General features: G+C 72.8%; 54 protein-coding genes, 2 pseudogenes and 1 riboswitch (1 of these 57 cut by a window edge). Of the genes and pseudogenes, 19 read left to right on the top strand and 37 right to left on the bottom strand.

All coding sequences use genetic code 11. The features are described from left to right. Window positions 1-730, top strand: partial view of an MFS transporter gene (locus tag F8568_RS31215; protein WP_160573815.1) — the 3' portion only. It extends 512 nt beyond the left edge of the window; the window shows 730 of its 1,242 coding nt (coding positions 513-1,242); its start codon lies off the left edge, out of view; the stop codon is at window positions 728-730. Between the two features lie 207 nt (window positions 731-937). On the opposite strand, the gene F8568_RS31210 is transcribed toward F8568_RS31215, so the two are convergent. From F8568_RS31210 to F8568_RS31175, 8 genes are all read right to left on the bottom strand, one after another. Continuing rightward, entirely contained in the window at window positions 938-3,058 is a 2,121-nt protein-coding gene (locus F8568_RS31210; protein ID WP_236009581.1) for a nuclease-related domain-containing DEAD/DEAH box helicase, read from the bottom strand. A gap of 177 nt (window positions 3,059-3,235) precedes the next feature. Beyond that, window positions 3,236-3,832 carry an RlpA-like double-psi beta-barrel domain-containing protein gene (locus F8568_RS31205; protein WP_151597268.1) on the bottom strand — a complete coding sequence of 199 codons (597 nt, stop codon included), beginning with the start codon at window positions 3,830-3,832 and terminating at the stop codon, window positions 3,236-3,238. Window positions 3,833-4,013: 181 nt separating this feature from the next. Further along, window positions 4,014-4,703: a CHAP domain-containing protein gene (locus F8568_RS31200; protein WP_151597267.1), complete on the bottom strand. Its 690-nt coding sequence runs from the start codon at window positions 4,701-4,703 to the stop codon at window positions 4,014-4,016. A 16-nt stretch (window positions 4,704-4,719) separates the two neighbouring features. Continuing rightward, a riboswitch (cyclic di-AMP (ydaO/yuaA leader) is annotated at window positions 4,720-4,885 on the bottom strand. A 486-nt stretch (window positions 4,886-5,371) separates the two neighbouring features. Next, complete coding sequence (locus F8568_RS31195) at window positions 5,372-6,088, bottom strand: ABC transporter ATP-binding protein (RefSeq protein WP_151597266.1); 717 nt, start codon at window positions 6,086-6,088, stop codon at window positions 5,372-5,374. Next, the gene (locus F8568_RS31190) at window positions 6,085-6,840 is read right to left on the bottom strand and encodes an ABC transporter ATP-binding protein (RefSeq protein ID WP_202125571.1); all 756 of its coding nucleotides are present in this window, start codon (window positions 6,838-6,840) and stop codon (window positions 6,085-6,087) included. The genes F8568_RS31195 and F8568_RS31190 overlap by 4 nt, the downstream gene beginning before the upstream one ends. Beyond that, entirely contained in the window at window positions 6,837-7,883 is a 1,047-nt protein-coding gene (locus F8568_RS31185; protein WP_151597265.1) for a branched-chain amino acid ABC transporter permease, read from the bottom strand. The genes F8568_RS31190 and F8568_RS31185 overlap by 4 nt, the downstream gene beginning before the upstream one ends. Window positions 7,884-7,885: 2 nt before the next feature. Beyond that, entirely contained in the window at window positions 7,886-8,773 is an 888-nt protein-coding gene (locus F8568_RS31180; protein ID WP_151597264.1) for a branched-chain amino acid ABC transporter permease, read from the bottom strand. Next, complete coding sequence (locus F8568_RS31175; protein WP_151597263.1) at window positions 8,770-9,996, bottom strand: amino acid ABC transporter substrate-binding protein; 1,227 nt, start codon at window positions 9,994-9,996, stop codon at window positions 8,770-8,772. Before F8568_RS31175 ends, F8568_RS31180 begins: the two co-directional genes overlap by 4 nt. Before the next feature lie 201 nt (window positions 9,997-10,197). Here F8568_RS31175 and F8568_RS31170 point away from each other — a divergent pair, with 201 nt between their 5' ends. Together F8568_RS31170 and F8568_RS31165 are read left to right on the top strand one after the other, a co-directional pair. Next, a complete protein-coding gene (locus tag F8568_RS31170) occupies window positions 10,198-10,911 on the top strand; it encodes a winged helix-turn-helix domain-containing protein (protein ID WP_151597262.1) in 714 nt (237 codons plus the stop codon). Between the two features lie 37 nt (window positions 10,912-10,948). After that, window positions 10,949-12,316: pseudogene (locus tag F8568_RS31165) on the top strand (ATP-binding protein); the annotation flags it as partial. A 40-nt stretch (window positions 12,317-12,356) separates the two neighbouring features. On the opposite strand, the gene F8568_RS48800 reads toward F8568_RS31165, so the two are convergent. Together F8568_RS48800 and F8568_RS31155 are read right to left on the bottom strand one after the other, a co-directional pair. Continuing rightward, window positions 12,357-13,307, bottom strand: coding sequence for a TAXI family TRAP transporter solute-binding subunit (locus F8568_RS48800; protein WP_151597260.1), 951 nt, complete (start codon window positions 13,305-13,307; stop codon window positions 12,357-12,359). 102 nt (window positions 13,308-13,409) lie between these two features. Next, window positions 13,410-16,640, bottom strand: coding sequence for an FG-GAP-like repeat-containing protein (locus F8568_RS31155; RefSeq protein WP_151597259.1), 3,231 nt, complete (start codon window positions 16,638-16,640; stop codon window positions 13,410-13,412). A gap of 232 nt (window positions 16,641-16,872) precedes the next feature. On the opposite strand from F8568_RS31155, the gene F8568_RS31150 reads away from it, so the two are divergent. The 3 genes from F8568_RS31150 (at window position 16,873) to F8568_RS31140 (ending at window position 19,202) form a co-directional block, all read left to right on the top strand. Further along, complete coding sequence (locus tag F8568_RS31150) at window positions 16,873-17,289, top strand: cold-shock protein (RefSeq protein ID WP_151597258.1); 417 nt, start codon at window positions 16,873-16,875, stop codon at window positions 17,287-17,289. Between the two features lie 105 nt (window positions 17,290-17,394). Further along, window positions 17,395-18,717 carry a magnesium transporter MgtE N-terminal domain-containing protein gene (locus F8568_RS31145; RefSeq protein ID WP_151597257.1) on the top strand — a complete coding sequence of 441 codons (1,323 nt, stop codon included), beginning with the start codon at window positions 17,395-17,397 and terminating at the stop codon, window positions 18,715-18,717. Then, complete coding sequence (locus F8568_RS31140; protein ID WP_151597256.1) at window positions 18,714-19,202, top strand: DUF1003 domain-containing protein; 489 nt, start codon at window positions 18,714-18,716, stop codon at window positions 19,200-19,202. Before F8568_RS31145 ends, F8568_RS31140 begins: the two co-directional genes overlap by 4 nt. On the opposite strand, the gene F8568_RS31135 is transcribed toward F8568_RS31140, so the two are convergent. Beyond that, a complete protein-coding gene (locus F8568_RS31135; RefSeq protein ID WP_328601108.1) occupies window positions 19,199-19,663 on the bottom strand; it encodes a MarR family winged helix-turn-helix transcriptional regulator in 465 nt (154 codons plus the stop codon). The two genes, F8568_RS31140 and F8568_RS31135, sit on opposite strands and share 4 nt — an antisense overlap. 131 nt (window positions 19,664-19,794) lie before the next feature. Between F8568_RS31135 and F8568_RS31130 the strand changes: the two genes are divergently transcribed. Beyond that, window positions 19,795-20,934: an Mrp/NBP35 family ATP-binding protein gene (locus F8568_RS31130; protein WP_151597255.1), complete on the top strand. Its 1,140-nt coding sequence runs from the start codon at window positions 19,795-19,797 to the stop codon at window positions 20,932-20,934. Between the two features lie 45 nt (window positions 20,935-20,979). Here the strand turns inward: F8568_RS31130 and F8568_RS31125 are convergent, their stop codons facing one another. The 5 genes and pseudogenes from F8568_RS31125 to sigE all read right to left on the bottom strand — a co-directional run. Beyond that, window positions 20,980-21,330, bottom strand: coding sequence for a sec-independent translocase (locus tag F8568_RS31125; protein ID WP_151597254.1), 351 nt, complete (start codon window positions 21,328-21,330; stop codon window positions 20,980-20,982). A gap of 94 nt (window positions 21,331-21,424) precedes the next feature. After that, window positions 21,425-23,137 (bottom strand): S1C family serine protease, encoded by a 1,713-nt coding sequence (locus F8568_RS31120; protein ID WP_151597253.1) that lies wholly within the window; start codon window positions 23,135-23,137, stop codon window positions 21,425-21,427. A 143-nt stretch (window positions 23,138-23,280) separates the two neighbouring features. Next, a complete protein-coding gene (locus F8568_RS31115) occupies window positions 23,281-24,438 on the bottom strand; it encodes a MucB/RseB C-terminal domain-containing protein (RefSeq protein ID WP_328601107.1) in 1,158 nt (385 codons plus the stop codon). Then, window positions 24,435-25,031: an anti-sigma factor family protein gene (locus F8568_RS31110; RefSeq protein WP_151597252.1), complete on the bottom strand. Its 597-nt coding sequence runs from the start codon at window positions 25,029-25,031 to the stop codon at window positions 24,435-24,437. The genes F8568_RS31115 and F8568_RS31110 overlap by 4 nt, the downstream gene beginning before the upstream one ends. A 279-nt stretch (window positions 25,032-25,310) precedes the next feature. Next, a pseudogene (gene sigE, locus F8568_RS31105) lies at window positions 25,311-25,928 on the bottom strand (RNA polymerase sigma factor SigE); the annotation flags it as partial. A gap of 253 nt (window positions 25,929-26,181) precedes the next feature. On the opposite strand from sigE, the gene F8568_RS31100 reads away from it, so the two are divergent. After that, on the top strand, window positions 26,182-26,784 hold the full coding sequence (locus F8568_RS31100) for an O-methyltransferase (RefSeq protein ID WP_151597251.1): 603 nt from the start codon (window positions 26,182-26,184) through the stop codon (window positions 26,782-26,784). A gap of 98 nt (window positions 26,785-26,882) precedes the next feature. After that, window positions 26,883-27,506: a hypothetical protein gene (locus F8568_RS31095; protein ID WP_236009569.1), complete on the top strand. Its 624-nt coding sequence runs from the start codon at window positions 26,883-26,885 to the stop codon at window positions 27,504-27,506. A 61-nt stretch (window positions 27,507-27,567) separates the two neighbouring features. Here the strand turns inward: F8568_RS31095 and F8568_RS31090 are convergent, their stop codons facing one another. Together F8568_RS31090 and F8568_RS31085 are read right to left on the bottom strand one after the other, a co-directional pair. Next, window positions 27,568-29,088 carry a leucyl aminopeptidase gene (locus F8568_RS31090; RefSeq protein WP_151597250.1) on the bottom strand — a complete coding sequence of 507 codons (1,521 nt, stop codon included), beginning with the start codon at window positions 29,086-29,088 and terminating at the stop codon, window positions 27,568-27,570. A gap of 113 nt (window positions 29,089-29,201) precedes the next feature. Beyond that, window positions 29,202-29,369 (bottom strand): DUF3117 domain-containing protein, encoded by a 168-nt coding sequence (locus tag F8568_RS31085; RefSeq protein WP_083946426.1) that lies wholly within the window; start codon window positions 29,367-29,369, stop codon window positions 29,202-29,204. A gap of 355 nt (window positions 29,370-29,724) precedes the next feature. On the opposite strand from F8568_RS31085, the gene F8568_RS31080 reads away from it, so the two are divergent. The 3 genes from F8568_RS31080 to F8568_RS31070 all read left to right on the top strand — a co-directional run bounded on the left by F8568_RS31080 (window position 29,725) and on the right by F8568_RS31070 (window position 33,963). Further along, window positions 29,725-30,510 carry an enoyl-CoA hydratase-related protein gene (locus tag F8568_RS31080; protein ID WP_151597249.1) on the top strand — a complete coding sequence of 262 codons (786 nt, stop codon included), beginning with the start codon at window positions 29,725-29,727 and terminating at the stop codon, window positions 30,508-30,510. 106 nt (window positions 30,511-30,616) lie between these two features. Next, window positions 30,617-31,381, top strand: coding sequence for an ABC transporter ATP-binding protein (locus F8568_RS31075; protein WP_151597248.1), 765 nt, complete (start codon window positions 30,617-30,619; stop codon window positions 31,379-31,381). A gap of 5 nt (window positions 31,382-31,386) precedes the next feature. Then, window positions 31,387-33,963 carry an FtsX-like permease family protein gene (locus F8568_RS31070; protein WP_151597247.1) on the top strand — a complete coding sequence of 859 codons (2,577 nt, stop codon included), beginning with the start codon at window positions 31,387-31,389 and terminating at the stop codon, window positions 33,961-33,963. 6 nt (window positions 33,964-33,969) lie between these two features. On the opposite strand, the gene F8568_RS31065 is transcribed toward F8568_RS31070, so the two are convergent. Genes F8568_RS31065 through F8568_RS31055 form a run of 3 tightly spaced genes read right to left on the bottom strand, consistent with a single transcriptional unit; the run spans window position 33,970 to window position 35,482 of the window. Further along, entirely contained in the window at window positions 33,970-34,545 is a 576-nt protein-coding gene (locus F8568_RS31065) for a DNA-3-methyladenine glycosylase I (RefSeq protein ID WP_151597246.1), read from the bottom strand. 41 nt (window positions 34,546-34,586) lie between these two features. Then, complete coding sequence (locus F8568_RS31060) at window positions 34,587-35,033, bottom strand: SRPBCC family protein (protein ID WP_202125570.1); 447 nt, start codon at window positions 35,031-35,033, stop codon at window positions 34,587-34,589. Beyond that, a complete protein-coding gene (locus F8568_RS31055) occupies window positions 35,018-35,482 on the bottom strand; it encodes a hypothetical protein (protein WP_151597245.1) in 465 nt (154 codons plus the stop codon). Before F8568_RS31055 ends, F8568_RS31060 begins: the two co-directional genes overlap by 16 nt. Before the next feature lie 54 nt (window positions 35,483-35,536). Between F8568_RS31055 and F8568_RS31050 the strand changes: the two genes are divergently transcribed. Continuing rightward, on the top strand, window positions 35,537-35,884 hold the full coding sequence (locus F8568_RS31050; protein WP_236009562.1) for a hypothetical protein: 348 nt from the start codon (window positions 35,537-35,539) through the stop codon (window positions 35,882-35,884). Window positions 35,885-35,900: 16 nt separating this feature from the next. Here F8568_RS31050 and F8568_RS31045 read toward each other — a convergent pair whose 3' ends face one another. From F8568_RS31045 to F8568_RS31025, 5 genes are all read right to left on the bottom strand, one after another. Next, window positions 35,901-37,217, bottom strand: a complete 1,317-nt coding sequence (locus tag F8568_RS31045; RefSeq protein WP_151597244.1) for an alkaline phosphatase PhoX — start codon at window positions 37,215-37,217, stop codon at window positions 35,901-35,903. A 174-nt stretch (window positions 37,218-37,391) separates the two neighbouring features. After that, window positions 37,392-37,982 carry an LOG family protein gene (locus F8568_RS31040; RefSeq protein ID WP_151597243.1) on the bottom strand — a complete coding sequence of 197 codons (591 nt, stop codon included), beginning with the start codon at window positions 37,980-37,982 and terminating at the stop codon, window positions 37,392-37,394. A 40-nt stretch (window positions 37,983-38,022) separates the two neighbouring features. Next, complete coding sequence (locus tag F8568_RS31035) at window positions 38,023-39,252, bottom strand: MFS transporter (RefSeq protein WP_151597242.1); 1,230 nt, start codon at window positions 39,250-39,252, stop codon at window positions 38,023-38,025. A gap of 233 nt (window positions 39,253-39,485) precedes the next feature. After that, window positions 39,486-40,490: an NAD-dependent epimerase/dehydratase family protein gene (locus F8568_RS31030; RefSeq protein ID WP_151597241.1), complete on the bottom strand. Its 1,005-nt coding sequence runs from the start codon at window positions 40,488-40,490 to the stop codon at window positions 39,486-39,488. Between the two features lie 74 nt (window positions 40,491-40,564). Beyond that, window positions 40,565-41,797 carry a DegT/DnrJ/EryC1/StrS family aminotransferase gene (locus tag F8568_RS31025; protein WP_160573814.1) on the bottom strand — a complete coding sequence of 411 codons (1,233 nt, stop codon included), beginning with the start codon at window positions 41,795-41,797 and terminating at the stop codon, window positions 40,565-40,567. A 593-nt stretch (window positions 41,798-42,390) separates the two neighbouring features. On the opposite strand from F8568_RS31025, the gene F8568_RS31020 reads away from it, so the two are divergent. Next, the gene (locus tag F8568_RS31020) at window positions 42,391-43,146 is read left to right on the top strand and encodes an SDR family NAD(P)-dependent oxidoreductase (protein WP_328601106.1); all 756 of its coding nucleotides are present in this window, start codon (window positions 42,391-42,393) and stop codon (window positions 43,144-43,146) included. On the opposite strand, the gene F8568_RS31015 is transcribed toward F8568_RS31020, so the two are convergent. Continuing rightward, on the bottom strand, window positions 43,143-43,502 hold the full coding sequence (locus F8568_RS31015) for a type 2 periplasmic-binding domain-containing protein (RefSeq protein ID WP_202125569.1): 360 nt from the start codon (window positions 43,500-43,502) through the stop codon (window positions 43,143-43,145). The genes F8568_RS31020 and F8568_RS31015 overlap by 4 nt on opposite strands. On the opposite strand from F8568_RS31015, the gene F8568_RS31010 reads away from it, so the two are divergent. Beyond that, on the top strand, window positions 43,483-43,695 hold the full coding sequence (locus F8568_RS31010; protein WP_151597238.1) for a Rossmann-fold NAD(P)-binding domain-containing protein: 213 nt from the start codon (window positions 43,483-43,485) through the stop codon (window positions 43,693-43,695). The two genes, F8568_RS31015 and F8568_RS31010, sit on opposite strands and share 20 nt — an antisense overlap. Window positions 43,696-43,751: 56 nt before the next feature. On the opposite strand, the gene F8568_RS31005 is transcribed toward F8568_RS31010, so the two are convergent. From F8568_RS31005 to dapE, 3 genes are all read right to left on the bottom strand, one after another. Next, window positions 43,752-44,558, bottom strand: coding sequence for an LOG family protein (locus F8568_RS31005; RefSeq protein WP_151597237.1), 807 nt, complete (start codon window positions 44,556-44,558; stop codon window positions 43,752-43,754). Between the two features lie 1,101 nt (window positions 44,559-45,659). Further along, window positions 45,660-46,529, bottom strand: a complete 870-nt coding sequence (locus tag F8568_RS30995; RefSeq protein ID WP_151597235.1) for a serine/threonine-protein kinase — start codon at window positions 46,527-46,529, stop codon at window positions 45,660-45,662. Window positions 46,530-46,625: 96 nt separating this feature from the next. Beyond that, window positions 46,626-47,702 carry a succinyl-diaminopimelate desuccinylase gene (gene dapE, locus F8568_RS30990; protein WP_151597234.1) on the bottom strand — a complete coding sequence of 359 codons (1,077 nt, stop codon included), beginning with the start codon at window positions 47,700-47,702 and terminating at the stop codon, window positions 46,626-46,628. Between the two features lie 40 nt (window positions 47,703-47,742). Here dapE and F8568_RS30985 point away from each other — a divergent pair, with 40 nt between their 5' ends. Beyond that, window positions 47,743-48,429 (top strand): 4'-phosphopantetheinyl transferase family protein, encoded by a 687-nt coding sequence (locus tag F8568_RS30985; RefSeq protein WP_151597306.1) that lies wholly within the window; start codon window positions 47,743-47,745, stop codon window positions 48,427-48,429. A gap of 38 nt (window positions 48,430-48,467) precedes the next feature. On the opposite strand, the gene F8568_RS30980 is transcribed toward F8568_RS30985, so the two are convergent. From F8568_RS30980 to F8568_RS30970, 3 genes are all read right to left on the bottom strand, one after another. After that, window positions 48,468-49,373, bottom strand: a complete 906-nt coding sequence (locus F8568_RS30980) for a helix-turn-helix domain-containing protein (protein ID WP_151597305.1) — start codon at window positions 49,371-49,373, stop codon at window positions 48,468-48,470. Window positions 49,374-49,939: 566 nt separating this feature from the next. Further along, entirely contained in the window at window positions 49,940-50,167 is a 228-nt protein-coding gene (locus F8568_RS30975; RefSeq protein ID WP_151597233.1) for a hypothetical protein, read from the bottom strand. Window positions 50,168-50,692: 525 nt separating this feature from the next. Beyond that, window positions 50,693-51,529 (bottom strand): 2,3,4,5-tetrahydropyridine-2,6-dicarboxylate N-succinyltransferase, encoded by an 837-nt coding sequence (locus F8568_RS30970; protein ID WP_151597232.1) that lies wholly within the window; start codon window positions 51,527-51,529, stop codon window positions 50,693-50,695. A gap of 44 nt (window positions 51,530-51,573) precedes the next feature. Between F8568_RS30970 and F8568_RS30965 the strand changes: the two genes are divergently transcribed. Beyond that, entirely contained in the window at window positions 51,574-52,485 is a 912-nt protein-coding gene (locus F8568_RS30965; protein ID WP_328601105.1) for a hypothetical protein, read from the top strand. 305 nt (window positions 52,486-52,790) lie between these two features. On the opposite strand, the gene F8568_RS30960 is transcribed toward F8568_RS30965, so the two are convergent. From F8568_RS30960 to F8568_RS30945, 4 genes are read right to left on the bottom strand one after another with little or no spacing between them, the layout of a single operon-like run. Then, window positions 52,791-52,931: a DUF397 domain-containing protein gene (locus tag F8568_RS30960; protein WP_151597303.1), complete on the bottom strand. Its 141-nt coding sequence runs from the start codon at window positions 52,929-52,931 to the stop codon at window positions 52,791-52,793. Window positions 52,932-52,964: 33 nt separating this feature from the next. Then, a complete protein-coding gene (locus tag F8568_RS30955) occupies window positions 52,965-53,162 on the bottom strand; it encodes a DUF397 domain-containing protein (protein ID WP_151597302.1) in 198 nt (65 codons plus the stop codon). After that, window positions 53,162-53,338 (bottom strand): DUF397 domain-containing protein, encoded by a 177-nt coding sequence (locus tag F8568_RS30950; protein WP_328601112.1) that lies wholly within the window; start codon window positions 53,336-53,338, stop codon window positions 53,162-53,164. Before F8568_RS30950 ends, F8568_RS30955 begins: the two co-directional genes overlap by 1 nt. Window positions 53,339-53,358: 20 nt before the next feature. Continuing rightward, complete coding sequence (locus tag F8568_RS30945; RefSeq protein ID WP_151597230.1) at window positions 53,359-54,222, bottom strand: helix-turn-helix domain-containing protein; 864 nt, start codon at window positions 54,220-54,222, stop codon at window positions 53,359-53,361. 136 nt (window positions 54,223-54,358) lie between these two features. On the opposite strand from F8568_RS30945, the gene F8568_RS30940 reads away from it, so the two are divergent. After that, entirely contained in the window at window positions 54,359-54,556 is a 198-nt protein-coding gene (locus F8568_RS30940) for a hypothetical protein (protein WP_151597229.1), read from the top strand. Between the two features lie 560 nt (window positions 54,557-55,116). After that, window positions 55,117-55,431 (top strand): WXG100 family type VII secretion target, encoded by a 315-nt coding sequence (locus tag F8568_RS30935; protein WP_151597228.1) that lies wholly within the window; start codon window positions 55,117-55,119, stop codon window positions 55,429-55,431. The last annotated feature ends 136 nt before the right edge of the window (window positions 55,432-55,567 follow it).

The following is a 55,567-nucleotide window of genomic DNA, read 5'->3' as shown; positions in this document are numbered from 1 at the left end:
CGTCTCGGGCCGGTCAGAGGCCGCCTTTCTGGTGGTCGTCGGTACGTCGGTGGGGCTGCTCGTCCTTGTCGCCATCGCGCGGTTCCCCGAGAGCACCACACCGACCGGTGACCACGGTCGCCAGGGCGTGCTGGGCACCCTGTGGAACAGCCGCCGAACACTGTTCCAACTAGGGCTGACGGTGTCGGTGATCAGCTCCATGCGGACCGGCCGCCGGGTTCTCGTCCCCTTGATCGGAGTAAGCCTGGGGTGGGACAACGTGTCGACCGCCCTGCTGCTCGGCGTCACCGGCGCCCTCGACTTCGCGGTCTGCTACCTCGGCGGTTCGCTGGTCGACCGAGTCGGGCGGATTCACGTCGCCGTCGGCACACTCGTCGCGTTCGGCCTTTCCCACCTCGCAGCCGCCGTCGCGCTCGTCGCTCCCGCAAGCGACGTGGTGTACATCGCGGCCGTCGCCGTCATGTCGACGGCCAACGGAATCAGCGGCGGCCTGGTCCCCACGATCGGCTCCGACCTGGCCGACCCGAATGCGCCGGCCACATTCCTCAGCTCGTGGCGACTGGTCACCGATGCGGGCGGGTCGGTTGCACCGATCGCCGTCGCCGCCTTTGCCGGTGCCCTCGGCCTGGGCTCGGCCTGCCTGGCCATGGCGCTCACCGCTTCGGTAGCGGCAGGACTCCTCCCGAGATACGCCCGCCGACATCTCCGAACTCGACACCCACAGCCATGACGAGACAGTGCGCCGCTTGCGGCCCGCCCCCAGCCGGTTGCCCAGCCCGTCGATCTCGGCCTCGTTGAACCGGTGCAGCCGCCGCCGCACCTTCCGCCGACTTTGGGACCGCCCAATCAGGAACACAGCACTACGCGCCGACGTGGAGAGATAGGCGCGGGAGCCTTGCTGGTTCTCATATGGGGAGAGTTCCAGGAAACGTTCCCCCTACGAAGCAGGCCGGCGGGGTCCGTTGGGGTCGGTCGAGCCGAGCCAGAGCAGGTCGCGGGCGCGGGTCATGGCGACGAACAGCTGGCGGCGGGCCAGCTCCGCGCGTTCGCGGGACGCGGCGTCCGCATCGGCGGCGTCGGCGAGGGCCGCGTCGTGGTGCGGCAGGAAGACGTGCTTGAACTCCAGCCCCTTGGCCCGCCGGTAGGTGCCGAGCTTGACGGCCTCGACAGGCCGCCCGTCGTAGTTCTCCAGCCGCAGCACCGGAATGCCCGCGCGCGTGAGGAGCCGGTCGTAGCGGCCGATCTCCCTGCGCGAGGGGCACAGCACCACCGATCCGGCCCAGGCGCCCGGACCGTCCGGCTCCTCGTCCGCGAGCGTCTGGAGGGCCTCGACCAGCCTGCGGTCGTGCTCCTCGTCGTCCGCGGCGTCCACCCGGACGACCCGCCCCTCGTGGTAGGTGAGGTCGACGGCGCGGCGGCCGTTCGGGCTCGGGCCGTCCAGGTCGTCGAACGGGTCGCCGGACACCAGGTCCATCGCCGCCTCGAGGATCGACGATGCGTTCCGGTAGTTGGTGCGCAGCACGGCGCCCCGGCCCTTGACCGCGATCCCGGCGTCGGCGAGCCGGAACCCGCCCGGGTACACCGCCTGCTGCCCGTCGCCGATCAGCAGCAGCCCGTTGGGGCCGTCGCCCGCGAGGGCGTGCAGCAGCTTCACGCCGACGAGGGTGAGGTCCTGCACCTCGTCCACGATGACGGCCGAGTACGGCGGGTCGGCGGGCCGCTTCTCCAGCTCCGCGAGGGCGGCCAGCAGGACGTCGTTGAAGTCGCCGACGCCGCGTTCCTCGCGGAGCAGCTCGTACTCCTCGTAGAGCAGCCAGGCCGCCTCCCGGTGGGCGGGCTGCAGCGCGGTCCGGCGGCCGTGCCGGGCGACGGTCCGGTACTCCTCCAGGGAGGTCAGCCCGCGCCCCTTGATGACGTGGTCGATCTCCTCGCGCCAGTAGCCGGGCATCGGGTCGATCTCGGCGAGCGCGCTGTCGCGGCCGATGGTCATCCAGGCGCGGGAGAAGGCGTCGTCGGCGCGGGCGGCGTTCAGCGGCACCTCGGCGCCGCGCTCGGCGAGGAACGCCGTCGCCCAGCCGTGCAGGCTGGAGAACTCGACCCGGTCGGCGAACACGCCGGCCATCCGCTCGAACAGCCGGCGCTGCACCCGCGGCAGGTTGTTGACGAAGGTGACGTACAGGACGCGCTCCCGGCCGCGCCCGGCGAGATGGGCCGCCCGGTGCAGCCCGACGACGGTCTTGCCCGTCCCGGCCGGGCCGCTGATGCGCGCGGGGCCGTTCCAGTCCCGGCGCGCGACGGCGACCTGGTCCGGGTGCAGGAACGTCATCCAGCGCTCGATCGGCGCGTGCAGGAGCGATTCCAGCGCGGCCTTCTCGACCTCTTCGGTCTCGAACAGGGCGTCGCCGCCGTCGGCCGGGCCGGGGTCGCCGGTGCCGCCGGGCTTGAGCTCGGCTGGCTCGTAGGCGGGGAACGCCTCCGCGAGGTGCGCGGTGACGACGCCCACCAGCGCGGGCGTCAGCCGCCTCGGCTCGGCGATCAGCGCGTGGACGAGATCGGGATGGCCGAGCAGCCGGACCCGCCCCACGCGCGTGTCGAGGCGGTGCCCGGCGAACGCCATGACGGGGACCAGCGCGACCGGCGACAGCCCGAGCGCCGCGACCTGCTCCTCGGCGGTCCGGGTCATCGCCAGCAGCTTGCGGACCTCCTCGTCGCGGGGCGTCCCGCCGGCCGAGAGCCGCCCGCCGCCGACGACCGGACGGTCGTGCCAGCGCTTGACGTCGATGACGAACACGCCGGCGGGCCCGATGAGGATCATGTCGATGTTCGCCGCGCGGGTGCCCGGCCAGCGGCGGTCGACGAGCAGCCGCCAGCCGACCGCGGTCAGCCCGACGAGGGTGGCGGCGACCGCCCGCTCGGCCTCGGCTGCGGCCTCCCAGCGGCCGGCCAGCCGGTACGCCTCGCGGGACCGCCGGGCCAGTTCGAGCGCCTGCTCGCGGGCGCGCCGCCCGCGCTCCCCTGCCGAACCGCCCGCCGCCATCGCCCCGCCTTCGCTCGGCATCCGGATCCCGCCAAGAAGTTACGCTCATCCCCGATCAGCGGCAATTGCCGCCGGATGTCCCGGCGGCGCGGCCCCTGCCGAACGCGACGGACCCCGCTCTCGTCCATGGGACGGGAGCGGGGTCCGCGGTTGGGGGGTCCGGGGGGCGCCTAGGAGGGGATCACCGGGCGGGCCGGATCAGCCGAGGGGCTTCGGGGCGCCCTTCGTGCCGGCGCCGTGGCCCCAGGACAGCACCTGGTACTTGACGCCCTTGAGGTGGCCCTGCGAGGTGCCGGTGTCGTACTTGCTGGCCGGCTTCTTGCCGTCGACCAGGGTCCGGAAGGTGTAGGTGTCGAGGTCGAGCATGACGCCGCGGTGCGACGGCTCGCCCGGCCCGCGGTCCCCGACGAAGCCGGTGACGCTGTGGCCGTTGTAGCTGACCTTCACCTTGGTGTTCATGGGCCAGCTCGGGCTGGCGAACATGCCCTTCTGCATCGGCTTGCCGCTCGCCGGGGCGCCGGTGTCGCCGTTCACGCCCGACCCGTCGTCCCAGAAGTAGGACGCGGTGGTGCTGCCCGACAGGACGGCGTGGGTCTTCGGAGCGGCCTTGCCGGTGGTGTGGTGGGTGGTCGCGGTGTGGTGCCCGGTCACCTCCTGCGAGGTGGCCTTGTGCGCCATCGGCTTGTCCGCCGGGGCGCCGTGGGCGCTCTCGACCGCCACGCCCACGACCAGCATGCCCGCGAGGGCGGTACCGGTCAGGGCGGTCAGGGCGGTGTCGATGGCTCGCTGCTGCATGTTCATCCTTCGCTCGGTGGTCCGGGCGCCGGGTCACGCCGTCGGGCGTGAGGGGTCACGCCGTTCGGGCATGACGGGTCCGGCGCACGGCACGTGGCTGTGATCGCGCGGGGGATGGAAAGGGAGGGGGGAGCACCGCTAGGCGGGTGCGGGGGAAGGGGGGCCGCTGTGCGGCCCGGGCTCACCGGTACTCGGGGTAGCCGTAGCCGGCGACGGTGGAGGTGTCGCGGACCTTCTGCTTCACCGCGTCGCCGGTGTTGCCCTCGATGGTCTTGATGGTGCCGTCGTGGTTGTCCTTCACGACGATGCCGACATGGTCGATGCCCTTGATGCCGCCGCCGTTCCAGGCGAAGAAGACCACGGCGCCGGGCTTCGGGGTCTGGCCGAAACGGCCGGTCTTCTTGAACCACTGCGCGTGGCTCACGGTGTAGGCGTCGGCGCCCATGCCCTTGGCACCGGTGTTCTGGCCCAGCCAGGACACGAACATGTCGCACCAGGACTGGCCCTTGTAGACCGAGGCGCTCTTGGCGCCGATGCGATGGGCGTTCTGCTCGCCGAGGGGCGAGTCGATGTACCAGTTGTTGAACTTGCTGTTGCCCGAGGCGTCCTCGTGGGTGCCGATCTGCGTGCGGGCGAGCTTGATGACGTCCTGCGCGGTCGCGCCGGTCTTGGCGCCCTTGGCGTCGGACTTGGCGCCGTTGGCGTCGGCCTTGGCGACGGCGGCGACGTGCGCGGTGTTCGCGGGCTTGGTGTCCGCGTGGGCGGACGGGGCCAGCGAGGCGAAGCCGAACGCACCGGCCAGGGAGAGGACGGCGCCGGCGGCGACGCGGGTGCCGATGCGCTTGGTCAGGTCGAACGTACGAGCGGTCATGAGAAGGGTTCTCCTGAGGTTCTTCCAGTCCGCCTACCGGGTTAGCTGTCGGGTTCGGGCGTGGAAGTGGCCCTACCGCGGCCCCGCTGCGCGCGGGGGTGCGGATTCACCCCGGTGTTTCGGTGGGTCCCCGGCTCCGCGTGGCCGTGATCGGCGCGCTGCGGACTCGGCGGAGGACGTGCCTTGATCGGCCGTCCTGATGATCAGGGACTCTGATGCGCCCTTCGTGATCTGATCGGGCGCTCCGGACGGGCTTCCCCGTCGGTCACACATCCACAACAGGTTCAAGGGGCCCCATATTTCGTCAAGCACGCCCCAAGCACCCGGCCGACCCGCAAAGACCTCCCAAAACTCCCTCCACGCAAGGGCTGCGGTCCAGTTCTCCCCGGCCAAAAAAAGTTCGGGACGATCTCCACGGGCCGGGATCCGGGCCCGTGGATCACCCGTCGGAGTGGCCCGGGCCACCCCCTGGGCAGGGGTTTCGCCCCCTTCCGGGCCCCCAGGAAAGCCCCACCGGGCGGCCAGGAAGCAGCACTGCCCCAGGCCCCGCAGGCCCTGGCGGGCCCCTGGGGCGGGCTTTACGGAAGGGCCCCAGAGGAAGGGCGACGTAAAGCGGGGCGCGCACCGGCGGCCGGTGCGCGCCCCGCTCCCCAGCAGGGGTCCGAAGGTCAGGAAACGGGCGCCTGGGGCGGGTCCCCGCCCAGATAGGCGCTGCGCATGCGCGGGTCGGCGGCGAGCTCCGCGGCCGTCCCGGACAGCCCGATCCGGCCGAGCTCCAGCACGTAGCCGCGGTCGGCGACCTCCAGGGCGGCGCCCGCGTCCTGCTCCACCAGCAGGACGCCCGTCCCGCTCTCGGCGATCCCGCCGAGCCGCGCCAGGATCTCGTCGACGACCAGCGGCGCGAGGCCGAGGGACAGCTCGTCGATCAGCAGCAGCCGCGGCCGGCCCATCAGCGCCCGCGCGATGGCGCACATCTGCTGCTCGCCGCCGGACATGCTGCCCGCGACCTGGTTCAGCCGGTCGGCGAGCCGCGGGAAGATCTCCAGGACCGGGCCAAGGTCGGCGTTGCGCGGCACCCAGCCGCCCAGCCGCAGGTTGTCCCGGACGGTCAGCCCCGGGAACAGCCGGCGGCCCTCCGGGACGTGCGCGACCCCGGCCGCCGCGACGTCCTCCACGGCCACGCCGATCAGCTCGCGGCCCGCCACCCGGACCGACCCGCTGCGGTCCGGGATCATCGCGGTGACGGCGCGCAGCAGCGTGGACTTGCCGGCGCCGTTGGGGCCGACGAGCGCGACGATCTCCCCCTCGTCCACCGACAGGGACACCTCGTGCAGCACCCGGACCCGGCCGTAGCCCGCGGTGAGCCGGTCGATCTCGAGCATCATGAGGGGTTCCTTCTGGTGTACCGGTGGCCGAGATAGGCCTCGATGACGCGTTCGTCGCCGAGCACCTCGTCCGGCGGGCCCTGGGTGAGGACGGCGCCGTGGTGCAGCACGAGGATCTCGTCGGAGACGGCGGCGATCGCCTGGACGATGTGCTCGATGACCAGCAGAGTGAGGCCCTCGCCGCGCAGCTCGTCGATGAGCCGCAGCGCCGGGTCGATCTCGGCGGGCCGCAGCCCGGCGAGGACCTCGTCCAGCAGCAGCACGCGGGGCCGCAGGGCGAGCGCCTTGGCCAGCTCGAGGCGGCGGGCGTCGGCGACGGTCAGCTCGGCGGGCGGCAGGCCGCCCTTGCCGCCGAGGCCGACCCGCTCCAGCACCCGCTCGGCCTCCTGGCGGGCGCGGGCGCGCGAGCGGATCCGGGCCGGGCCGAACATCACCGCGACGGTCACGTTGTCGGCGACGGTGAGCCCGCGGAACGGCTTGACGATCTGGAAGGTCCGCGCGACGCCGGCGTGCGCGATCCGCCACGGCCGGGCGCCGGTGAGGTCGGTGTCGCCGATCAGGACGGACCCGGCGGTCGGCTTGAGATGGCCGCTGATCAGGTTGACGAGGGTGCTCTTGCCCGCCCCGTTCGGGCCGATCACGCCGAGGACGCGTCCGGCGGGCAGCGCCAGGTCGACGCCGGAGACCGCGAGCAGGCCGCCGAACCTGCGCTGCAGCCCGCTGACCCGCAGGACGGGGGTGTCGCCGCTCACAGCCGGTACCTCCGGACGTTGGACAGCAGGGAGAAGTCGCGGGTGCGGACCGCGTCCCGGGCGAAGTTGACGACGCCCTGCGGCAGCAGGATCACCGCGATGATGATCAGCGCGCCGAGGGTGAGGTCGTGCGCCTCGGGCAGGTGCTGGCGCAGGTACTCCGAGGCGATCGCGATGCCGGCGGCGCCGAGGATCGGCCCGAGCACCGTGCCGGCCCCGCCGAGCACCACCATCACGATCATCAGGACGGTGATGTCCACGTCGAACAGCCGCTGCGGGTAGATCGTGACCTGCTGGAACGCGTAGGCGGCGCCGGCCGCGCCGGTGAGCGCGGCGGACACGGCGAACGCGACGGTCTTGGCGACGGTGGTGTTGACGCCCATCGCGGCGGCGGCGTCCTCGTCCTGGTTGACGGCGCGCAGCGCGTAGCCGGTGCGGCCGCGCGAGACGAGCGCGACGACGACGGCGCAGACCACGGCGAGGCCGAGGAACAGCAGGTAGAAGCCGTCGTTGCCGAGCCACGGGGTGACGGCCCGGTCGCCGGTGGACGGGATCGTCGCGCCGGATCCGCCGCCGGTCCAGCGGGGGACATTGGTGACGAGCTCGCGCAGGCCCTCGGCGACGCCGAGGGTCGCGACCGCGAAGTAGTGGCCCTTGAGCCGCAGCAGCGGCAGCCCGATCACGGCGGCGAACACGGCGGCGACGACGGCCGCGGCGGGCAGCGCGATCCAGAACGACAGCCTCGCGTGGACCATGAGGATGACGGTCGTGTACGCGCCGAGGCCGAAGAAGCCGACCTGGCCGAAGCAGGCGTAGCCGGTGTAGCCGCCGATGAGGTTCCACGCCGCGGCGAGCGCGACGAACATGAAGACGGTCGTGACGGTCCGCTCCTGCCCGGAGTAGAGCTGGCTCTGCAGGCCGAGGCAGCCGAGGACGAGCAGGGCGCCGCCTCCCCACGGCCACCAGGCGGGCAGTCGGGGGCGGCGGCCCCGGGCCGGACGGGTCGTGTCCGCGGCGGGCGCGGCGGTGCTGGATTCGGCCATGGTCACACCTCGACCCGGGAGGAGTAGAAGGCCCGGCCGGCGATGCCCTCGGGCCGGACGGCCAGGACGGCCACCAGGACGGCGAACGCGACGGCGTTGACGAGGGTGCCGGGCAGCAGCTGCCCGCCCCACGCCTCGACGAGGCCGAGGACCATGCCGCCGATCAGCGCGCCGTACATGTTGCCGAGCCCGCCGAGGACGGCGGCGACGAAGCTGAACAGGGTGAAGCGGCCGGCGTCGGCGGGGTTGAAGGTGCCGACGGCGCTGACCGCCGCGCCCGCCGCGCCCGCCATCGCGGCGGCGAGGCCGAAGGTGAGGGCGTAGACGTGCCGGGCGCGGATGCCCATCAGCCGGGCCGCGCCGCGGTCCATGCCGGTGGCGAGGATGGCGAGGCCGGTGCGGGTGCGCCGCATGACCGCGACGAGGGCGAGCGTGAGCAGCAGCGCCACGACGGCCGCCAGCAGCCGCCCGACCGGCACCCGGACGCCCGACATCAGCGCGAACCCGTCGGCGGCGTAGCCGGTGGTCACCGAGCGGTAGTCGCCGGAGTAGATCAGGATGAGCCCGTTGACCAGCAGCAGGTTCAGGCCGAAGGTCAGCAGCAGGGTGATGAAGATCGGCGCCTTGACCACCAGGTTGATCAGCCCGCGCTGGACCAGGTAGCCGGCGGCGAACAGGGCGGCGGCGACCGGGACCATCGCGGCGAACGGGTCGAGCCCGATCCGCCGGTTCAGCTCGAAGGCCAGGTACGCGCCGACGAGGACGAAGGACCCGTGCGCCAGGTTGATCACGTTCATCACCCCCCATACCAGGGAGAACCCGACGGCGATCAGCGCGAACAGGCCGCCCTGCAGCAGCCCGTACACGGTCGCCTGGAGGAACTGGCTCATGACCGGTTCCCCGGCCAGATCAGCGGGGCCTCGGCGGCGTCCTTGGGCCAGACGGTGACGGGCTTGCCCTTCTGCACCTGGACGACCTGCATGGTCTTGGTGAGGTTCTGGCCTTCGGGGGTGAACTTCAGCGGCCCGAAGAAGGTCGGCTCGTCGAGTGCGGCGAGGGCGTCCCGAACCTTGTCGGGGTCGGTGCCGCCGGCCTTCTCGACGGCGTCGACCAGCGCGATGCACGCGGCGGTCGCCTCGGCGCCGTGGTACTCGGGGGCGCGGCCGCCGAACATGGCGGCGAACTGGGTGGCGTAGTCGGCGGCGGTGCCGATCCACTTGTCCTTGCCTGCCGTCTTCGCGGTCCACTGGGTGGAGCCGAGGACGTTCTCGGCGTCGGCGCCGAGCGACTTGGCGAAGTCGGGGGTGGGCGGCGCGACGGTCTCGGCGAACCCGCCGGACGGCCGCACGCCGAGTTCCTTGGCCTGCTTGATGATCGCGATGCCCTCGGCGACGTGCACCGACCCGACGATGACGTCCGGCTTCATCGGCTTGATCTTGGTGAGCGCGGCGGACACGTCGGAGGTGCCGCTCGGGAAGTACTCGGTGGCGACGACGGTGAAGCCGAGCTTGCGGGCCTCGTCGGCGCCGGACTGGGCGACGGTCTTGGAGAACCCGTCGTCGGCGGACAGGAACGCCATCGTGCGCGGCTTCGGCGTGGCCATCTCCGCGATCGCCTGGACCATGGACGCGGCGTAGGAGTGCGCCGGGGACAGCGCGGCGAAGGTCCGCTTGTAGCCCTTCTGGAAGATCTTGTCGTCGGCGCCGGAGCTGTCGGCCATCACCTGGCCGTTGCGCTCGATGACGGCGGCGGCGGCCTCGGTGGTCGCCGAGCCGTACGGGCCGAGGATCAGCTTGATGCCCTTGTCGTTGAACTGGTCGACGATCTGGGCGGCGGTGTCGGGCTTGGACGTGTCGTCCTGGTACTTGATGTCGAGCTTGAGGTGCTTGCCGCCGGCCGCGACGCCGCCCTTGGCGTTCACCGCCTTCTTGCAGAGCTCGTAGCCCTCCTTGGTCAGGCCGCCCTCGCGGGCCAGCGACCCGGTCAGCGACATGGACGCGCCGATCGTCAGCGTGTCCGCGTCCCCGCCGCTCTGCTTCTCGCCCTTCGATCCGCATCCGGCCGCGATCAGCGCCACCGCGGCGGCCAGCGCCGCCGCCTTCCTGGTTCGCATCGGGATCCGCCTGTTCCTCTCGGTCCGGGACGGCCGGCCATCCGCCCCGTCGAAGGCGCGGCCCGGAGGCGCGGTGCGCGCCCTTGCCGGGAAGGTAGGCGCGCGGCGGGCCGGGGCCGGAGAGCGGAGCGGCAAATTTGAGAAACTTCTAGGATCTGCCCCGTAGGCAGGGGACGCCCGGCTTTTTACGCTGTCTGCACCATGCGAATCCTTCTCGTCGACGACGACGACCGGTTCGCCGACGCGCTCACGGTGGCACTGCGCCGGCAGGGCTTCGAGGTGTGCCGGGCGGCGACCGGGGCGGCGGCGCTGGCCGCGCCGCCCGCCGATCTCGTGCTGCTGGACCTCGGCCTGCCGGACCTGGACGGCATCGAGGTGTGCCGGCGGCTGCGCACCGGCGGCGACGTGGCGATCATCGCGGTGACCGCGCGGGGCGAGGAGCGCGACCGGGTGCTCGGGCTGCGCAGCGGCGCGGACGACTACCTGGTCAAGCCGTTCGGGATCGCGGAGCTGGCCGCCCGGATCGACGCGGTGATCCGCCGGGTCCGGCCGGCCGCGCGGCCGGTGGTGGTGGCGGCGGGCGGGCTGCGGGTCGACACCGCGCGGCACCAGGTCACCGCCGCCGACGGGTCGCCCGTCGCGCTGACCCGCAAGGAGTTCGAGCTGCTCGCGGCGCTCGCCCGGCAGCCCGGCCTGGTCGTCACCCGGGAGCGGCTGCTGATCGAGGTGTGGAACGGCGTGTGGCCGGGGGCGCGGCGCACCCTGGACGTGCACATCGCGACGCTGCGCGCCAAGCTCGGCGACCCGGCGCTGATCAGGACGGTGCACGGGGTCGGGTACCGGCTGGCCGTCGAGGACGACCCGCCTCCGCGGGCCGCCGCTCCGGCCGCGGGCAAGGCGGCGAGCGACCCGTGATCACCTCCCGGCCACCCCGGGCCGGGAGGTGAGCGGCATGCTGCGCCGCATGCTCGTGCTCTACGCGTCCCTGCTGCTGGTGGTGCTCACGGCGCTGGAGGTGCCGCTGGCGATCGCGTTCGCGGGCCGGCAGACGCAGAACCTGTTCATCGACCAGCTCAACGACACCGCCCGGTTCGCGTCGCTGGCCGAGCCGGCGCTGCGCAGCGGCGAGACGGTGACGCTGCGCGCGGAGCTGAGCCGCTACGACGCCCTGTACGGGATCGCCGCCGCCGTGGTCGACCGCAACGGCGAGGTCGTGCTGTCGTCGCGGGCGGGCGCCGACATCGGCCGGCGGGCGGGCCGGCGGCTGCGCGACGCCCTGTCCGGCGAGCGCTCCGACGTGGACGAGGTGGTGTGGCCGTGGCGGAAGGGGCCCCTGATCGTCGCGGAGCCGGTGGGGCTCGGCGGCCGGGTCGTCGCCGCGGTCGTCACCATCGCGCCGACCACGCAGGTGCGGGCGCGCACGGTGCGGCGGTGGTCGGAGCTGGCCGCCGCCGGGCTCGGCGCGCTGCTGGTGTTCGGGCTCGCGGCCGTCCCGCTCACCCGCTGGTTCCTGCGCCCGATCCGGGAGCTCGACGTGGCGACCGGGGAGCTGTCGGCGGGCCAGTGGCAGGCGCGGGTCCCGGTGACGACGGGCCCGGCGGAGCTGCGGCGGCTCGGCGAGCACTTCAACGAGATGGTCGCGGCGCTGGGCCGCGTCCTGGAGCAGCAGCGGTCGTTCGTGTCGTACGCCGGGCACCAGATGCGCAACCCGCTGGCGGCGCTGCGGCTGCGGGTGGAGAACCTCGCGCCGCACGTCCCGCCGGGCGGGGAGGACGACCTGGCGCTCGCCGTCGACGAGGTGACCCGGCTGAGCCGGATCCTCGACGGGATCCTGGCGCTGGCGCGCGCCGAGGGCGGCAACTACCCGATCCGCGTGGTCGACTGCGGGCGGGTGGCCCGGGAGCAGGTGGACGCGCGGCGCCGCGTCTCCCCCGGTGCGCGGATCCGCTACCGGGGCGCGGCGCACGCCGCCGCGTACGCGGTGCAGGGCGGCGTCGGGCAGATCGTGGAGGCGCTCATCGACAACGCCGTCAAGTTCGCGGGGCCGGGCGCGACCGTCACCGTCACCGTGTCCCGGCCGCGCGCCCTCCCCGACGCGCCGGACGCCCCGGTGGTCGGCATCGACGTGGTGGACGACGGCCCGGGGATGCCGGAGGCGGACCTGGCCAACGCCACGCAGCGGTTCTGGCGCGGCGCCGGCCAGCAGAACGTGGACGGCACCGGGCTGGGGCTGAGCATCGTCAGCGTGCTCGCCGAGGCGTCCGGCGGGCGGGTGGTGCTGATGCCGGCCCGGCCGCGCGGCCTGCACGTCCAGGTCGTCCTGCCGGCGGCGACGGGGACGGGGCCGCCGCCGGGGCCGCTCATCCCTCGCCCTTGGTCTCCCGGTAGTAGCGGATCGCCCCGGGATGCAGCGGCAGCGGATAGGTCGACACCGCCGACCTCCGGTCCAGGTACAGGGCCGCGGGGTGGGCCGCCGCCAGCTCGTCCCGGCGGGTGAACAGCAGCCGGGTCAGCGCGTAGGCCCGGTCGTCGGGCATCGAGGCGTTGACGACCAGGTAGTTCGGGACGCCGATGGTCTGCACGGGCCCGTCGAGGCCGTAGGTCGAGGCGAGGATCGACTGCTCCTCGTAGAACGCCTGGTACTTCTTGCGGAGCGGGGCGGCGTAGCCGGCGAGCTCCACGAGCCGGATGGGCATCTGCTTCGCCAGCTCGACGATCTGCGGGATCGGCAGCCCGCCGGAGAAGAAGAGCGCGTCGATGCGGCCGGCGCGCAGCGCGGCGGCGGCGTCCGCGAGCTGGGTCCGGCTCGCGCGGACGTCCCTTCCCGGGTCGAGCCCGGCGACCGTGAGGAGCCTCGTGGCGATCAGCTCGGTGCCGGAGCCGTCCGCGCCGAGGGACACCCGCTGCCCGCGCAGGTCGGTCAGCTTGCGGATGCCGCTGTCAGCCGCGACGACGAGGTAGGTGTAGTTCTCGTAGAGGCGGGCGAGGGCGACGACCGGTTCCTGCTTGGTGAAGGGCGGCCGGCCCTCGAAGGCCAGTTCCGCCGAGTCGGCGAGGGTGAAGGCTACGTCGGCGCGTCCGGACGCCACCAGCCGCAGGTTCTCCACCGACGCGGCCGTGGCCAGCACCTCGGGGCGCGCGCCCGGCAGATGGGTCGCCGCCGCCCGCGCGATCCCCTGGCCGTAGGCGTAGTAGACCGCCTTCCGGCCGCCCGCCGCGATGACGAGGTGCCACGGCCGCACCGGGCCGCTCCCGCACCCGGACACCGTGGACAGCAGCGCCGCAGCGACGAGGACTATGACCCATCTCACAGCGGCTAACCGTACGCGCGGCCGGGGGCGGAGGACATCCCTTGCGCCGGGCGAAAGCGCAAGTCAGCCGGGTCCGGCCGTTCCTTCGGAGGAGGCGGCCGGTCAGCGGAGCGGTCCGTAGCGGCCCGTGCGCCGATCGTCGTGATGGTAGGTCGGCCATTCGGTGGCCGCCGCCCTGCCCCGCGTCGTCCAGGCGAACAGGTAGCCCTCGCGGGTGGTGGCGACCAGGTCCGTCCGGCCGTCGCCGTCGAGGTCTCCGGCGGACGCGGACCACACCGTCCAGCCGCCGGTGAACAGCGGGAAGCCGGCGGCCTGGCCGGTGGAGCCGAAGGCATGCAGGGTGGAGGTGTCGCCGCCGCCGATCACCTCGGCGCGGCCGTCGCCGGTGACGTCCGCGATGATCGGCGCGCCCAGGAAGGCCAGGCCGGTGCGGCGCTGCGGGAACCCCGGGACGGGCAGCGCCGTGGCCGCGTCGTAGCCGCGCTGGTAGTTGCCGATCGGCTGCCCGCTGCCGGGGAACAGCAGCGCGGCGACCAGGGACGCGGCGCCGGACCCGCCCTCGGTGTAGCTCAGCCGGTTCAGCGGCCCGAACCGGCCGAACGCCCCGGACGTGGTGAACGAGAGCGGCACGTCGGCGGGCAGGTTCCCGCCGAGCACGGCGGACGGGTCGAGCGCGGGGTTGGCGAGCGGCCCGTAGTCGCGCAGGATTCTGCCGGTTCCGGAGATCAGGTAGGTGGGGCCGAAGGAGGGGCCGGTGGCCACCTCGTCCTTGCCGTCGCCGTCCACGTCGGCCGTGACGGGCTGGTTGACGCCCTCGGTGATGAACTCCTGCGCGCTGCCGTAGAACGTCATGACCGACGCCATCCGGACGGGCCAGCCGGACACGGGGGCGCCGTCCGCATGGTAGGCGAACGCGTAGTTCGCGCCGTAGAACTGCTCCCCTCCGCCCTTGCTGTCCGACAGTTGGGACCGGACGACGATCTCGGGCCTGCCGTCGCCGTCGAGGTCGGCGACCGCCGGGGTGCCGGGCAGCTTGTGGTCGTCGATCCGGACGTATCCGCCGGGCGGCGCGTCGCCCGTGCGCACCTCGACGGGCCATCCCGGCAGGTCGGAGCCGTCCGGGCGCCACGCGTGGAGCCGGCCGTCCCAGCCCGCCTGAACGACGTCGAGCCGCCCGTCGCCGTCGAGGTCGGCCAGGACGGGCGAGGCGGTCGCGCCCTGCACGGGCAGCCGCGTGTACTTCAGGGCGGGACGCGGGATCGGCGGCGCGGTCACGCCGGTGCCGGCGGTCCTGGGCCAGCCGGGCAGGAGCCGTCCGGACGCGTCGAAGACGTAGGTACGGCCCGTCGTGCTCGTCGCGACGACCTCCTGGTGGCCGTCGTGGAGCAGGTCGCCGATCGCGACGGGCGCGACGATGGGCTCGTGACCGGGGTCGATGCCCGGATACGCGTGCTGCGGGACCGTCGGCCGCGTGGCGGCCGGCCACCCGGGCAGCTCTTTGCCGGACGCGCCGTCGAGCGCGTGGACGCGGCCGTCGCCGTCGCCGTAGACGATCGCCTTCCGGCCCTGCAGCTCGGTGATCGCGGGCTGGCTCTCGTTGCCGACGCCGAGCCTGCGGGGGAATCCGGCGCGCAGCGCGGGGTCGTGGTGGACGGCGATGGCGCGCCGCTCCTCCGCCATCCGCCCGGACGCGTCCCACACGCGGAGCCGCAGCGTGACCGTGTACTGCTCGCTGGCCGATAGCGCCTTGTCGTTCGACAACTTGTACGGGGCATTCCACAACGACTTCGGAACCTGGGACAGGTCAAGAGTGCCGATGTGACCGTCGTGGGGTGAGGTGCCGGAGCCGGAGCCGGCCTTGCGGAACGCGGCGCCGGACGGCTCGATGCCCGGCGCCCAGTCCAGCTCGTACCGGTACCCGGACGAGCGCGGCGCGGCCACGTACCCGGTGACGTCGACCGACTTGGCCGTCACCGGATCGTGGAGCGAGTACCAGTCGGGCCCGGTGATCGTGCCGACGGGCGGAACGTTCCCGTCCTTCACCGCCTGCATGGCCTTGGCGACGTTCGGCCGCCCGTACCCGTACTGCCGGTCCCATCCGGGCTTCCCGGGCCAGGGCAGGGACGGGTCGTCGACGTCGGAGGCCGTCGCGCGCAGCACCTGGACCGCCTCCTCGTTCGTCAGCGGCCGGCCGACCTGGATCCCGTACGACAGCAGCAGCCCGAACACCCCGCCGGTCGTCGGCGTCGACTCCGACGTCGACCCGCCCTGCGTGGCGACGGAGAACATCGCCTTGGCACCGAACGACGTCTCGTCCGAGCGGGTCCGGTAGGTGGTGGTGAGCGTGTTGGCGAGCGGGTCCGGGACCCCGGCCGTGTTCGGGACGAGCCCGTTGCCGGGGATGACGTGGGGCCAGAACATGCCGCCCTGGTGGTCGGTGGAGTCGAAGTCGTTGCTCGACTCGACCATGACGATGCCGTCCCGCCACAGCTTCTCGACGGTCTGCCGCATGTAGGAGGAGTAGCCGAGGTCCGCGGTCGTGCTGACGATCACCTTGGCGCCCATGTGCGCCGCGTACAGCCACGCCTGCGCCAGGTCGTCGGTCCGGTCGAGGGCCTCCTGTCCCGCGCGGACGGGTAGGATCCGGCAGCGCGGGCACACCCCGGCACCCTGCACGCCGTTGTTCGTCTGCGCGGCCAGCGTCTTCATCTGACTGTTCGCGTGCCCGTAGGTGGAGTCATAGGTGGCGGGGTCGTTCTGGTGCTCGTAGAAGTCCCAGCCGGAGACGTCGTCGGTGAAGCCGTTGCCGTCGTCGTCCTTTCCGTTGGAGAACGCGGCGATCAGGTCTTCGGGGTCGGTGCGGCCGTTGCCGTTGGCGTCCTTCACGCGCGGGTCGCCGGCGTAGTCGGCGGCGGTCACCACGCCGTCGCCGTCCTTGTCGTAGGTGGACGCTCCCTCGGGCTCGGGCAGTTCGCCGGTGTTGAGGAAGACCTTGTCGGCCAGTTCGGCGGCGTCGCTGTTGTGCCAGTTGATCCCGCCTTCGACGTAGGCGATGACGACGTCCGGCGATCCGGTCGTGTAGTCGCGCCACGCCTTGTCGACCGACATCCCGGACGCGTTCTCCGGGTCCTTCGCGTTCGGCGCGCACTTCGGCATGAACGAGTAGAGCGCGTGCTGCTCCCCGTTCACGCCCTTCCCGCACCCCTGCACCTCGGCGCTCGCGTAGTCCGGATCGTCCGGCGGCGACGCGGGGAACCCGCCCTCGGCGAACGCGGCGGGCGCCCAAGCCAGCAGGCCCGCCACGAGGATCGACATCACCGGCCGCACGCGCATACCAGGCTCCCGACGTCACCACGGGCACGGAACCCGAATATCCCTCACCTTCACCGCCGCGCCTACTCACCCCGATGGCACAAGAACCTTCACCCGCGCCCCCTTGACTCGCGGCCTGAATCAGGCGTCCCGGGCGGTGACGCCGGTTCCCGGGGTGCGGGGGACGGGCGCGCTAGATTGGGAACAGTACTTCTGGCTCGTGTTTCGCGGTGTGGAGAGTTGGTCGGTTCTGGTGCGTACTGGACGGGTTCTGCGGTTCGACGGGGTGCGCGGCTACGGGTTCATCGTCCCCGACGGCGGCGGTGACGACGTGTTCGTCCACGCCAACGAGGTGCTGGACGACAAGTCGGGCCTGACGCCCGGCGCGACGGTCGAGTTCGAGACGGTCGACAGCGAGCGGGGCCCGAAGGCGTTCGGCGTCCGCATCCTGTCCCGGGCACCGTCCTCGTCCTCGTCGGCGCCGCGGCAGTCGTCGTCCTCCCAGCTGCTGGACGAGGGGCTCTGCGACGTCCTCGAACCGGCCGAGCTGCGCGAGGACATCACCGAGCTGCTGCTGTCCGGCACGCCCGACCTGACCGGCCGGCAGATCGTCAGCATCCGGGAGAGCTTCCTCGGCTTCGCCAAGAAGCACGGCTGGGTCGAGGCCTGAGAGCGGCGGACCCGGCCTCCGGCACCGCCGTTTCACCCGCCGGTCACCCGCGGGCCGCCGCGCCCGCACCGAATCGCCCGGTGCGTCCTGGGTAGTGTCAGGCCCATGAGCGGAGCTCCGACGCGCGTGTTCATCGCGCGGCTCGCCGGGATCGCGGTGTTCGACCCGGCCGGCGACCAGGTCGGCCGGGTCCGCGACGTGGTGGTGGCGCTGCGCCTGGCCCCCCGGCCGCCCCGGGTGCTCGGTCTCGTCGTCGAGGTCGGCCCCCGCCGCCCGGTGTTCCTGCCGATCACCCGGGTGCAGGTGATCGAGGCCGACGCGATCATCTTCGACGGGCGGCTGAACATGCGGCGGTTCAGCAAGCGCGAGTCCGAGACCCTCGTCATCGCCGAGATGCTCGACCGCACCGTCCGGCTCTGCGACTCCGGCGAGCCCGTCTCCGTCGTCGACGTGGCGATGGAGCCCACCCGCACCCGCGACTGGCTGGTCGGCAAGGTCGCCGTCCGGCGCGGCGGGCGCGGCCTGCGCCGCGGCCCCGGGCTGCGCCGCCGCGGCGAGAGCCTCGTCGTCGACTGGAACGACGTCGAGGGGTTCTCCGCCGTCGAGCACGGCCAGGGCGCCGCCGGGCTGATCGCCGCGTTCGGCCAGATGAAGGCCGCCGACCTCGCCGGCATCGTGCACGAGCTGACCCCGAAGCGGCGCACCGAGGTCGCCGCCGCCCTCGACGACGAGCGGCTCGCCGACGTCCTGGAGGAGCTGCCCGAGGACGACCAGATCGAGATCCTCGGCAAGCTGGAGGCCGACCGCGCCGCCGACGTCCTGGAGGCGATGGGCCCCGACGACGCCGCCGACCTGCTCGGCGAGCTGCCCACCGAGCAGCGCGAGCGGCTGCTGACGCTGATGGAGCCGCAGGACGCGGCGCCCGTCCGGCGGCTGCTCACCTACGAGGACGAGTCCGCCGGCGGCCTGATGACCACCGACCCGGTGATCGTCCCGCCGGACGCGACCGTCGCCGAGGCGCTCGCGCAGATCCGCAACCCCGACCTGAACCCCGCGCTCGCCGCGCAGGTGTACGTGTGCCGGGCGCCGACCGCCACCCCCACCGGCCGCTACCTCGGCACCGTGCACTTCCAGCGGCTGCTGCGCGAACCGCCGCCGACCCTGGTCAGCGGCATCTGCGACACCGAGCTCGACCCGCTGCGGCCCACCATGACGCTGGAGTCCGTCGCGATGGTCCTGGCCACCTACAACCTGGTCGCCGCGCCCGTGGTGGACGAGAACGGGCACCTGCTCGGCTCGGTGACCATCGACGACGTCCTCGACCACCTGCTGCCCGAGGACTGGCGGGAGACCGCCATGGACGCGTTCGCCGAGGCGTCCGCCGATCCCGAGGAAGAGGCACTGCGGGGCGCCGAGGGGGCGAGATGACCACACGTCTGGACCAGCCGCGCGAGATCCGCCGGACGATCGTGCCGCGGCCGCACTACGACGCCGAGTCGTTCGGCCGGCTGTCGGAACGGTTCGCCCGGTTCCTCGGGACCGCCCGGTTCCTGGTCTACATGACGGTGTTCATCGTCGTGTGGATCGGCTGGAACTTCCTCGCCCCGCACTTCCTGCGCTGGGACCCCTACCCGTTCATCTTCCTGACGCTGATCCTGTCGCTGCAGGCGTCCTACGCGGCGCCGCTGATCCTGCTCGCCCAGAACCGGCAGGACGACCGCGACCGCGTCCAGTACGAGCAGGACCGCTCCCGCAACGAGCGCACCATCGCCGACACCGAGTACATCACCCGGGAGATCGCCGGGCTGCGGGTCGCGCTCAGCGAGGTCGTCACCCGCGACTTCCTGCGCTCGGAGCTCCAGCAGATCCTCCGCGAGCTGGACGCCAAGGACCAGCACCCGACGCTGTCCTAGGGCCGCTGGGCGGACTCGTCGGCGAGCTTGTCGAGGATGCTGCCGAACGTGCTCAGGTCGGGCTCGTCCAGCCGGCTCAGCACGTACTCGCGGACGCCCTGCCGGTACGTCGGCGTCGCGTCCGCCAGCCGCGCCCGGCCCGCCGGCGTCAGCACCGCGTACAGGCCCCGCGCGTCGCTGGTGCAGGACTGCCGGACGACCAGCCCGTCCCGCTGCAGCCGGTCGACCAGCCGGGTCAGCCCGCTGCGCGACAGCAGCACCCGGTCGGCGAGGTCGTTCATCCGCAGCCGCCCGTCCGGCGCCTCGCCGAGGTGCATCAGCACGTCGTAGGAGCCCAGCGCGAGATCATGGTCGGCGAGCAGGTCCGCCTGGAGCCGCCGGGAGATCTGGACCTGGGCGCGGAGCATCGTGCGCCACACCGCCAGCTCGGCGGGCGACATGGTGCTGGACTGCGATGTCACGCCCCGATGTTACGGTGCCGGAAGCCGCGGACGAAGGGGCCGGGGCCGGGTGTCGCGCGCCCCTTCGCCGCCCGGTGTGAGGTCCGGCACCCGATTGGGCGATACCGCCGCGGGGTCCATACCATGGACGCATGGCCCACCAGTTGACGACCGAGCAGGTGACCGCGGCCCTCGCCACGGTGAACGACCCCGAGATCCGCAAGCCCATCACCGAGCTCGACATGGTCAAGGACGTCGACATCGCGGCGGACGGCACCGTCCGCGTCGGCGTGTACCTGACCGTTGCCGGATGTCCCATGCGGGACACCATCACCAAGAACGTCACGGAGGCCGTCTCCAAGCTCGACGGGGTCACCTCCGTCCAGGTCGACCTGGACGTGATGAGCGAGGAGCAGCGCAAGGACCTGCAGACCAAGCTGCGCGGCGGCGAGCCCGCCAAGGAGATCCCGTTCGCCAAGCCGAACTCGCTGACCAAGGTCTACGCGGTGGCGAGCGGCAAGGGCGGGGTCGGCAAGTCCTCGGTGACCGTCAACCTGGCCGCGGCCCTCGCCGCGCAGGGCCGCAAGGTCGGCGTCGTCGACGCCGACATCTACGGGCACTCGGTGCCGCGGATGCTGGGCGTCACCGACGCCCCCACCAAGGTCGCCGACATGATCATGCCGCCGTCGGCGCACGACGTGAAGGTCATCTCCGTCGGCATGTTCACCGCCGGGAACCAGCCGGTGGTGTGGCGCGGTCCGATGCTGCACCGGGCCCTGCAGCAGTTCCTCGCCGACGTCTACTGGGGCGACCTCGACGTCCTGCTGATGGACCTGCCGCCCGGCACCGGCGACATCGCGATCTCCGTCGCGCAACTGCTGCCGTCCGCGGAGATCCTCGTGGTGACCACCCCGCAGCAGGCCGCCGCCGAGGTCGCCGAGCGGGCCGGCGCGATCGCCGCGCAGACCCACCAGCAGGTCGTCGGCGTGATCGAGAACATGTCCTACCTGACCTGCGCGCACTGCGGCGAGCGCCAGTACATCTTCGGCGAGGGCGGCGGCCAGACCGTCGCCGACGCCCTGGCCCGCACGCTCGGCACCAAGGTCCCGCTGCTCGGCCAGGTCGAGATCGACCCGCGGCTGCGCGAGGGTGGCGACAACGGCGTCCCGCTGGTGCTCGGCGACCCCGACGCGGGCGCCGCCAAGGAGTTGCGCACCATCGCCGACAAGCTGGCCGGCCGCTCCCGCGGCCTGGCCGGCATGTCCCTCGGCATCTCCCCCAAGCGCCACTAGAACCCAAGACGACAAAAGGCCCCGCCTCCGGCGGGGCCTTTTGCATTACGTCGCTTCGTTGTCGAAGGGGGGGCGTTCGCCGTAGTCGAGGGCGGCGGGCGACGTCGCGGCGTAGGACGGTTCGTCGTCGTCGAAGAGCTTGCCGTTCAGGAACGAGTCGTCGTCGTCGAACAGGTGCTTGCGGACGAACGTCTTCGGGTGCAGGTCGGTGATGTCGAAGTCCTTGAACTCCGGCCCGAGCCCGGCCTGCAGGTCCGCCTTGGCCGAGTTGGCCATCTGCCGGAACTGCCGCAGCATCCGGCCCGCCTGCCCGGCGACCTGGGGCAGCTTGTCACCGAAGATGACCAGGGCGAGGACGACCAGTACCGCCATCTCGCCGAGTCCGACGTCGAACAACCCGTCCTCCACAAGCCGCCGGGGACCGGCCCTGCGCGGACCGGTCCCCCCAGCGTATCCCCAGCCGGGATGAACCCGGCCTTAACATCCGGCGCTACGAACCGAGCGTGATCTCTACGGTGGTCTCCTTGCCGCCGCGCTCGTAGGTGACCTTGATCCGGTCGCCGGGGGCGCGGCTGCGGATCTGCGCGATCAGGTCGGTGGCGTCCTCGATCGGCTGGTCGTCGACCTTGGTGATGACGTCGCCGGGCTTGAGGCCCGCCTTGTCGGCCGGACCGCCCTTGGTGACCGGGTCCTGGCCCTGCACCGCCTGCTGCATGATGCGGGCGCCGCCCTGCTGGTACTGCGGGTCGGGCAGCACGCCGAGCTTGGCCATCTTCACCTGGCCGGTCCTGATGATCTCCTCGGCGACCCGCTTGCCCTGGTTGATCGGGATGGCGAAGCCGAGGCCGATGCTGCCGCTCTGGCTGCCGCCGCCGAGCGACTGGCCGCCGAGCGTGGCGATCGCGGTGTTGATGCCGATCACCCGGCCCTTGGCGTCCACCAGCGGGCCGCCGGAGTTGCCGGGGTTGATCGCGGCGTCGGTCTGGATCGCGTTGAGGTAGGACGAGTCGCCGCCGCCCTCGCCCTGGGTGGGCACCGCGCGGTTCAGCGAGCTGACGATGCCGGTCGTGACCGAGCCCTGCAGGCCGAGCGGCGAGCCGATGGCGATCACCGGGTCGCCGACCGCGAGCTTGCTGGAGTCGCCGAGGGCGAGCGCGGGCAGCGAGTGCTGCCCCTCCACCTTCACCACCGCGACGTCGGAGGACGGGTCGGCGCCCTTGACCGTGGCGGGCAGCGTCTTCTTGTCGTTGAAGATCACCTGCATCTGCGCGCCGCCGCGGGCCTCGGACACCACGTGGTTGTTGGTGACGATGTAGCCGCCGTTGACGATGAAGCCGGTGCCGCCGACCTCGCCCTGGGACGACTCCACGCGGATCATCACGACGCTCGGCAGCACCCGCTGCGCGACGCCGGCGACGGAGTCCGGCGGGCGGCTCTGCACCTTGGTGTCGCTGCCGCTGCCGCCGCCGAGGCTGACCGAGCCGTTGCCGTCGTCGCCGTCGTCGGTGGCGATCACCCCGATGCCGGCGCCGACGGCGCCCGCGACCAGCGCGACGATCAGCGCCACGACCGCCAGCAGGCCGAGGCCGGGGCCCCGGCCGGACGAGGGCGGCGGCGGCGGGATCGGCGCCCAGTTCGGGCCGGTCCCGGGCGTGCCGAACGCGCCCATCGGGCGGGGTCCGCCGGGAGGCGGCGGGCCCATCGGCGCGCCGGGGGGCGGCGGTCCCATGGGCGGCCGGCCGCCGGGCGGGGGCGGCCCCTGCTGCCAGCCCCCGTAGGGCGGCTGGCCGTGCATGGCGCGCGGGTCCTGGTCGTAGGGGACGAACCCGGGCCGCGGGCGCTGGTCCTGCGGCCCGTCCATCGGCTTGTCGAGCGCGACCGGGGGCGGCGGCTGCGGCATGTCGCGCGGGGGCGCGTCCTGCAGCGGCACTTCCCGGGGCGCCATGGGGCCGGGGACGTCGTCGTGCGGCGGCGCGTCGCCGCGCGCCGCGTCCGGCGGGGCGAACCCGCCCGCCGGCTCGCCGGCGCCGCCCGCCACGAGGCGGTCGGTGCCGCCCGGTTCCGGGTCGGGCTCCACCGCCGGCTGCTCCAGGGGGATCTCCTGGTCGGTCACCGTCTCGGGAGAAGCCGCCGCGTCCTGCCGCTCAGGCTCCTGCCCGGGGACGGCGTCCTCGTCCCCCGGCCGGCGGTTGTCTTCCGTCATCCCCATCTCTCCTACCGAGCATGGTCTCGTCATCCGTGCTCATCGTGCCGCGCTGGGCATGTGGCGAGCGTAAGGCAGATGCCGCCCGCGGCGCCTCTCGGGTCCTCCCGGTTTGGACGGACTTGGGCGTTCCCCGGTTCGGGTCAGTTGAACGGGTCGGCGGCCGAGGCCAGCCGCCGCGCGCCGCGCGCCAGCCGCGTCCAGAACGGGTCGGGATGGCGCGGCAGCTCGAACGCGACCGCCTCCGCCGTGCTCTGCGGCGCGTCCGTCACGACGGTGTACACGTAGCCGTCGGCCGCGGCGACGGCCCAGCGGCGCAGCGACTCGCGGCAGAACACGGTGCGGCCGTGCCGGACGGCCTTCTTCCAGCCGGTCAGCGCGCCGGTGTCGAGGGTGCCGCGCTGGACGAACACCGACACCGAGGCCAGCCCGTCGGAGTAGCTGAGGTGCACCGCGCCACCGGCCTCGCGGCGCGCGTCGTAGAGGGTGAGGTGGCCGGGCATCCGGTCGGGGACGGGCCAGCCGCGGCGCTTCAGGCCGTCGAGGGCGCGGGCGTCGAGCGGCACCTCGAGGATCGAGGTGGCGGAGCTGTTGGGCGCGGCGTTCGCGCTGGTCGGGCTCTCCGGCTCGGTTCCGGCCGGGGCCTCGGTGACGGCGGGGGCGTCCACGGACGAGCCGCGGGTGCGGCCGGGGCGCGGCGCGGCGCCGCCCTGGGCCGGGAGGGTGAAGCTGATCTCGGTGAAGCCGCTGGTGACCACCGGATGGCCCGTCGCGTCGATCAGCTCGCGGTGCAGCATCAGGCCGGTCTCGGCGTCCAGCCAGAACCGGCCCGCGATCGTGCCGTCCTGCCGGCGCGCCTCCACCACGCAGGCGCGGCGGCCGAGGATGGACGCGTCGCGCTTGCGTACGACGGTGTAGTTGCGGGTCAGCAGGTCGAGCGTGCGCTTGGTGAACGCGGTGGCGTCGCCGGCGGACGCGTCGGGAAGGTAGCCCTCCGAGCCCGCCGCCGAGGTGTACCGGACGCCGTCGCCGGGCGTGTGCACGGCGGTGACGCGGGAGGTGGCGGACCGGCCGCCCTTCCAGGTCGTCAGGAAGCGGCGCCCCTGGTAGGGGACGCGGCGGGCGGCGTCGGCGGCGGAGCGCAGCAGGCCGACGGCGCCGGGGTCGCTGCGGGCGCGGCGCGCGGCGCCCGGGTCTCCGGACAGCCCCCAGGCGAGCGCCACCGCGCCGGCGAGGCCGCCGGCGATCAGGATGCGGCGCCGTCCCCGGCGGTGGCAGGCCGTCGAGGGCGTCCCGGTCACGGCCCGGGGGCGGTCTTGATCTGGTTCGCCGGGTCGGTCAGCGGGTCGGTGACGGGCGCGTCGCCGGTGGTCAGCGCGTGCTCGACGGCGAACCGGTCGAAGGCGGGGGTCACGGCCGGCGCGTGCTGGCGGCCGCCGACCACGTAGGAGGCGGTGCCGAGCCCGATGAACAGGGTGGCGGCGCCGACCACCAGGTAGCGGCGGCGGTGCCGGGTCAGGCCGGCGGCGCGGGCGCCCGGCCGGTTGTCGCGGGGGCGGGCGGACGGCGCGGCCGTCCGGGCGGGACGGGCCGATGATCGCAGCGGCCGGGAGGCGGGACGCATCGGCTGGGTGGTCGCGGGCGGCTCCGGCGGGACGGGCGCGGCGCCCATGGAGCGCAGGCGGTTCAGGAAGTCGCCGGACGGCAGGTCGTCGGCGCCGTCGGAGGCGGGGACCGCGTTCAGGCCGCGCAGCCGCCCCTTGACCCGGCGCAGCTCGTCGGCCTCGGCCCGGCAGGCGGCGCAGCCCGCCAGGTGGGCGAGGACCCGGTCGCGCTCGGCGGGGTCCAGCTCGTCGTCGATCAGAGCGGTCAGGCGCTCACCCAGGCAGCTCACACGGCCTCCTCACGCGGGGACGACCCCCCGCGCCCCCCGGCCCCGGGATGGATGCCCTTGCTACGCCTGGTCATGACGCCCCTGTTCGTTCCGTTCTCTCCGCGCGCGGCCCCGCTGCCACGCGCGCGGTCGCTACACGCCCTCCGGTTGCGGCCGTGCCTCGCGCGGCGCGTCCGGCTCGGCGACGCCGGCCGCCCGCACGCTACCGGTGCCGGCGATCTCGGTTTCGGCCCGCTCCCCCGCGGCGACCGCTTCGGCGGCCTGCCACTCGTTGCGGGTCCCGGGCCGGCGCCGGGTCGGCGCCCGGTGCTCCAGCGCGGCCCGCAGCTGCGCGCGCCCCCGGTGGATGCGGCTGCGCACCGTGCCGAGCTTGACGCCCAGGGTGGCGGAGATCTCCTCGTAGGACAGGCCCTCGATGTCGCACAGCACGACGGCCGCGCGGTACTCGGGGGCCAGCGCGTCCAGCGCCGCCTGGACGTCGGCGTCGAAGTTGGTGTCGTCGAACGCCTGCGCGGGTGTGGGCTCGCGGCCCTGCAGCCGCTCGGCGGCGTCGTCGGCGAGTCCTTCGAAGCGGATGCGCTGGCGGCGCCGCGCCATGTCGAGGAACAGGTTCGTGGTGATCCGGTGCAGCCAGCCCTCGAACGTGCCGGGCGTGTAGTTCGACAACGAGCGGAACACGCGGACGAAGACCTCCTGCGTGAGGTCCTCCGCGTCGTGCTGGTTGCCGGTCAGCCGGTAGGCGAGCCGGTACACGCGCGCGGAGTGCTCGCGGACGACCTCGTCCCAGGACGGCGGCGCCCACTCGGCCTCGGGGGCGTTCTCACGCGCGGCGCTTCCCAGCCCCTGCCTGGGGCCGACCCCCACAGCGCCTCTAAAACTCAGTGCTGCGACTCCCATGGTGCCGGGCTGTTCCTCTCTGGTGAGCCAAGACTCTTCGCCTTGGAACGGCACGGTCTCGCCTGGGCTGGGGCGGTTCTGGACCGGTTCGGTGCTCGTCGTTCCACCCACCGGACGGCGGATGCTTACGTCCTTTGCAACGCGCTGGAACTCCGGATGGTTCCCGGTCAGCGATATGGTCTTTCCAGCATGAGCCAGGCGGGGGTCCCGCGAGGAGGCAGCCATCGACGCCATTCAGGCCACCCGGGCCTACGTGGAGGATTTCCTCCCCGAAGACGAGCCGCTGCTGGAGGCCCGGCGGCGCGGCCACGAGATCGGCGCGACCCCGATCGGCCCGGCGGGCGGCGCCGCGCTGCGCTTCCTGGCGTCGCTGCTGGGCGCCCGGACGGTCGTGGAGGTCGGCTCGGGCTGCGGGGTGTCCGGCGTGTACCTGATGCGCGGGATGCCGAAGGACGCGGTGCTGACCAGCGTCGACATCGAGCCCGAGCACCAGCGGCTGGCGAAGCTCGCCTACCGCGAGGCGGGGCTGTCCGCGTTCCGCACCCGGATGATCATCGGCCCGGCGCTGGAGGTGCTGCCGCGGCTCACCGACGGCGCCTACGACATGGTGTTCTGCGACGCGGCGAAGCACGAGTACCCCGAGTACCTGGCGGCGGCGCTGCGGCTGCTGCGGCCGGGCGGCGTCGTCGCGTTCGACAACGCGCTGTGGCACGACCGCGTCGCCGACCCCGACGTCCGCGACCCCGAGACCGAGGCGATCCGCGAGGTGCACCGAGCGGTCCGCGAGGACGAGCGCCTCGTCCCGCTGCTGGTCCCGGTGGGCGACGGCCTCCTGTGCGCGGTGAAGCGCGACTGACCGGTGACCGGAGTGGAGCGCCAGCGGAACGGAGGTCGCCGGTCAGTCGGCTCTTCCGGGGGGTCTGGGGGGTCGTCCCCCCAGAGGAGGCGCTGATCGTGGAGGGCGGGCGGGACGCCGGGCCGGACGTGCCGGCGGAGGTGTTCGCGGTGCGGGACCGGGTGACGTGGCGGGCGGTGTGGCGGCTCGCCGCGTTCGTGATCCTGTTCGTGGCGTCGATCGGGTTCGTCGCGGGCGGGGTGATCCGCGGCGCGGGCGTCGGCAGCGTCGCGTTCATGGTGCTCGGCGTCGCCGGTTTCCTGCTGTTCGGGGCGGGTCTGGCCACCTCGCTCGGCGGCCTGCTGGCGCGCCGCCCCGTGCTGGAGCTGGACGTCTCGGGGGTGCGGCGGCCGGCGCGCTGGCCGCTGCCGCGCCGGTCCGGGCGGGTCCTGCCGTGGGACGAGGTGGCGGCGATCACGGCGCTGCGCCGCGGCGTCCCCGGCACCCGCCGCGGCGAGCAGGACTACGTGGTGTTCCTGCCGACGCCGGAGCTGGCGGAGATGGCCCGCACGTCCGACCGGCCGGTCCTGGTGGCGCTGACGATGCGGGACGTCCCGGCGACGGCGGCGGCGGTGCCGTGGTGCTTCGCGGTCGGCCCCGGCTGGGACGCGAAGCTCCCCAAGATCGTCAAGGAGGCCCGGCGCCGCCGCCGCGTCCCCGTCATCGACCGCCGCACCCGTTGACTTGTGGCGTGTCGTGGTTATAGCGCGCCTCATAACCACGACACGCCACAAGTCAACGGGGTCAGGCCGTGAGGTAGTCGAGGAGGAGGCGGGTGCCGTAGCCGGTGGCGCCGCGGGTGATCTCGGCGTCGTCGGCGGTGGCGCGGCCGGGGCCGGCGATGTCGAGGTGGGCCCAGGTGCGGTCGCCGGCGAACTCGCGCAGGAACAGCGCCGCCGCGATGGCGCCGCCGTTGAAGCCGCCGCGGCCCATGTTGGCGACGTCGGCGACGTCGGACTCGATCGCCTTGCGGTAGTCGTCGACGAGCGGCAGCCGCCACAGCGGCTCGCCCGCCGCGGCCCCGGCCGCGGTGAGGGCCTCGGCGAGGGCGTCGTCGTTGCTGAACAGCGCGCCGTACCGCAGGCCCAGCGCGACCTTGGCGGCGCCGGTGAGGGTCGCGACGTCCACGACGGCGTCGGGGGCGAGCTCGGCGTCGGCGTAGGCGAGCGCGTCGGCGAGGACGAGCCGCCCCTCGGCGTCGGTGTTCAGCACCTCGGAGGTCTTGCCGCCGAAGTGGGAGATCACGTCGCCGGGCCGCATCGACGACCCGGACGGCATGTTCTCCGCGGCGGCGACCAGGCCGGTGACGCGGGCGCGGACGCCGAGGTCGCGCAGCGCGCTCATCACGGCGATGACGACGCCGCCGCCCGACATGTCGGTCTTCATGGTCTTCATGCCGTCGTTCGGCTTGAGCGACAGGCCGCCGCTGTCGAACGTGATGCCCTTGCCGACGAGCACGATGTGCCGGTCGGGCGCCCCGTCGGGGCCCTGTTCCTTCTGGGGGGACGACCCCCCAGACCCCCCGGCGCTTCGCGGATCGTAGGACAGCTCGATCAGGCGGGGCGGGCGCGCCGAGCCGGAGCCGACCGCGAGCAGCCCGCCGAACCCGCCCTCGACCAGCTCCTTCTCGTCCCGGACGCGGACGGCCAGGCCGGCGTCGCGGGCGACCTCGGCGGCGCGGGCGGCGAGCCAGGACGGGTCCTTCTCGCCGGACGGGGTGTTGGCGAGGTCGCGGGCGAGGGCGGTGGCGCGGGCCCGGGCGGTGCCGCGCTCGATCGCGGGCGCGTCCGCCTCCGGGCCGGCCTCGGTCAGCACGGCCAGGGTGCCGAGCGGGCGCTTGGGCGCGGCGGCGCCGATCCGGAACTCGTAGGAGGCGAGCAGGGCGCCCTCGACGAAGGCGGCGAGGTCGCCGGAGGGGACGCCCGCGACGAGGGCCGTGCGGCCGCGGCCGCGGCGGGCGAGGGCCGCGCCGGCCTTGCGCAGGTCCGCGGGGGCCGCCTCGCCGACGCCGTACAGCAGCAGGTCGCGGACCTGCCCGCCGACCCGCGCGGGCGCGGCGACGATCTCGCCGGCCTCGCCCTTGGCGCCGTGCAGCGCCAGCAGCTCGTCCAGGGTGAACGGCAGGCCCTTCGCGACCTCGGCGTCCGGGGCGACCGGGCCGTCCGGGCCGGACCGGACGGGGACCGCCACCGCCTCCGCCCCGAGGTCGGCCGCGGTGCCGGTCACGGTGCCGCCGGCGCCGTGGATGCGGGTCTCGATGGGCATGGCGACGGGTCCCCCCTGAGCTGAGCCTTACCGGGTTTTCGGTGTTCGGGAACGGCGACGGTCCCGGCGAGCACGCCGGGACCTTCGCCGGAGAGCCGGGAGCGGCGGAGCCGTCAGCCGACGACGCCCTTGAGGGCCTCGCCGAGTTCCTTGGCCTCGTCGGCGGAGAGCTCGACCACAAGGCGGCCGCCGCCTTCGAGCGGGACCCGCATGACGATTCCGCGCCCCTCCTTGGTCACTTCGAGCGGACCGTCTCCCGTCCGCGGCTTCATCGCCGCCATGCGTGCATCCCCTTCCTGCCTAAAGGCCCCGCTTGGGGCCGTTTGGAGCCTCCGGGCACCGTTGGCCGCGTGGCCGCCTGTCGCATCCGCGTCATCAGTAGTGGTCCATTATCTCGTCTCCTGGGCGCGAAGTGGTAACGATCAGCCTCCAGATCGGAAGACCGCAGGCGTACGGGGCACTCCGGCGCGGTTCGAGCGGAGCGGGAGGAGACGCCGGGAGCGGGGCGGCAGGGCGGGCCGGAGGGGCACCGGACGGTCACGCGGGGTGCACGGATGCGGGACGGCACTTGCCCGCCGCGCCCCGGTTCGTCGATGGTTGCCGGGGAAGATCTATCCAGGACCGGGAGGATGCCGCATGTCCGAGACCGTGCTGTACGACGTGACCGACGGTGTGGGAACAATCACACTCAACCGTCCGGACGCGATGAACTCGCTGACGGCGGAGATGAAGGGCGCGCTGCTGGAGACGGTCCGGCGCGCGGCGTCGGACGCGTCGGCGCGCGCGGTGATCCTGACCGGCGCGGGGCGGGCGTTCTGCGCGGGCCAGGACCTGCGCGAGCACGCCGACAACCTGGCGGCCGGCAGGGGGCTCGACGGCACCGTGATCAAGCACTACAACCCGATCGTGCTGGCGCTCGCCGGGATGGCGAAGCCGGTCGTCGCGGCGGTGAACGGGGTAGCGGCGGGCGCGGGCGCCGCGCTGGTGTTCGCCTGCGACCTGGCCGTCGCCTCGGACAAGTCGCGGTTCGCGACGGCGTTCACCGGCATCGGCCTGGCGCCCGACAGCGGCATGTCGTGGACGCTGCAGCGGCTGGTCGGCCGGGCGAAGGCGGCGGAGCTGCTGCTGCTCGGGGAGCCGCTGAAGGCGCCCGAGGCGCTGGAGCTCGGCCTGGTCAACCGGGTCGTCCCGGCGGACGAGCTGGCCCCGGCGGCGGTGGAGCTGGCGCGGCGGCTCGCGGCGGGGCCGACCGTGGCGTACGCGGCGGTGAAGCGGGCGCTCGACCACGCGGCGGCGCACGACCTGGCGTCGGCGCTGGAGCGCGAGGCGGTGCTGCAGGACGAGTGCGCGGCGACCGCCGACCACCAGAACGCGACCGAGGCGTTCCTGAAGAAGCAGCAGCCGGTCTTCGAGGGGCGTTAGGGGCTCGTTAGGGGCTCCATGCGCGCGGGGGTGGGGACAGCCCCACCCCCGTTTCTGGAGTGCGCGCCAATGTGCCGGGAGGGCCCGCGGCGGTTGGCTTGAGGGCATGAAACAAGCATCCGCCGCGCCGCCCGCCGGGCAGGTCCGCGACCACGTCGCCGTCGCCTCCGGCCTGGTCAAGTCGTACGGGACGGGCGACGGCGCGGTGACCGCGCTGCGCGGCGTATCGGCGGCGTTCGCGCGCGGCCAGTTCACCGCGATCATGGGGCCGTCCGGCTCGGGCAAGTCGACGTTCCTGCACTGCCTGGCCGGGCTGGACACGGTTACGTCCGGTTCGGTGCGGATCGGCGGCGTGGAGATCACCGAGCTGTCGCCGACGCGGCTGACCAAGCTGCGCCGCGACCGGCTCGGGTTCGTGTTCCAGTCGTTCAACCTGCTGCCGATGCTGACGGCGGAGGAGAACATCCGGCTGACGGGGCGGCTCGGGAACCGCCGCGCGGACCGGCGCTGGTTCGACACGATCGTGGACGCGCTCGGCCTGCGCGACCGCCTGGACCACCGGCCGAGCGAGCTGTCCGGCGGGCAGCAGCAGCGCGTCGCGGTCGCGCGGGCGCTGCTGACCCGGCCCGAGGTGCTGTTCGCCGACGAGCCGACCGGCAACCTCGACTCGCGCTCGGGCGCGGAGGTGCTGGGGTTCCTGCGCTCGGCGGTCGACTCCTACGGCCGGACCGTGGTCATGGTGACGCACGACCCGGCCGCCGCCGCGCACGCCGACCGGGTGCTGTTCCTCGCCGACGGCGTGATCGTCCACGAGCTCACCGGGCCGACCATCGACCAGGTGCACGCCGTGATGCGCCGGATGGAGGGCTGATCCCCATGTGGCTCATCGCGCGCCGCTCGTTCGCCGAGGGCTGGCTGCGGCTGGCCGCCACGATGCTCGCGGCCCTGTTCTCGATCGGGCTGATCGCCGGATCCCTGCAGTTCACGCTGCGCGCCCAGGAGGCCGTCTCCGGCAGCGACGCGAGCGAGTACGCGCGCGCCGACGTGCTCGTCCAGGGCGGCTCGGTCGACCCCGACGACCCGTACTCGGTGCCGGACGGCCGCGTCGCGCTCGCACAGGTCGCCGGGCGTCCCGGCGTCGCCGCCACGGCCGGGGACGCGTCGGTCCCGGTGACCGCGAGCGGCGCCGGCCACAAGACGATCATTCCGCCGGCCGGGGCGCGGACCCTGCTGCGGCCGTGGACGCCCGCGTCCGGGCTGAACCCGTACCACCTGGAGTCCGGGCGGGCGCCCGCCGCCGACGGCGAGGTCGCCGTCACCCGGCACGCCGCCCGCGCCGGGAAGCTGCGCACCGGCGGCACGGTGACCGTCCTCACGCCGAAGCAGGCCCGCACGATGAAGGTCGTCGGGATCGTCACCGTGCAGGGGCACGGCGCCGTCGCGAGCGGCGACCTGCTGCTCGCCCCGCCCGCGACCGTCCAGCGGGCCGCCGGGCTGCCCGCCGGGACCTGGCAGACCGTGTGGGTGAAGGCCGCGCCCGGCGTGGCGCCGGCGAAACTGCGCGGCGACCTGGCCCGCGCGTTCGGCTCCGCCGCGACCGTCCGGACGGCGAGCGGCGTCCGGCACGCGCAGTCCGCCGACCTGCAGGGCGCCGGCGCGGCCGTCGGCGGCGCCATCGGGATGCTCTCGTCCGTCGCGGTGTTCGTCGGCCTGTTCGTCGTGTCCAACACCTTCGGCACCCTCGTCCGGCAGCGGACCCGGCGGCTCGCGCTGCTCGGCGCGATCGGCGCCACGCCGCGGCAGCTCAAGCGGCTGATCCGGCTGGAGGCGCTCGTCCTCGGCGCCGTCGCCTCGACGGGCGGCGTGCTGCTCGGCTACGCCGTCTCCGGCCTGCTGACCAGGCTGTTCGCGCAGGACGGCTTCGACATCACCGCCGCCGACGCGCAGTACGGGTGGATCGCCCTCGCCGTCCCCGCCGCCGCCGGGATCGTCGTCACCCAGCTCGCCGCGTGGCGCGCCGCGCGCAGGGCGGCGCGCATCTCCCCCATGCAGGCGCTCAGGGCGGCGAGCGCCGACACGACCGGCCGCCGCTGGCCCCGCCTCGCCGGCGCGTTCGCGGTCTTCGCCTGCGCGTGGATGTTCTTCGGCCCCGTCTGGGCGATCCGCGCCGAGGAGCCGCCCGGCCCCGACCGCACCGTCGCGGCGTCCGCGCTGATCCTGATGGGCAGCATGACGACCGTCGCGGCCCTCGCCGTCCTCGCCCCGTTCTTCGTCGGGCCCCTCGGCGGCCTCGTCGGGCGGATCGGGATGGCCGTCAGCGGTGAGGCCGGGCGGCTCGCCCGCGCCACGATCACCCGCAGCCCGCGCCGCGTCTCGTCCGCCGCGTCCTCGCTGATGCTCGGCGTCGCGCTCGTCGGCGCCACCGCGATGGTCGTGATGTCGGCGAACGGCCGCTTCGAGGAGGCCGGACGGCAGGTCATGCGGGCCGACCACGCCATCGCCGCGACCGGCAGGACCTCCGACGGGCCGGCGCCGCTGCCCCGCGACCTCGCCGCGAAGGCCGCCGCCGTCCCGGGCGTCGCGCACGCCGCCGCCCTCACCTCGTCGGAGGTCAAGCTCGTCTCGCCGCAGCCGAAGCACGACCCCGACGACGACACTCCGCTGTACGTCACCGTGACCGGGGTGGACCAGGCGGCGCTGCCGTCGCTGCTGCGGCTCGGCGGGCACCTGCCGCCCCTGCCGGACGGGCAGATCGGCCTCACGTCCACGGTCATGAAGGCCCACGGCCTGCACAAGGGCGAGCGGATCGTGGTCCGGGGCGCGCAGGGCCGTGTCACGCTCACCGTCGCGGGCGCCTACCACGACCCGTCCCACCTGTTCGCCGACGGCGCGCTCGTCGCCCCGTCCACCATGGACCGCCTCGCCCCGGACGCCGCCGCCCAGGCGATCCTCGTCAGCGGCGGCTCCGCGGACGCGCTGTCCCGCGCGGTCGCCGGCGTCCCGGGCGTCAAGGTCCTGGACGAGGGCGCCTACGTGAAGCAGGCGGCGAGCGCGATGACCAAGGGCATGCGGGTCATCTACGGGTTCATCGGGATGGCGCTGGTGCTGTCGCTGTTCGGGATGGCCACGACCGTGTCGATGAGCGTCGCCGAACGGACTCGCGAGTTCGGCCTGCTCGGCGCCGTCGGCGCGACCGTCACGCAGATCCGGGCGATCGTCCGGTGGGAGGCCGCCACGGTCGTCCTGCTCGGCGGCCTCCTCGGCATCGGCACCGCGCTCGGCACCGTCGCGCTCCTGCACGCGGCGACCGGCAGCTCGTTCCTGACCGTGGACCCGCCGTGGTGGCTGTTCGTCCTCGTCGCCGCCGGCGCCGCCGCCGTCACCCTCGCCACCTCCGCCCTTCCGGCCCGGCGGGCCTCCACGATCCCCGTCCTGGAAGCCGCCAATGCCTAGTGACGGTCAGATGTACGCGCCTCGGCGGTGGCAGTCTTTGAGGTGGTCGTCGACGAGGCCGCAGGCCTGCATGAGGGCGTAGGCGGTGGTGGGGCCGACGAAGCGGAAGCCGTGCCGCTTCAGCTCCTTGGCGAGGGCCTTGGAGCCGTCGGTATAGGCGGGGACGTCGGACATGTCGACATGGGCGGGGGCGTCGGGGTCGGCGTAGCGCCAGGCGGTGGCGGCGAGGCCGCCGGGCAGGTCGAGCGCGGCGCGCGCGTTCGCGATCGCCGCGTCGATCTTCGCGCGGTTGCGGACGATCGACGCGTCGGCCATCAGCCGCGCGACGTCGTCCGGGCCGAACGCGGCGACCTTCTCGGGGTCGAAGCCGCGGAACGCGGCGCGGAACCCCTCCCGCTTGCGCAGGATCGTCAGCCAGGACAGCCCGGACTGGAACGCCTCCAGGCACAGCCGTTCGTAGAGGCCCTGGTCGTCGCGGACGGGACGGCCCCATTCGTCGTCGTGGTAGGCGATGTACTCGGGGGCCGACAGCCCCCACGGGCAGCGGGCCAGCCCGTCCTCACCTTGGATCGCGGTGCTCACCGGCCCGTTCTACCTCATGCCCACGACAGAACGGGCCCGGGTCAGGACGGGCCGGCCGCCAGCGCGGCCAGCCGCCGCAGCCCGAGGCCCATGAACGCCTTCACCACGGGGCCCGCGACCAGCCATCCGGCCCGTCCGAGGACGCCGAGCGGCAGGTCGATGCGCTCCGCCCAGACGACCCGGCTGCCCTGCCCGTACGGGAGGACCTCGAACCAGGCCTCCCCGCGCACGACCCGGCCGGTGTGCCGGACGGCGACGAACCGCCCGTCCCGCCAGTCGGTGATGACCATGGTGTCGAGGAAGCCGGCGGGACCCACGCCCGTCCAGGCCTTCAGTTCGGCGCCGATCTCGCGGCCGCCCTCGGCGCGGGTGAACGGCATCCATTCGGCGTGCCTCGGCCAGTCGGTGAGGACCTCGAAGAGCCGTTTCGGCGGTGCGTCCGAGAACGCCTCCGCGTGGACGGCGACCTCGCTCACGGAAGTTCCCATGACCCGTCCTTGCCCGGTTCGGAGTCGTCCTCAGCGTCCTGCGGCTCGGAATCCTTGCGCAGCCGGATCGGCGGGGCGTCCTGGTCGGGGAAATGCGGGTCCTGCAGGCCGTGCAGCGCGCCGATCCGCTCCGGCTCGGGCGCCACCGCGGCGCCGCGGCGCAGGTCGTCGAGCTGCTGCTCCAGGTCGGCGACGCGGGCGTCGCGCTCGGCGAGGGCGCGGGCGAGATCGCGGAACGCCTCGTCCGCCACCGGCCCCTGGTAGCCCCAGAAGGCGCGGGGCAGCCGCAGCGACACGACGGTCCGGGGCGTGATGTACCGGCCGTCGCCGAGCGGCAGCGGCGGGTGATCGGGATGGGTCTCGGTCAGCTCGCCGCCCCGGCCCATCGCCAGCACGACGACGGAGCCCAGCACGGCCAGGCCCGCCAGCACGAAGACCACGACCAACATCTCGCTCCGATCTCCACACGACTCCGCACCCCCGATCGTGCCACGCTTGGACGCATGGGGTTGCACGAGGAGCGCGCCGGGTCGCGCGAAGGCCTGATCCTGACCGGGCCGGAGCGGGCGCCGGAGGGCACCGTGGACGCGGGCACCGCGCCCCCCGCGGCCCGGGTGAGCGAGCTGGTGGAGCGGGCCGGGCCGTCCGGCGCCGTCATGGTGGCGCTGGAGTCGGACGCGGCGGAGCCCGATCCCGGGCTGATGGCCGCCGCGTCCGTCTACGCGTGGCTGGGCGCGAGCGTGTTCCGGGTGCCGCCGTCGCAGGCGGACGGGGTGCGCCAGGTCCTCGACATGGTCGCCTCGATCCGCGGCACCCGTCCCCCCGCGGTCGCCCGCCGGGGGCTCGCCTAGCTCGCCGCCGCGGCGGTCAGGCGCGCAGCTTGTGCCAGGGACCGGTGATCGCGAAGGTCACGCCGGGGCCCTCCTGCCGGTTGGCGAACAGGATCTTGCCGTCCGGGGAGAACGTGACGCCGGTGAACTCGCTGCCGTTGAGGGCGTTGCGGGCCATCGCGAACGGCTTGCCGGCCTTGGTGGTGCCGACGAGGTGCTGCTCGCCGTCGCCGTCCTCGGCCAGCATCACGCCGCCGCCGTACGGGGAGACGGTGATGTTGTCGGGGCCGTCGAACTTCCCGCCCGGCTTGAACACCAGCTGCAGCTCGATCTCGTTGGTGCGCGGGTCGTAGGTCCAGACCTGCCCGGCGTGGTCGGCGGCGCCGCCGTCGGCCTTGTGCGAGTAGGAGCAGACGAAGTAGGCCTTGCCGTGGCCCCACCAGGCGCCTTCGAGCTTCTGGCTGCGGGTGATGGTGTCGAACTGCTTGCGGGTCGACTCGGTCTTCGCGGACGGGTCCGGCACGGCCACCCAGCGGCAGTGCAGCCTGGTGCCCGGCTCCTGGACGATCGACAGGTCCGGGACGCCCCGGACGTTCAGCGCCTCGAGCCGCCCGCCCTGCAGGTAGGCGTGGTAGTCGCCGCGGTGCGCGCGCGGCCGGAACCGGTAGAGCAGGCCGAACGGCCCGGCGGCGTCCTCGGTGAGGTAGGCGGTGAGGGTGTCGGGGTCGACGGCGACGGCCTCGTGCGCGAACCGGCCGAGGCCCGTCAGCGGGACGGGCTGGGTGCGCTTGCCGTACGGGTCGACCTCGAAGACCCAGCCGTGGCTCTTGGTCTGGCCGCTGAAGCCCTCGGTCTCCTCGCAGCTCAGCCAGGTGCCCCAGGGGGTGCGTCCGCCGGCGCAGTTGGTGGACGTCCCGGCGAGGCTGACGTACTGCGACAGCAGCTCGCCGTCCTTGTCGACCTCCAGCGTGGTGGTGCCGCCGTTGGCCGCCGGGTCGTAGGTGAGGGCGGCGGGCGCGACGGCGCGGGTGCCGTTGTTGCTCTGCTCGTGGTTGCGGACGAGCCGGGTCCGGCCCGGCTTGCTGCCGGGGAAGGTGGCCGTGCCGTCGTGGTGGCCGGGGACGACGACGCCGTCGGAGATCGGGTCGCCCTCCGTCGACAGGGTCTTGTAGGAGAAGCCCTTGGGCAGGTCGAGGACGCCCTTGGGGTCGGGGATCAGCGGGCCGTAGCCGTAGGCCTCACCGGTATCGGCGCCCGCGGACGTCTGGAAGACGGAGTCGAGGCTTCCGGCAAGGGCGATGGACAGCGCTCCGGCGGCGCCGCCCTTCATGACACCGCGACGGGTCACGGACATGGTGCGGTCTCCTTCAACGTGAGGGGATCACGCAGGAGCGTCGCGGCCGGTGCTGAACCGGGGATGAACGATCACATGCCGGACGGCAAACCCCCAGGACAATCTTGGTCTTCGCGGCGCGCGCCGTGCGGGGGGCGCCCCCCGCACGGCCGCGGGGGACGCGCGGGCGAGGGGTCACAGCTCGGCCTCGGCGTAGTCCTCGAAGCTCAACCCGATCTTCGGCTGGGAGCGTTCCAGCAGGTCGAACGCCTCGGGCACGGACCCGGTCCAGCCGATCGCGTCCCAGATCTTCGGGCGGGCGAACCCCTGCTCGGTGAGGCCCTTCATCAGCTCGCGGAGCGGCTCGTACACGCCGGTGGGGTCGAGGATCACCACGGCCTTGTCGTGCATGCCGAGCGTCCGGGCGGTCCAGATCTCGAACAGCTCCTCCAGGGTGCCGATGCCGCCGGGCAGCACCAGGAAGGCGTCGCTGCGCCTGTCCATCTCGCCCTTGCGGGTGCGCATGTCGGGCGTGACGACGAGCTCGTCGCTGTCCTCGTCGGACAGCTCGACGCCGGCCAGCCCCTCGGGGATCACCCCGACGGTGCGGGCGCCGCCGGCCCGGGCGGCGCGGGCGACGGCGCCCATGCAGGACACCCGGCCGCCGCCGCTGACCAGGCTGTGCCCGCGCCTGGCCAGCTCGTCCCCGACCTCGGCGGCGAGGTCGACGTACCGTCGGTCGATCTTGGCGCTGGAGGAGCAGAACACGCAGACGGCCAGGGGCATGGCGCACGCCTTTCGGTCGGGGGACGAGGCGCTGTCCACTCTACGGACGCGGCTGCTCGGCGACCTCGTCGCGCAGCCGCGGCGCGAGGGCCACCACGATGATCATAAGGACGAGGAACACCGCCATCACCGCGTGCAGCCCGGCGGCGTGGTTGAGCGCGCCGATGATCGGCGGCCCGGCCAGGAACCCGACGTAGCCGATGGTGGAGGCGGCGGCGATCGCGGGCCCGGGCGCCTCGGGCGTCCGCCGCGCCAGATGGCTGTAGGTGACCGGGACGACGGCGGCGAGCCCGAGACCGATCAGCGCGTACCCGGCGAGGCTCGTCCAGGTGAACGGGAGGGCGAGCGCGATGACGGCGCCGGACGCGGCGAGCGCGGCGCAGCCGAACATGTACCGGTGCGAGCCGGTGCCGGCGCGGATCCGGTCGGCGACGAGCCGCCCCGTCACCATCCCGGCGGAGAACACCGCGAACCCGGCGGCGGCGAGCCAGGTCGGCGCGCCGGCGACGTCGCGCAGGTAGATCGACCCCCAGTCGTTCACGGTGCCCTCCCCCATCAGGGCGCAGAAGGCGACGAGTCCGGGCGTCCACACGCCGCGGCCGGGGCGGACGAGCCCCAGCCCGGGTCTGTTCGCGCCGGGCGGGTCGGGCGGTAGGAACGCGGTGGCGACGATGCAGAGGGTGGTCAGCAGCACGGCGGCGAGCAGGAAGTGCGTCTCGGTGCTCAGCCCGGCGTGCACGGCCGCCCCGCCGGCCGCCGCGCCGACGACGCCGCCGAGGCTGAACCTGGCGTGGAAGCCGCCCATGAGCGGGCGGGCGCTGAGCCGCTCGGCCAGCGCGCCCTGGGTGTTCATGGCGACGTCGACGCAGCTGTTGGTGATGGCGAAGAAGGTGAGCGCGCCGGTCAGGCACAGCAGTTGCGGCGCGAGCCCGACGAGCGGCAGGGCGCCGAGGTAGATGCCGGCCCCGGCGAGGATCCGCCGGCTGCCGATCCGGGCGACGAGCAGCCCGGCCAGCGGCAGCCCGGCTAAGGCCCCGGCGGCCAGCCCGGTGAGCGCCACCGACAGGCCGCCCGGGGTGAGGTCCAGCGCGTCCCGGACGTCGGGCACCCGCGAGGCCCAGGTGGCGAAGGCGGCTCCGTTGGCGAAGAAGATCGCGCCGACGCCGGCGCGGGCGGCGCGGCCGCGCGCGACGGGCGGCGGGACCGGGGGGCCGGCTCCGGCGTCGTCGGTGCCCGCACGGGGCCCGCCTCGTGTCCTGCTTCTGGGCATGCTCGACTCCCCTGGGGTGTGGATGCGGTGCTCCGCCCGTGGGGCCGCCGGGCGCGGCGGCGCGCGGGCTCGAACCGAGGGCCCGCGCGATCGGCGGCCCGGCCGGTGCCGGGCACGCTCGCGCGGGCCATCGGGAGCGACTGTCCTGGAACGTTCCTACGCCGGTCGGAGGCATGCCGGGCGGGCGCATGCCGGGCGGGCCGGCTCCGGCGCGGACGCCGGTGGGGCGGCGCTCACGTCCGGACGGCCGGCTCGCGGCTGAACGCGACCGTCACACTGGGCAGTTCGGGGAACGGGCCGAGGTGCTCGGCGAGCGACTTCAGCCCCGCCGCGAGCGTGATCTTCGGCTCGTACCCGATGCCGCGCAGCTTGGAGATGTCGGCCACCAGCCGGAAGCTGTCGGCCAGCTCCGACTCGTCCGGCTTCAGCCGGGACGGCTTGCCGGTGGCGACCGCGACGGCGTCGGCGAGGCCCCGCATGGAGACCTCGCGTCCGCTGCCCATGTTGTAGATCTCCCCGGGCACCCCGTTCTCGGCCATGGTGATCAGGGCCGAGCACACGTCCGAGACGTGCACGAAGTCGCGGGTCTTGCGGTCGATGTCGCCGACGACGGGGATCGGCAGCTCGTTCAGCTGCCAGCGCAGGAACTGCGACACCTCCCCGCCGGCGGTGCGCGGGTCCTCGCCGGGCCCGTACACGACGAACGACCGGGCGATCATCACCTGCAGCCCGAGGGCGTCGTGCAGGCTGCGCAGCGTCAGCTCGCCGGACAGCTTGGACGCCCCGTACGGCAGGAACGGCGCGATCGGGTGCTCCTCGGTCATCGGGAACGTCTGCGGGGTGCCGTAGACGATCGCCGAGGACATGTACACCAGCCGCCGGACGCCCTCCTCGGCGCAGGCGTTGCCGACGTTGCAGGTGCCGAGGCCGTTGATCTGGAAGTCGAACCTCGGCCGCTCGACCGACAGCGTGCCGCTGGCGTTGCCGGCCAGGTGGTAGACGGTGTCGACGTCGCGCAGCGCGAGCAGCGTCTCACCGTAGTCGCGCAGGTCCGCGCGCCGGTGCTGGACGCCCGGGAGGGCGGCCAGCTCCGGCGCGGGCGTGGCGAGGTCGACGATCGCGACCTGGTGGCCGTCCTCGACGAGCCGGGCCACGAGGTTGCTCCCGACGAAGCCGGAACCGCCGGTGACGGCGACGACCTTGCCCTGGGGGCGTGAACCGTTCGATGTCTTGCCCATGGTGAGGCTCCAGACGTCATGTGCACCCTGCCGGGCGCACGAGGGGGTTGGGTTTGCGGACGCGCGGGGCCGGGTCAGCGGCCCCCGCCGAGTTCGGCGACGCCGCGGCGCACCGCGGCGATCATGTGCTCCACCTGCGCGTCGGTGAGGTGGTCGTAGATGGGCAGCTGGATCTGGTGCTCGAAGTAGGTCTTCTCGGCGACCGGGCACTCCCCGTAGCGGTGTCCGAGCGCCCGGAACTCCGGGAGCAGGTGGATCGGGAAGTACCGGATGACGATCTCGATTCCCTCCTTTTCCTGCAGATGGCGGATGAAGTCGTCCTTCGGGGCGCCGACGACCCCGGGGTCGTAGAAGCACGTGTAGAGGTGGTAGACGTGGTGGGCGAACGGCTTCTCGGACTGGACGCCGATGCCGCGGATCCCGTTGAGCCCGTCGTCGAGCCGGTGCGCGATCTCCCGCCGGCGCCCGTTCAGCCGGTCGATCTTGCCGAGCTGGACGATGCCGAGCGCGGCGGACAGCTCGCTCATCCGGAAGTTGTTGCCGACGAGGTAGCGGCCGCCGGCGTAGTCGTGGGTGTACGACCTGAGCACGTGCGCGTCCTTGTAGTACGCGGGCTGCGCGTGCGGGCCGATGCGCTGGTCGCCGCGCTCGACCATCTCGCCGTAGTTGTGGATGGTGCCGAGCGCGCGCGCCATCTCGGCGTAGCGGTCGTGGCGGGTGACGAACGCGCCGCCCTCGCCGGTGGTCATGTTCTTCAGCGAGTGGAAGCTGAAGCAGCCGATGTCGCCGATGGTGCCGAGGGCGCGCCCCTTGTAGGTGGCGCCGGCGGCGTGCGCGCAGTCCTCGACGACGGTGAGTCCGTGCCGCTGCGCGATCTCCATCACCGGGTCCATGTCGACGGCCTGGCCGCCGAAGTGCACGACCCAGATCGATCTGGTCTTCTCGGTGACGAGCGGCTCGATCGTCGTCGGGTCGATGTTGAGCGTGTCGGGGTCGATGTCGGCGAACTTGACGACGACGCCGCGCGCCTGCAGCGGCCAGGTCGTCACCCAGAACGTCTGTGGGGTGGTGATCACCTCGTCGCCGGGCTGGAGCTCGAGCACCTGCGCCGCGAGGAACAGCGCGGTCGTGCACGAGCTGGTCGCCTGGGCGTGCGGCGAGCCGAGCCGCTCGGCGAGCAGCCGCTCGAACTCCTTGCCGCGCGGGCCCATCGCCAGCGTGTCCTGCCGCAGCGCCTCGCCGACGGCCTTGATCTCCTCCTCGCCCAGCCGGTTCGAGATGCCGCTGTAAGGCACCACGTACGTCATGGCACTTCTCCCTTGGTCCGTGATCGACATTGCTCTGTGCTCGTCATTGGTCTGACCGGCGCGCGGCCCCCCCATGCGGGACCGCGGACGGTCCGCGCCAATGCGTCGCCGGAGCCCGGCGACCCGCGGAACACGGCGGCATCGACCGGCGAAGGTAAATCTCGTTTGAAGGTATGACGGGGCGCGGCCTACCGAGAAAGCTCATCGGTGCGGCCCGTGCTCCGATGTTAATTGAGCTCAGATCCCGAGCGGTATCGACGTCAGGGAAGAAGATGGTAACCCACCGACGGCGGTCGCCGCCAAAACAGTGCGTTAGGTAAAGCCTTGATATTGCATTCGACGGTCCAAGGGAAATATCACCCGATGTCGCGCGGGATCGGAGCAAGAGGGAAAAGGCCGGGCGAGCGGCGCACGGCATGCCCGCACCGGGCGCGGGTACGGTAACGGCGACGGCGGTGCGCACCGGCGCCCGCCGCGGCGCGCACCGGTGCGGGCGCGCGGCCGCCCGGGCCGCGTCAGCGCCGGTGAGAGCCATGATCACGACAACTTGCGGACGGTGGCGAGGTGGCGGGACGGATGCGGGAGGCTGCCCGGTGACCGGCGCATCCGGCCGGCGGACGGCCCTGGTGACCGGCGCGTCACGCGGACTCGGCGGCGCGATCTCGGCCGCGCTGGCCCGCGACGGCGCGCGCGTCGCGATCAATTACCGGCGCGATGAAGCCGCCGCCGCGGCGCTGCGCGCGCGAATAACCGAGGCCGGTGGCCGTGCCGAACTGTTCCGTGCCGACATCACCGACGAGGCCGCGGTGGAAGAATTGTACGACCGCGTCGTGGCCGTGTTCGGAAGTCTCGACATTCTGGTGCTGAACGCCACCGGGCCGCAGCCGGACCTGCCCGTCGAGGAACTGCGCTGGCGCGATGTCCTCGATCAACTCGAATTCTTCGTCAAGAGCCCGCTGCTGCTCGTCCGCAAGGCCGTGCCGGGCATGCGGGAGCGCGGGTTCGGGCGCATCGTGCAGATCGGGTCCGACGTCGTCGCGCTGGGCCCGGCGCGCTCCAGCGCCTACGTCGCCGCCAAGTCCGCGCAGCTCGGCCTCACCCGCAGCTGGGCGCGCGAGCTCGGCCCGCACGGGATCACCGTCAACACCGTCGCGCCGGGCTGGATCCCGACCGACCGGCACGACTCCATCGGCCCGGACGCCCGCGACGCCTACGCCGCGAGCGTCCCGCTCGGCCACTTCGGCGCGCCGGCCGACATCGGCGAGGCCGTCGCGTTCCTCGCCTCCGACCGTGCCGCGTTCATCACCGGCCAGACCCTCACCGTCAACGGCGGCATGGTGTTCGTCTAGCGGCCCGCGGCGGGTGGGCCGGTCAGGCGGGCCTCGGCGCACTTGCGGAAGGCGGCGAGCAGGCCCGACCGCTCGCCGGCGCGGATCGCGAGCACGACATGGCTCGGGTCGACCCCCTCCAGGGGGATCATGACGAGGTCGGGGCGCAGCCGGTGGCCGCCGACCCCGGCGGTGATCGCGACGGTCTGACCGGCGGCGACGAACTCGAACCTGTCCTCGAGGTCCCGCATGACGGGGCCGTCCGGCGCCGGGCGGCCGCCGGGCCGCGGCTCGAGCCGCCAGAAGGCGCTCCAGGCCGGGTCCGCGCCGACGACCCGCGGCAGGGGCTCGTCGGCGATGTCAATCGCCGGGGCCATCGGCCGCGGGCTGGGGCTGCCGGTCACGTCACTGCCGCCGCAGGACGCCGTCGGGCACTTCGGCTTCGTCGGCGGCATCTTCGCGATGGACGTCCCCGCCTCGAGCGACCTCACCCGCAAGCGGCTGGACTGGCACCCCGCCGAGCAGGGCCTCATCGCGGACCTCGACGAGGGCCACTACTTCGGCGCCTGACGCCCGCGGCCGGTTCCCCGCCGTGCCGCGGAGGGGAACCGCGACGCGCGGGTGCGTCAGGTGCCGTCGATGCCCGTCTCGCCGGCGGCCTGGACGGCGGCCTGCTCCTGCAGGCGCCGCTCGGCCTCGATGTGCGCGTCCACGACGATCTTGACGACCTCGTCCGGGTCGTCGGTGAGGTGGATCAGGTCCATGTCCTCGGGGGAGATCTTGCCGGACGGCAGCATCGTCGTGCGGACCCACTCGATCAGCCCGCCCCAGAACTCGGTGCCGACCAGCACGATCGGGAACCGGGTGATCTTCTTGGTCTGGACGAGGGTGATCGCCTCGAACAGCTCGTCCAGCGTCCCGAAGCCGCCGGGCAGCACCACGAACGCCTGCGAGTACTTGACGAACATCGTCTTGCGGACGAAGAAGTAGCGGAACTCCAGCCCGATGTCGAGGTGGTCGTTCAGCCTCTGCTCGAACGGCAGCTCGATGCCGAGGCCGACCGACAGGCCGCCGTTCTCGTCGCAGCCCTTGTTGGCCGCCTCCATGATCCCCGGGCCGCCGCCGGTGATCACCGCGTAGCCGGCCTCGTGCAGCCGGGCGCCGATGTCCACCGCCGTCTCGTACTCCTCGGAGCCGGGCTTGGTGCGGGCGCTGCCGAAGACGCTGACCGCCTTCGGCAGCTCGGCCAGCAGCCCGAAGCCCTCGACGAACTCCGCCTGGATCCGCAGCACCCGCCACGGGTCGGCGTGCACCCAGTCGGCGGGGCCTCGGCTGTCCAGCAGCCGCTGGTCGGTGGTGGTCTGCGGAACGGCGCGTCCGCGCAGCATGGCCGGCCCCTGCCGGCGCGTCCGGGGATTGTCTTCGCGTGTCATGGGGCCACGGTAATGCGGCCCGCCGACCGGAAGGCGCCGATTTCGGTTCGGTCCGGCGGCCGGACGGTGACAGTGCCGCTACCGGCCATCAGCCGTCCGCGATCTCGAAGATCCGGACGACGGCTGACTTGCTCTCCTCCGCCGAGTAGCCGGCGAGCAGCCTGCGGCCGTCGGCCGACAGGTCCAGGTAGGGTTCCACGTCGTCGGCGGACGGCCCGAAGGTGGCCGTCGCGACGGTCGCCAGCGTCGAGGTCTGGACCAGCCATGCCCGCACCCTGCCGTTGACGGTGCAGCCCGCGAGGAGTTCCCCGTCCGGGGTGAACCCGGCGACGGCCGCCCCGGTCGAACCGAGACCGCCGGGCGCCTTGACGCGTGCGATCGTCCGCAGGGTGGCGGCGTCCATGAGCACGATGAACGCCCCGGCCTGCCCTCCGCCCACGGCCGCCAGCGTCCGGCCGTCCCTGCTGAAGGCGAGCGAGTAGGTCAGGAGGCCGGGAATCCTCGCGGTGGCGATGGTGGTGAGCGTCGATGCGTCCACCAGGCACACCGGGCCGCCGTCCTCCGGGTAGGTCGGCCAGCAACGGGGCACCCCTCCCACCGCCAGTGTCCTGCCGTCCGGACTGAAGACGGCGGCCGTCCCGTTCCCGGAAGGGTTCGGCACGCTCTTGCGGATCCGGAGCGCGGGGAAGCCGAGCAGTGACAGGCCGTCCGGATTCTTGGAGGTGTAGGCCATCGTGGTGCCGTCCGGGCTGACGGCCGCGGAGCCGAGCTCGAAGGCCGAGCCGGGTGCGTCGACCGATCTGACCGTGCGGCCGTTCGCGTCGAGGAGCCACAGCAGGATTCTCTCGGGATGGCCGCCGAAGCCGTACTTGAGCAGCGTCTTCCCGTCCCGGCCGTAAACGACCCCGTCCAGTCCGTACCCCAGGACGGAGCTGCTCCTGACGCTCATGTCCCCGGCGTTCAAGAGCTGGACGGTGCCGAAGTCGGACACGCCGACGCGCCGCCCGTCGGGGCTGAGGACGGCGGCGGTGAGGCCGGCGCCCACATGTCCCGTGGCCTTCGCGACGAGCGTCCGCCGGATCGTGGCCGGGCGCGGGCTCGTCATGGCCGAGGGCTTCGCGGTGGCCTTCCCCTTGGGATGCCCGTGCTCGCCCCCCAGCAGCTCCACGGGCACGAGCACCGCCGCGAGGACTCCGGCCGCCCCGGCGGCGAGCAGCGCTCTCCTGCGCAGCACCGGCTCTTCAAGGAATCGGGCACGGCCGTGAGGTCGGGATCGCCGTTGACGATTCCGTTGACCATTCCGGGCACGCTCTCCGCACGGAAAGGCGCCTTTCCGCCGGCCATGAAGGCCAGGACGGAGCCGAGGCTGAACACGTCACCGGCCGGGGTGACCTCCGCCCCCTGGACCTGTTCCGGCGACATGTACGCGTAACTGCCGATCATCGACCCGGCCGCCGTCAGGGTGCGGGCGTCCACGGCGCGGGCGATGCCGAAATCGATGATGCGGGCGCCGTCCTCACCGAGAATGACGTTGCTCGGCTTGAGGTCGCGGTGGACCAGGCCGCACGCATGAATGGCGGAAAGGCCCTCGACCAGCTGGGCGCCGATCCGCCTGACGTCCGCGGCGTCCATCCCGCCGTGCTCGTCGACGTGCGTCTGGAGGGATGGGCCGGGGATGTAGGCCGTCGCCATCCACGGCCGGGGCGCGAGCGGATCGGCGTCCACGACCAGGGCCGTGTGGAATCCGCCGACCTTCCGCGCCGCCTCGACCTCCCGCGCGAAACGCTCCCGGAACGTCTCCTGCCTGGCATATTCCGGGCGGATGAGCTTGACGGCGACGAGCCGTCCCGCCCTGGTCCGGCCGAGGAAGACCTGCCCCATTCCGCCCTCGCCGAGCAGGCCCGCCAGCGCGTACCCGCCGACGTTCTCCGGATCGCCGGGCCGCAGTGGCCCGGTGCCCTCTGATTTCATCGACACTCCGCTGGACCGCCGGACGCCTCCGCGCCTCAATCGTGCGGCAATGATCACCTCTTGTCGAGGGCGCGGGCGAATGCCGCCGCGCCGGCGTCAGGCATCCGGAATGGTCAGCCAGGTGCGAAGGCGCTGCTCGCAGGCCGCGATGAGCGGCATTTCCACGTACTCGTCCCTGGTGTGGGCGAGGGTCGGCTCGCCGGGGCCGTAGTTGACGGCGGGGACGCCGAGTTCGGCGAAGCGCGCCACGTCCGTCCAGCCGAGCTTGGCGCGGACCTCGGTGCCGCCGGACGCGACGGACGACACGAACGCGGCGGCGGCCGGGTGGGTGAGGCCGGGCCGGGCGGCGGACGCGGCGTCGGTCACCTTCACGTCGAAGCCGTCGAACACCTCGCGCAGGTACGCCTCCGCCTCGGCGAGGGACTTGTCGGGCGCGAACCGGTAGTTGACGGTGACGACGCATTCGTCCGGGATGACGTTTCCGGCGACGCCTCCCTGGATGAACACCGCGTTGAGGCCCTCGTGGTACTCCAGTCCGTCCACCACGGGACGGGTGGGCTCGTAGGAGCGCAGGACGTCGAGGATCCGCCCGGCCGTGTGGATGGCGTTGGACCCCATCCAGGCGCGCGCGCTGTGCGCCCTCTCGCCCTTCGCCGTGACCTCGATGCGCATGGTGCCCTGGCATCCGCCCTCGATGTGCGCGCCCGTCGGCTCCATCAGCACGGCGAAGTCGCCGGCGAGCAGCTCGGGACGGGTCGCCGCGAGCCGCCGCAGCCCGTTGCGCTCCGCCTCGATCTCCTCGCATTCGTAGAACACGAAGGTGACGTCGCGGGTGGGCTCGGCCACGGTCGCGGCCAGGCGCAGCGCGACGGCGACGCCGCTCTTCATGTCGGTCGTCCCGCAGCCGTAGAGCCGGTCGCCCTCCATGCGGGACGGCAGGTTGCCGTTCAGCGGGACGGTGTCGAGGTGCCCGGCGAGGACGACCCGCTCGGCGCGGCCGAGGTCCGTGCGGGCGATCACGTTGTTCCCGTCGCGTTCCACCGCGAGGTGCGGAAGCGCGCGCAGCGCCTCCTCGACGGCGTCCGCGAGGGGGCCCTCCGCACCGCTCACCGACTCGATGTCGACGATCGCCGCCGTCAGGTCCGCCACGTCCGAGAACAGATCAAGCCGCATGGACAGCAAGCGTACGCGGCTTATGATCGCGGACGTGGAGATGCCTGTGCTCGAGTGCGCCGTCCACTGGGCGGTCCCTGCGGACGAACCACACATGCGCGACCTTCTGGACGCCGGTGAGCGCGACCGCTACGAGCGGTTCATGCGCGCCGAGGACAAGGCCAGGTTCGTCACCGGACGGTTCCTGGCCCGGACCGTCCTGTCGGAGGCGACCGGCCTCGCGCCGGGCGGCATCCGGTTCACCACCGACTGCCCGCACTGCGGCGGCGCGCACGGCAAGCCCCGCCTCCGCGGCTCCGGCCTGGACTTCTCGCTGTCGCATTCGGGGGACCGCGTCGTCCTCGTCCTGTCCGACGGCCCGGAGGTCGGCGTGGACGTGGAGCGGGAGAGCGACCGGGACGTCGACCGGCTCGGCGAGATGGTCCTGAGCGCACCGGAACGGGACGTCCTGGCGGCGCTGCCCCCGGACCGCCGCAAACGTGCCTTCCACTCCTACTGGTGCCGCAAGGAGGCGCTGCTGAAGGCCACCGGCCACGGCCTGGCCGCCTCAATGACGGCCATCCACGTCTCCGGGCCGGACGAGCCGGCCGCGGTGCTGTCCTGGGACGACGACAAGGCCGTCTCCCCCGTCCGACTCGCCGACCTCACCCCGGGCCCCGGCTACGCCGCGTCCGTCGCCGTCCTCACCGACCGCCCCCTCAAGATCACTGAGACCCCGATCGGGTAGCGGACGCCGGCAGCGGGGCATCGGCGGACGGCGGCCGGTCAGACCTGCCGCAGCAGCTCCGCCAGCGCCCACCGCGTCGCCTCGGGGCGCAGGGCTTTGATCGTGAGCTCGTTCATCGCGCGCATGTAGGTGTCGACGTCGGTCGGCTTGTCCAGGTACAGCGCACTGGTCAGCTGCTCAAGGTAGACGATGTCGGACAGGCCGGGCTCGGCGAACCGCAGGATGGTGAACGGGGCGCCGGCCGCCGCGTGCCCGCCCGCTCCGAACGGCACGATCTGCAGCGTGACGTTCGGCAGCTCCGACATCGCGATGAGGTGCTCGATCTGCCGGCGCATGACCTTGTAGTCGCCCACCGGGCGGCGCACGACCGCCTCGTCCAGCACGGCCCACAGCGTCGGGGCGCCGGGCGAGGCGAATCGCCGCTGACGGGTCGTGCGGAGCTGGACGCGCCGCTCGACCTCCTCGTCGGAGGCGTCGGGGTGGCCGAGGCGCACCACCGCCTCCGCGTAGTCCTCGGTCTGCAGCAGGCCCGGCACGAACTGCACCTCGTAGGTGCGCAGCAGCGACGCGGCCTCCTCCAGCCCGAGGTAGACCTCGAACCAGCTCGGCAGGACGTCGGCGTACCGGTGCCACCAGCCCGGCGTGTTCGCCTCCTTGGCCAGCTCCAGCAGCGGCGCCCGCTCGGCGGGGTCGTTCACTCCATAGAGGGTGAGCAGGTCGGAGACGTCGCGTTCCTTGAACCCGACGCGCCCCAGCTCCATCCGGCTGATCTTGGAGTGCGAGCCGCGGATCTCGTAGCCCGCCTCCTCGGTGGAGACGCCGCGCGCCTCCCGCAGCCGGCGCAGCTGGGCGCCGAGCAGGATGCGCAGGACCGTGGGACCGCCGCGCCGCGGGTAGGCGATCAGTCCGCTGGGCTGATCACCCACCTCCGGCCCGCCGCCCATCCGGGCCGGGGCGCGATCGGCCGTCCGCGCCGGCGCGAAGGCCGGATCACGGACCGGCTCGTCGCGGGAACGCTCGACGAGCCGGCGCACGCTCAGCCTGGCCCCGCTGCGGAGCTCGTCGAGCATCCCCATCAGTTCGGGCAGCGTCCCGGCACTGGCCGGGTCCACCATCTCGGAAGCGGGAGCGCGCTCCGGCTCCGCCGACGGCCGCGGCGGTGACCGCTCCCCACCCTTGCCGTGCCGCGAACCGCGCGAAAGGCCGACGGCTTCGGCGGCCTCGCACCACAGCAGCTCCCAGGCGGTCAGGTCGCCGCCGCACGCCTGGACGTAGGCCCGGGTGAGCTCCCAGCTGGGGAAGCGGCGCCCGGAAGCGGCCTCGGCCAGCGTGGTGTAGCCGTAGTACGAACGGGCGGCCATGGCGCGGTAGCTCGGCGATCCCGCTTCGGCGCGCAGGCGGCGCAGCCTGACGGCGAACGCCGCGACCGGGTTCTCGGCCGGGTCGAGGGGACTTTCAGGTCTCGGCATGGACGCACCCTCATGAGGGCGCCGCCGGTGGCGTCTGCGGGTCAGAGCTCACCGGCGGCGCGGGCGGACAGGTGCGCGTGCCGCGAACGGCTCCGCCGGCGGACGGCCAGCTCGGTCAGCACCGAACCGGCGTAGGCCGCGACGAAGACCGCCCCGTACGGATCGACCCCCTTGAGGACGAGGACGACGATCACTACGAGCAGCAGGATCCGGATGGGTTCGTGCCGCCGGTGCGCGCCCTGGCAGGCGCTCTGGTCGGGAGGGTTCACCGATGGACCTCTTTCGATGGCTCGGGCGGGTCGTGGATCTCGACGGGCCGGGCCGGCCGCGGTTGCCGCCGCGGAGGCTCCGTCCGGTTCTCCGTCTCAAGATTCATCGTGGCGGACGGCGCTGCCCGCTCGGAAGCATTCGGGGGAAATGCGTTGTTCGGAGTCTGCCGGGCGGCCGATACCCGAGCCCCGGCCCCTGAGTCAAGCCCTAGTTGTTCGGAGTTTCGCGGGAGCTAACGAGCAGATGTACTTGCACCGGGTGAACAAAATATCGGGAACAAACAAAACCGCAGGTCAGACGGCATGTCGAGAAAGCCCACGCGAGACCGGCCGGTTTGCGCGCCGGAAGGGCTTGCCGGACAACGCCCGCACGGACTTACTGTGGGGATGTCGTCCACCACGCCGGGGCCCCACTGGGGAAACCCGGCCGGACGGCCCGATCGATGCATCCGTCTGATGGCTCGGGCGGGGACGATCGACACGGGGCCTCCTGTTGCCGCAGGAGGCCCCGCACGCACCACCGCGTCAGGTGTTGATGCCGTGCTCGCGCAGGATGTCGTTCAGCGACGCCTTGTCATGCCGCTGACCCGGGTCGAGGCGCTTGAGGATCAGCACCGCCGGGAGGCCGAACGTCCCGCCCTTGAACTCCTTGTAGCGGGTGCCGCCGACCGCGACGCACCAGTCCGGGATGCGGCCCCGGCCGACCTCCTCGCCCGTCTCGACGTCGATGACCGGCATGGACGCCGACAGGTTCGTCCCGGAGCCGACCACGGCGCCCTTCCCGACCCGCGCGCCCTCCACGATCATCGACCGGCTGCCGATCATCGCCCCGTCCTCCACCACGACGGGCTTGGCGTTCGGCGGCTCCAGCACGCCCCCGATCCCGACCCCGCCCGAAAGGTGGACGTTCTTCCCGATCTGCGCGCACGACCCGACGGTCGCCCACGTGTCGACCATCGTCCCGGAGTCGACGTAGGCGCCGACGTTGGTGAACGACGGCATCAGCACCACGCCCGGGGCCAGGTGGGCGCCCCACCGGGCGATCGCGCCCGGCACCACCCGCACACCGTCGAGCCGGGTCTTCAGCGGGATCCGGTCGTGGTACTGGAAGTCGCCGACCTGCGAACGCACCATTCCGAGCACCTTGAAGCTCAGCAGGATCGCCCGCTTCGCGCGCTCGTCCACGACCACCTCGTCGGTGGCCGGATCGATCCGGGCGACCCGCGCCTCCCCAGCGTCGAGCCGGTCGACCGCGGCGACGATCGCCGCGCGCGCGTCGGCGTCGTCCGGCCCGAGCCCGGCGCGCCGCTCCCACAGCTCGTCGATGACCTGGGAAATCGGGCTGGTGAACGTTTCCGTCATGGCCCTTGAGCTTACTGGCGGCCGGTTCCCGGTACCTTCTTCGCGTGGCTGTTTGGTCGAGGTTGAGGACGCGCCCCGAACAAGGTTCGGGCGGCGGTGGAGGCCGCCGGCGCTGGCCGTTCGTCGTGGCGGCCCTCGTCCTCGTGCTGGGGGTGGGCGGCTACATCGCGTTCGACCGGGCGCGCCCCTACCTGCACGGGTCGGGCTGCGAGGTCGCCGTGGGGACGTCCAAGATGCCGCTGGACCTCGACCAGGCCGCCAACGCCTCGACGATCTCGGCGGTCGCGTACCGCAAGCAGCTCCCCGAACGCGCCGCGGTGATCGCGTACGCGACGGCGATCCAGGAGTCGCACATCCGCAACCTGCCGAGCGGCGACCGCGACTCCGTCGGCATGTTCCAGCAGCGCCCCTCGCAGGGCTGGGGCAGCCCCGCCAAGCTGCGCGACCCCGTCCAGTCCACGAGCAAGTTCTTCGACGCCCTGGTCAAGGTCAAGGACTACCTCGACCGCGACGTGCATGACGCCGCCCAGCGCGTCCAGCACTCCGCCGACGGCCGCGCCTACGCCCAGCACGAATCCGACGGCAAGCTCCTCGCCCAGGTCTTCACCGGCCGCCAGCCCTCCGGCGCCCGCTGCTGGTACCCGCCGGACAAGCAGACCAAGTCCCGCCGCCCGGACGCGATCCGCGAGATGCGCCGCGCCTTCGGGCCCCGCCTCCGGGTGGACGGCCCGGGCCCGCTCACCGCGGGCGCCCCGTCCCGTCCGGACTCCTGGAACGGCGTCAAGGTCACCAACGCCCGCGCCGGCTGGGCGGTCGCCGCCTGGGCCGTCACGCACGCCCAGGTCTACGGCCTGAAGGAGGTCCGCTACGCGGGCCGCCACTGGCAGTCCGACGCCGGCCACGACGGCTGGACCACCGACAAGAACGCCCCCACCGACCACGTGATAGTCCACTGACGAAAACGGCCCCTACCGACCGTCCCCCAGCGCGCCGACCGACCAGCCGAAAGCGTCGGCGGCCTCAAATGCCAGATAGTGCTTTGCGATAAGCGTCTACTCGTCAATCCACGACGACTACTATCAACGCAGATTTCACGACCGGATGATATCGAAAAGCAAAAGAAGCCAGCTTGCACGCTTAGCGATATCACGGCAGCCAAAGCCGTTGCAGCCAGTCAAGTCAAAAGCGCAAATATGCTACAGCTCCGGCGATGACGGCGGACGTGGCGACTCGGCACCACGGAGTCGCCACGTCCGGACAGTCAGTGCCGCGCGTCACTCGCAGAGCGTCGGGCAAGGAGTGCCCAACTGGGCGAGGTCAGAACCGGCCCGGCCGCGACCTTGGAGTTACGGGCGGAGACCTCGCCTGGCGTTGCGGCGATCTCGACACACTCGCCACCCAGTTGTTCTTTCGCCTCCGCCGACGGAAGGGTGGCTCACCGAGATTCTTCCCGCAACTGGACGATCAGCGCGCGTGCGGCCGCCCGGGTGAAGGTGAGTTGAGGACCCTCCGGATCCTTGGAATCCCGGACGAGAAGGGCGTCCGACGTCACTGCCAGCTCAACACATTCGCCGCCTGTTCCGTCGCTGCGACTGCTCTTACGCCACCGCAGCGCGAGCCCTTCCGCTCGCATCAGCGACACCCGGCCCGGACATAATTTATGAAATCGCGGGCAGCCGCCGGGTTAAGTCCCAGAACTGGACCATTTGGGTTCTTGGAGTCCCGGACCAACAAACCTTTCTTGATTGCGGCAACTTCAACGCACTCGCCGCCGTGACCGTCGCTGTAGGTGCTTTTGCGCCACAGCACCGCCGATTGAAACCCTTGCTTCACAGGTACTCCTCGCGTACTCGGCTCATAAATGCGATGGACTCACCCTGGTTGAGGGCTTCGCCCGCCGTCGTGAGGAAATGTACCCCCATTCTGAAGGTCACGTCCTTACGCTCGGTCATGAAGCTGAGGGACCCCGACTCGGCGTACACGAGGTCAGGTTCCTTCGCGAAGCTCAGCAGGATGAAGCCACCCGCCAGTGCGGCGAGCGTAAGCCTCTCGAAGGGCATGATCAATATCTGGACGTTGGGCAACCGGGCCATATCGATGAGATGGTCGATCTGGTCGGCCATGGCCTTCGCGCCGCCGACCGGCCGGCGGAGCGCGGACTCATCGAGGACGAACGAGGCCTCGGGCGGCTTGGCCCGGTGGAACATCGTCTGCCGCTCCAGCCGGACGGCAACGCACGCGTCCAGGTTCTCCGCCGTCTGGCTCCGATCCATGATGCCGCGAGCGTAGTCCTCAGTTTGGAGTAGGCCGGGGACGAGTTGAGCGGCAAGGCATCGAACACCGATGGCCTTCGGCTCCCGCAGACAATAGTTTTCGAAACTCGGGCGCAGGGCACGGCGTTGGCCGACGCGGCGGATGGCGGTGTGGAGGCGGTGGAACGAGCCGTCGTTCTCGTCGTAGCCGTCCGTCTTGAAGTAAGTGTCGAGGTCGAGGGCGGTCTGCTCGGACGGGGGCTTCTCGGCGTGTTCGAGTTGGCAGATCCACTGCGGCGTGCAGCCGAGGGCCTGCGCGAGTTGGTTCATGGACAGGCCCGCACGGTTGCGCAGGCGGCGCAGTTCCAGGCCGAAGTGGACGCGCAGGGCGTCCGGGTCGGGGTCTTGCTCGTCCTTGGCCATATCGAAGGTCTCCGGCACTCGATGGACGGGGGGACGGTGCGGGGTGGACGTTCAGTTGACACGACTTCGTAGCCGAGAGTAATCATCCAACAGCAATCTGTCCCGTGTTTCGAGCGACGGCCGACCGGATCGGCTGCGGAAGGGGCAGGTGGCCATGAAGGACGCGAGGACGGCGGGGGTCGAGCGGGACTTCCCAGGGTGGCTGGTGTGGATATCACGGCAGGGCACCTACTGGGGCGCGGTCCGGCGGGAACCCCAGGCCGGTCTGCCGATGACGGTCATCGCCGACTCCGAGGCGGAACTCCGGACGGCGCTCGTCCTGCAGCCGGACCGCACGGACCTGGCGTGGTGAACCCGGCCCGCAAAGATGAGGCGCTGGATCACGGGCCTCCAGGTCTGGTACGGCCTGTCCACCGGATCATGGTGGGCGTACGTACCCGGCCGTCCGGGCCACCTGATCGAAGCCGCGTCGCCGGAAATGCTCGTCCGGCGGCTCGCTCCCTACGCCGAGCCGGCTGGAGCATCCGGGACGGTCAGGGCACAAGGGTCCACGCCGCTTCGGTGAAGGTCCGCGGCGTCGCGCAGCGACTGTGCGCGACACAACGGCGGCTTCGGCAGCAGAACGGCTCCGCTTCTACCTCCTCACCTTCACTCAACGACCGGTTTCGGCCAAAACGGGATGGAACCGAACAGGGACTTGACCACTTCGCCTGCTCAGTCCCAGATGTCCCGCCGACGATAGTTATCCACAGGTGACATACCTGATGGACAGCCGGATTCACCGGTCTCTACGCTTCATCTTGCTCGCTGTCACGGGGTGTGTCGTCGTATCGGGCTTATGGGGACTTCGGCCGGTACGCACCAGCGTCACCTCGTGACGCTTTCCGGCAGTCGAGTCGAAGGAGAACGGCGATGAGCAACCGGTCATCGGTGAACCGGCAGCACATGCAGCAGGCGGCCGGCAACGTCCAGGACGCCCACGGCCAGATCGGCCAGATCAAGAACCAGCTCAACACCCACCACGCCGAACTGCAGAGCGCCTGGAAGGGCGAGTCCTCCGCCGCGTTCACCCAGGTCTACAACCTGTTCGAGACCGAGTTCGCCAAGGTCCTCAAAGACCTGGACCTCATCCACGAGAAGCTCGTGCACACCCGGGCCAAGTACCAGACCGCCGAGCAGAACAAGACCGCCCGCGTCAACACCCTCAAAGGCCTGGTCAACGGCTGACGACCCCCACCACATCGGGAGAGCACCATGAGCACCGACTACACCTACGTCGACTTCGGCGGCATGCAGAACGCCCAGGCCAACTTCACCAGCGCGCTCAAGAGCTACCAGTCCGTCCTGGACACCCTCGACAGCC

It is taken from the genome of Actinomadura physcomitrii (assembly GCF_008923205.2).
Lineage (GTDB): Bacteria > Actinomycetota > Actinomycetes > Streptosporangiales > Streptosporangiaceae > Spirillospora > Spirillospora physcomitrii.
This window is presented reverse-complemented; position numbering and strand designations above follow the sequence as displayed.

Coding starts and splice junctions, on each gene's coding strand:
- F8568_RS31210 (WP_236009581.1), bottom strand. CDS start 3,058: ATGCCGAGCGAAGGCGGGGCGATGGCGGCGGGCGGTTCGGCAGGGGAG.
- F8568_RS31205 (WP_151597268.1), bottom strand. CDS start 3,832: ATGCAGCAGCGAGCCATCGACACCGCCCTGACCGCCCTGACCGGTACC.
- F8568_RS31200 (WP_151597267.1), bottom strand. CDS start 4,703: ATGACCGCTCGTACGTTCGACCTGACCAAGCGCATCGGCACCCGCGTC.
- F8568_RS31195 (WP_151597266.1), bottom strand. CDS start 6,088: ATGATGCTCGAGATCGACCGGCTCACCGCGGGCTACGGCCGGGTCCGG.
- F8568_RS31185 (WP_151597265.1), bottom strand. CDS start 7,883: ATGGCCGAATCCAGCACCGCCGCGCCCGCCGCGGACACGACCCGTCCG.
- F8568_RS31180 (WP_151597264.1), bottom strand. CDS start 8,773: ATGAGCCAGTTCCTCCAGGCGACCGTGTACGGGCTGCTGCAGGGCGGC.
- F8568_RS31175 (WP_151597263.1), bottom strand. CDS start 9,996: ATGCGAACCAGGAAGGCGGCGGCGCTGGCCGCCGCGGTGGCGCTGATC.
- F8568_RS31170 (WP_151597262.1), top strand. CDS start 10,198: ATGCGAATCCTTCTCGTCGACGACGACGACCGGTTCGCCGACGCGCTC.
- F8568_RS31155 (WP_151597259.1), bottom strand. CDS start 16,640: ATGCGCGTGCGGCCGGTGATGTCGATCCTCGTGGCGGGCCTGCTGGCT.
- F8568_RS31145 (WP_151597257.1), top strand. CDS start 17,395: ATGAGCGGAGCTCCGACGCGCGTGTTCATCGCGCGGCTCGCCGGGATC.
- F8568_RS31140 (WP_151597256.1), top strand. CDS start 18,714: ATGACCACACGTCTGGACCAGCCGCGCGAGATCCGCCGGACGATCGTG.
- F8568_RS31130 (WP_151597255.1), top strand. CDS start 19,795: ATGGCCCACCAGTTGACGACCGAGCAGGTGACCGCGGCCCTCGCCACG.
- F8568_RS31120 (WP_151597253.1), bottom strand. CDS start 23,137: ATGACGGAAGACAACCGCCGGCCGGGGGACGAGGACGCCGTCCCCGGG.
- F8568_RS31090 (WP_151597250.1), bottom strand. CDS start 29,088: ATGCCCATCGAGACCCGCATCCACGGCGCCGGCGGCACCGTGACCGGC.
- F8568_RS31085 (WP_083946426.1), bottom strand. CDS start 29,369: ATGGCGGCGATGAAGCCGCGGACGGGAGACGGTCCGCTCGAAGTGACC.
- F8568_RS31080 (WP_151597249.1), top strand. CDS start 29,725: ATGTCCGAGACCGTGCTGTACGACGTGACCGACGGTGTGGGAACAATC.
- F8568_RS31075 (WP_151597248.1), top strand. CDS start 30,617: ATGAAACAAGCATCCGCCGCGCCGCCCGCCGGGCAGGTCCGCGACCAC.
- F8568_RS31070 (WP_151597247.1), top strand. CDS start 31,387: ATGTGGCTCATCGCGCGCCGCTCGTTCGCCGAGGGCTGGCTGCGGCTG.
- F8568_RS31060 (WP_202125570.1), bottom strand. CDS start 35,033: ATGGGAACTTCCGTGAGCGAGGTCGCCGTCCACGCGGAGGCGTTCTCG.
- F8568_RS31055 (WP_151597245.1), bottom strand. CDS start 35,482: ATGTTGGTCGTGGTCTTCGTGCTGGCGGGCCTGGCCGTGCTGGGCTCC.
- F8568_RS31050 (WP_236009562.1), top strand. CDS start 35,537: ATGGGGTTGCACGAGGAGCGCGCCGGGTCGCGCGAAGGCCTGATCCTG.
- F8568_RS31045 (WP_151597244.1), bottom strand. CDS start 37,217: ATGTCCGTGACCCGTCGCGGTGTCATGAAGGGCGGCGCCGCCGGAGCG.
- F8568_RS31040 (WP_151597243.1), bottom strand. CDS start 37,982: ATGCCCCTGGCCGTCTGCGTGTTCTGCTCCTCCAGCGCCAAGATCGAC.
- F8568_RS31035 (WP_151597242.1), bottom strand. CDS start 39,252: ATGCCCAGAAGCAGGACACGAGGCGGGCCCCGTGCGGGCACCGACGAC.
- F8568_RS31030 (WP_151597241.1), bottom strand. CDS start 40,490: ATGGGCAAGACATCGAACGGTTCACGCCCCCAGGGCAAGGTCGTCGCC.
- F8568_RS31025 (WP_160573814.1), bottom strand. CDS start 41,797: ATGACGTACGTGGTGCCTTACAGCGGCATCTCGAACCGGCTGGGCGAG.
- F8568_RS31010 (WP_151597238.1), top strand. CDS start 43,483: ATGTCAATCGCCGGGGCCATCGGCCGCGGGCTGGGGCTGCCGGTCACG.
- F8568_RS31015 (WP_202125569.1), bottom strand. CDS start 43,502: ATGGCCCCGGCGATTGACATCGCCGACGAGCCCCTGCCGCGGGTCGTC.
- F8568_RS31005 (WP_151597237.1), bottom strand. CDS start 44,558: ATGACACGCGAAGACAATCCCCGGACGCGCCGGCAGGGGCCGGCCATG.
- F8568_RS30995 (WP_151597235.1), bottom strand. CDS start 46,529: ATGAAATCAGAGGGCACCGGGCCACTGCGGCCCGGCGATCCGGAGAAC.
- dapE (WP_151597234.1), bottom strand. CDS start 47,702: ATGCGGCTTGATCTGTTCTCGGACGTGGCGGACCTGACGGCGGCGATC.
- F8568_RS30985 (WP_151597306.1), top strand. CDS start 47,743: ATGCCTGTGCTCGAGTGCGCCGTCCACTGGGCGGTCCCTGCGGACGAA.
- F8568_RS30980 (WP_151597305.1), bottom strand. CDS start 49,373: ATGGGCGGCGGGCCGGAGGTGGGTGATCAGCCCAGCGGACTGATCGCC.
- F8568_RS30970 (WP_151597232.1), bottom strand. CDS start 51,529: ATGACGGAAACGTTCACCAGCCCGATTTCCCAGGTCATCGACGAGCTG.
- F8568_RS30955 (WP_151597302.1), bottom strand. CDS start 53,162: ATGCGAGCGGAAGGGCTCGCGCTGCGGTGGCGTAAGAGCAGTCGCAGC.
- F8568_RS30940 (WP_151597229.1), top strand. CDS start 54,359: ATGAAGGACGCGAGGACGGCGGGGGTCGAGCGGGACTTCCCAGGGTGG.
- F8568_RS30935 (WP_151597228.1), top strand. CDS start 55,117: ATGAGCAACCGGTCATCGGTGAACCGGCAGCACATGCAGCAGGCGGCC.